This is a genomic window from Streptomyces sp. Ag109_G2-15, assembly GCF_900215565.1.
Taxonomy (GTDB): Bacteria; Actinomycetota; Actinomycetes; order Streptomycetales; family Streptomycetaceae; genus Streptomyces; species Streptomyces diastatochromogenes.
In genome coordinates this window covers 2295282-2351243 of the sequence record NZ_OCNI01000001.1, presented here as the reverse complement: position 1 = coordinate 2351243, position 55962 = coordinate 2295282, and the positions used below count along the sequence as shown (strand labels likewise).

At 71.2% G+C, this 55962-nt stretch carries 52 protein-coding genes (2 of these 52 running past the window's edge); 21 read left to right on the top strand and 31 right to left on the bottom strand.

Features of this window, described 5'->3' with window-relative positions; all coding sequences use genetic code 11:
- A protein-coding gene (locus CRP49_RS10270; protein WP_097253104.1) for a phospholipase D-like domain-containing protein crosses the window boundary here: on the bottom strand, positions 1-720 show its 5' portion. Its footprint begins 273 nt before the window's first position; the window shows 720 of its 993 coding nt (coding positions 1-720); it begins with the start codon at positions 718-720; the stop codon falls past the left edge of the window.
- A gap of 276 nt (positions 721-996) precedes the next feature.
- On the opposite strand from CRP49_RS10270, the gene hemB reads away from it, so the two are divergent.
- Positions 997-1989, top strand: a complete 993-nt coding sequence (gene hemB, locus CRP49_RS10265) for a porphobilinogen synthase (RefSeq protein WP_097253103.1) — start codon at positions 997-999, stop codon at positions 1987-1989.
- A 337-nt stretch (positions 1990-2326) separates the two neighbouring features.
- Here the strand turns inward: hemB and CRP49_RS10255 are convergent, their stop codons facing one another.
- Entirely contained in the window at positions 2327-3082 is a 756-nt protein-coding gene (locus CRP49_RS10255) for a DUF4232 domain-containing protein (protein ID WP_179851567.1), read from the bottom strand.
- Between the two features lie 178 nt (positions 3083-3260).
- On the opposite strand from CRP49_RS10255, the gene CRP49_RS10250 reads away from it, so the two are divergent.
- Together CRP49_RS10250 and CRP49_RS10245 are read left to right on the top strand one after the other, a co-directional pair.
- Entirely contained in the window at positions 3261-4640 is a 1380-nt protein-coding gene (locus CRP49_RS10250; protein ID WP_097253102.1) for a helix-turn-helix transcriptional regulator, read from the top strand.
- Positions 4641-4753: 113 nt separating this feature from the next.
- The gene (locus tag CRP49_RS10245; protein WP_097253101.1) at positions 4754-5956 is read left to right on the top strand and encodes a PLP-dependent aminotransferase family protein; all 1203 of its coding nucleotides are present in this window, start codon (positions 4754-4756) and stop codon (positions 5954-5956) included.
- Between the two features lie 16 nt (positions 5957-5972).
- On the opposite strand, the gene CRP49_RS10240 is transcribed toward CRP49_RS10245, so the two are convergent.
- Both CRP49_RS10240 and CRP49_RS10235 read right to left on the bottom strand, forming a co-directional pair.
- Positions 5973-6791 (bottom strand): DUF4253 domain-containing protein, encoded by an 819-nt coding sequence (locus CRP49_RS10240; RefSeq protein ID WP_097253100.1) that lies wholly within the window; start codon positions 6789-6791, stop codon positions 5973-5975.
- A gap of 59 nt (positions 6792-6850) precedes the next feature.
- Positions 6851-7237 carry a VOC family protein gene (locus CRP49_RS10235; RefSeq protein ID WP_097253099.1) on the bottom strand — a complete coding sequence of 129 codons (387 nt, stop codon included), beginning with the start codon at positions 7235-7237 and terminating at the stop codon, positions 6851-6853.
- Between the two features lie 71 nt (positions 7238-7308).
- On the opposite strand from CRP49_RS10235, the gene CRP49_RS10230 reads away from it, so the two are divergent.
- Complete coding sequence (locus CRP49_RS10230; RefSeq protein WP_097253098.1) at positions 7309-8259, top strand: YafY family protein; 951 nt, start codon at positions 7309-7311, stop codon at positions 8257-8259.
- A 12-nt stretch (positions 8260-8271) separates the two neighbouring features.
- On the opposite strand, the gene CRP49_RS10225 is transcribed toward CRP49_RS10230, so the two are convergent.
- The 5 genes from CRP49_RS10225 to argS all read right to left on the bottom strand — a co-directional run bounded on the left by CRP49_RS10225 (position 8272) and on the right by argS (position 14976).
- The gene (locus tag CRP49_RS10225; protein ID WP_257033356.1) at positions 8272-8829 is read right to left on the bottom strand and encodes an SUKH-4 family immunity protein; all 558 of its coding nucleotides are present in this window, start codon (positions 8827-8829) and stop codon (positions 8272-8274) included.
- A 20-nt stretch (positions 8830-8849) separates the two neighbouring features.
- Entirely contained in the window at positions 8850-10493 is a 1644-nt protein-coding gene (locus CRP49_RS49085; protein WP_101374237.1) for a nucleic acid/nucleotide deaminase domain-containing protein, read from the bottom strand.
- 128 nt (positions 10494-10621) lie between these two features.
- A complete protein-coding gene (locus CRP49_RS10215) occupies positions 10622-12283 on the bottom strand; it encodes a hypothetical protein (protein ID WP_097253096.1) in 1662 nt (553 codons plus the stop codon).
- Positions 12280-13155 (bottom strand): nucleic acid/nucleotide deaminase domain-containing protein, encoded by an 876-nt coding sequence (locus tag CRP49_RS10210; RefSeq protein WP_097253095.1) that lies wholly within the window; start codon positions 13153-13155, stop codon positions 12280-12282. The genes CRP49_RS10215 and CRP49_RS10210 overlap by 4 nt, the downstream gene beginning before the upstream one ends.
- A 57-nt stretch (positions 13156-13212) precedes the next feature.
- Complete coding sequence (gene argS, locus CRP49_RS10205; protein ID WP_097253094.1) at positions 13213-14976, bottom strand: arginine--tRNA ligase; 1764 nt, start codon at positions 14974-14976, stop codon at positions 13213-13215.
- A 128-nt stretch (positions 14977-15104) separates the two neighbouring features.
- Here argS and lysS point away from each other — a divergent pair, with 128 nt between their 5' ends.
- Positions 15105-16847: a lysine--tRNA ligase gene (lysS, locus tag CRP49_RS10200; protein ID WP_097253093.1), complete on the top strand. Its 1743-nt coding sequence runs from the start codon at positions 15105-15107 to the stop codon at positions 16845-16847.
- Between the two features lie 57 nt (positions 16848-16904).
- Here the strand turns inward: lysS and CRP49_RS10195 are convergent, their stop codons facing one another.
- From CRP49_RS10195 to CRP49_RS10180, 4 genes are all read right to left on the bottom strand, one after another.
- The gene (locus CRP49_RS10195; protein WP_097253092.1) at positions 16905-17534 is read right to left on the bottom strand and encodes a hypothetical protein; all 630 of its coding nucleotides are present in this window, start codon (positions 17532-17534) and stop codon (positions 16905-16907) included.
- A 76-nt stretch (positions 17535-17610) separates the two neighbouring features.
- Complete coding sequence (locus CRP49_RS10190; protein ID WP_097253091.1) at positions 17611-18303, bottom strand: hypothetical protein; 693 nt, start codon at positions 18301-18303, stop codon at positions 17611-17613.
- The gene (locus tag CRP49_RS10185) at positions 18300-18821 is read right to left on the bottom strand and encodes a sigma-70 family RNA polymerase sigma factor (RefSeq protein WP_097257284.1); all 522 of its coding nucleotides are present in this window, start codon (positions 18819-18821) and stop codon (positions 18300-18302) included. The genes CRP49_RS10190 and CRP49_RS10185 overlap by 4 nt, the downstream gene beginning before the upstream one ends.
- Positions 18822-18999: 178 nt before the next feature.
- Positions 19000-20280, bottom strand: coding sequence for a hypothetical protein (locus CRP49_RS10180; RefSeq protein WP_143669977.1), 1281 nt, complete (start codon positions 20278-20280; stop codon positions 19000-19002).
- Between the two features lie 517 nt (positions 20281-20797).
- Between CRP49_RS10180 and CRP49_RS10175 the strand changes: the two genes are divergently transcribed.
- Entirely contained in the window at positions 20798-21814 is a 1017-nt protein-coding gene (locus CRP49_RS10175) for a serine protease (protein WP_097253089.1), read from the top strand.
- Positions 21815-21892: 78 nt separating this feature from the next.
- Here the strand turns inward: CRP49_RS10175 and CRP49_RS10170 are convergent, their stop codons facing one another.
- The 3 genes from CRP49_RS10170 to CRP49_RS10160 form a co-directional block, all read right to left on the bottom strand.
- On the bottom strand, positions 21893-23137 hold the full coding sequence (locus CRP49_RS10170; RefSeq protein WP_257033355.1) for a DUF2637 domain-containing protein: 1245 nt from the start codon (positions 23135-23137) through the stop codon (positions 21893-21895).
- 99 nt (positions 23138-23236) lie between these two features.
- Positions 23237-24118 (bottom strand): DUF3558 domain-containing protein, encoded by an 882-nt coding sequence (locus CRP49_RS10165; RefSeq protein ID WP_107487109.1) that lies wholly within the window; start codon positions 24116-24118, stop codon positions 23237-23239.
- Between the two features lie 126 nt (positions 24119-24244).
- Positions 24245-25063, bottom strand: a complete 819-nt coding sequence (locus tag CRP49_RS10160; protein WP_097253088.1) for a hypothetical protein — start codon at positions 25061-25063, stop codon at positions 24245-24247.
- Positions 25064-25278: 215 nt separating this feature from the next.
- On the opposite strand from CRP49_RS10160, the gene CRP49_RS10155 reads away from it, so the two are divergent.
- Positions 25279-26472 (top strand): RtcB family protein, encoded by a 1194-nt coding sequence (locus CRP49_RS10155; RefSeq protein ID WP_097253087.1) that lies wholly within the window; start codon positions 25279-25281, stop codon positions 26470-26472.
- A 32-nt stretch (positions 26473-26504) separates the two neighbouring features.
- Here the strand turns inward: CRP49_RS10155 and CRP49_RS46770 are convergent, their stop codons facing one another.
- From CRP49_RS46770 to CRP49_RS10145, 3 genes are read right to left on the bottom strand one after another with little or no spacing between them, the layout of a single operon-like run.
- Positions 26505-26651 carry a hypothetical protein gene (locus CRP49_RS46770; protein WP_179851563.1) on the bottom strand — a complete coding sequence of 49 codons (147 nt, stop codon included), beginning with the start codon at positions 26649-26651 and terminating at the stop codon, positions 26505-26507.
- Positions 26651-27427 carry an SDR family NAD(P)-dependent oxidoreductase gene (locus tag CRP49_RS10150; RefSeq protein ID WP_094215683.1) on the bottom strand — a complete coding sequence of 259 codons (777 nt, stop codon included), beginning with the start codon at positions 27425-27427 and terminating at the stop codon, positions 26651-26653. Before CRP49_RS10150 ends, CRP49_RS46770 begins: the two co-directional genes overlap by 1 nt.
- Positions 27428-27479: 52 nt before the next feature.
- The gene (locus CRP49_RS10145; protein WP_097253086.1) at positions 27480-27818 is read right to left on the bottom strand and encodes a YnfA family protein; all 339 of its coding nucleotides are present in this window, start codon (positions 27816-27818) and stop codon (positions 27480-27482) included.
- A 131-nt stretch (positions 27819-27949) separates the two neighbouring features.
- On the opposite strand from CRP49_RS10145, the gene CRP49_RS10140 reads away from it, so the two are divergent.
- Together CRP49_RS10140 and CRP49_RS10135 are read left to right on the top strand one after the other, a co-directional pair.
- On the top strand, positions 27950-28414 hold the full coding sequence (locus tag CRP49_RS10140; protein ID WP_097253085.1) for a hypothetical protein: 465 nt from the start codon (positions 27950-27952) through the stop codon (positions 28412-28414).
- 54 nt (positions 28415-28468) lie between these two features.
- Positions 28469-28945, top strand: coding sequence for a MarR family winged helix-turn-helix transcriptional regulator (locus tag CRP49_RS10135; protein ID WP_097253084.1), 477 nt, complete (start codon positions 28469-28471; stop codon positions 28943-28945).
- On the opposite strand, the gene CRP49_RS10130 is transcribed toward CRP49_RS10135, so the two are convergent.
- Positions 28942-29343, bottom strand: coding sequence for a helix-turn-helix domain-containing protein (locus tag CRP49_RS10130; RefSeq protein ID WP_097253083.1), 402 nt, complete (start codon positions 29341-29343; stop codon positions 28942-28944). The genes CRP49_RS10135 and CRP49_RS10130 overlap by 4 nt on opposite strands.
- 133 nt (positions 29344-29476) lie before the next feature.
- Between CRP49_RS10130 and CRP49_RS10125 the strand changes: the two genes are divergently transcribed.
- The 7 genes from CRP49_RS10125 (at position 29477) to CRP49_RS10095 (ending at position 36343) form a co-directional block, all read left to right on the top strand.
- Positions 29477-30367: an NADP-dependent oxidoreductase gene (locus CRP49_RS10125; RefSeq protein WP_097253082.1), complete on the top strand. Its 891-nt coding sequence runs from the start codon at positions 29477-29479 to the stop codon at positions 30365-30367.
- 105 nt (positions 30368-30472) lie between these two features.
- Positions 30473-30901 (top strand): GNAT family N-acetyltransferase, encoded by a 429-nt coding sequence (locus tag CRP49_RS10120; protein WP_097253081.1) that lies wholly within the window; start codon positions 30473-30475, stop codon positions 30899-30901.
- A gap of 92 nt (positions 30902-30993) precedes the next feature.
- Complete coding sequence (locus tag CRP49_RS10115) at positions 30994-32079, top strand: LLM class flavin-dependent oxidoreductase (protein ID WP_097253080.1); 1086 nt, start codon at positions 30994-30996, stop codon at positions 32077-32079.
- Positions 32076-32660: an FMN reductase gene (locus CRP49_RS10110; protein ID WP_097253079.1), complete on the top strand. Its 585-nt coding sequence runs from the start codon at positions 32076-32078 to the stop codon at positions 32658-32660. Before CRP49_RS10115 ends, CRP49_RS10110 begins: the two co-directional genes overlap by 4 nt.
- A 123-nt stretch (positions 32661-32783) precedes the next feature.
- The gene (locus tag CRP49_RS10105) at positions 32784-33518 is read left to right on the top strand and encodes a response regulator transcription factor (protein ID WP_094215675.1); all 735 of its coding nucleotides are present in this window, start codon (positions 32784-32786) and stop codon (positions 33516-33518) included.
- Positions 33518-34933: a HAMP domain-containing sensor histidine kinase gene (locus CRP49_RS10100; RefSeq protein ID WP_097253078.1), complete on the top strand. Its 1416-nt coding sequence runs from the start codon at positions 33518-33520 to the stop codon at positions 34931-34933. The genes CRP49_RS10105 and CRP49_RS10100 overlap by 1 nt, the downstream gene beginning before the upstream one ends.
- A gap of 138 nt (positions 34934-35071) precedes the next feature.
- Complete coding sequence (locus tag CRP49_RS10095) at positions 35072-36343, top strand: ArgE/DapE family deacylase (RefSeq protein ID WP_257033354.1); 1272 nt, start codon at positions 35072-35074, stop codon at positions 36341-36343.
- On the opposite strand, the gene CRP49_RS10090 is transcribed toward CRP49_RS10095, so the two are convergent.
- Together CRP49_RS10090 and CRP49_RS10085 are read right to left on the bottom strand one after the other, a co-directional pair.
- Positions 36327-38147, bottom strand: coding sequence for a phosphatidylglycerol lysyltransferase domain-containing protein (locus tag CRP49_RS10090; protein WP_097253077.1), 1821 nt, complete (start codon positions 38145-38147; stop codon positions 36327-36329). The two genes, CRP49_RS10095 and CRP49_RS10090, sit on opposite strands and share 17 nt — an antisense overlap.
- A 101-nt stretch (positions 38148-38248) precedes the next feature.
- Positions 38249-38530: a hypothetical protein gene (locus tag CRP49_RS10085; protein ID WP_097253076.1), complete on the bottom strand. Its 282-nt coding sequence runs from the start codon at positions 38528-38530 to the stop codon at positions 38249-38251.
- Between the two features lie 78 nt (positions 38531-38608).
- On the opposite strand from CRP49_RS10085, the gene CRP49_RS10080 reads away from it, so the two are divergent.
- The gene (locus CRP49_RS10080; protein ID WP_097253075.1) at positions 38609-39439 is read left to right on the top strand and encodes a M55 family metallopeptidase; all 831 of its coding nucleotides are present in this window, start codon (positions 38609-38611) and stop codon (positions 39437-39439) included.
- 12 nt (positions 39440-39451) lie between these two features.
- Here the strand turns inward: CRP49_RS10080 and pstB are convergent, their stop codons facing one another.
- The 9 genes from pstB to CRP49_RS10035 form a co-directional block, all read right to left on the bottom strand.
- Positions 39452-40312, bottom strand: a complete 861-nt coding sequence (gene pstB / locus CRP49_RS10075; RefSeq protein WP_097253074.1) for a phosphate ABC transporter ATP-binding protein PstB — start codon at positions 40310-40312, stop codon at positions 39452-39454.
- 25 nt (positions 40313-40337) lie between these two features.
- On the bottom strand, positions 40338-41246 hold the full coding sequence (locus tag CRP49_RS10070) for a sortase (protein WP_097253073.1): 909 nt from the start codon (positions 41244-41246) through the stop codon (positions 40338-40340).
- Between the two features lie 74 nt (positions 41247-41320).
- On the bottom strand, positions 41321-43315 hold the full coding sequence (locus CRP49_RS10065) for an Ig-like domain repeat protein (RefSeq protein WP_097253072.1): 1995 nt from the start codon (positions 43313-43315) through the stop codon (positions 41321-41323).
- Between the two features lie 138 nt (positions 43316-43453).
- The gene (locus CRP49_RS10060; RefSeq protein ID WP_097253071.1) at positions 43454-46087 is read right to left on the bottom strand and encodes a hypothetical protein; all 2634 of its coding nucleotides are present in this window, start codon (positions 46085-46087) and stop codon (positions 43454-43456) included.
- Positions 46084-47751, bottom strand: a complete 1668-nt coding sequence (locus tag CRP49_RS10055; RefSeq protein WP_097253070.1) for a phosphate ABC transporter substrate-binding protein PstS — start codon at positions 47749-47751, stop codon at positions 46084-46086. Before CRP49_RS10055 ends, CRP49_RS10060 begins: the two co-directional genes overlap by 4 nt.
- Positions 47751-49076, bottom strand: coding sequence for a phosphate ABC transporter permease PstA (pstA, locus tag CRP49_RS10050; RefSeq protein ID WP_097253069.1), 1326 nt, complete (start codon positions 49074-49076; stop codon positions 47751-47753). Before pstA ends, CRP49_RS10055 begins: the two co-directional genes overlap by 1 nt.
- Position 49077: 1 nt before the next feature.
- Positions 49078-50145 carry a phosphate ABC transporter permease subunit PstC gene (pstC, locus tag CRP49_RS10045; protein ID WP_097253068.1) on the bottom strand — a complete coding sequence of 356 codons (1068 nt, stop codon included), beginning with the start codon at positions 50143-50145 and terminating at the stop codon, positions 49078-49080.
- Between the two features lie 211 nt (positions 50146-50356).
- Positions 50357-51088 carry a polysaccharide deacetylase family protein gene (locus CRP49_RS10040; protein WP_097253067.1) on the bottom strand — a complete coding sequence of 244 codons (732 nt, stop codon included), beginning with the start codon at positions 51086-51088 and terminating at the stop codon, positions 50357-50359.
- Positions 51085-52491, bottom strand: coding sequence for a UDP-N-acetylglucosamine--N-acetylglucosamine transferase (locus CRP49_RS10035; RefSeq protein ID WP_097253066.1), 1407 nt, complete (start codon positions 52489-52491; stop codon positions 51085-51087). The genes CRP49_RS10040 and CRP49_RS10035 overlap by 4 nt, the downstream gene beginning before the upstream one ends.
- 160 nt (positions 52492-52651) lie before the next feature.
- Between CRP49_RS10035 and CRP49_RS10030 the strand changes: the two genes are divergently transcribed.
- The 4 genes from CRP49_RS10030 to CRP49_RS10015 all read left to right on the top strand — a co-directional run.
- Positions 52652-53065 carry a BlaI/MecI/CopY family transcriptional regulator gene (locus tag CRP49_RS10030; protein WP_097253065.1) on the top strand — a complete coding sequence of 138 codons (414 nt, stop codon included), beginning with the start codon at positions 52652-52654 and terminating at the stop codon, positions 53063-53065.
- Positions 53034-54074: a M48 family metalloprotease gene (locus CRP49_RS10025; protein WP_257033352.1), complete on the top strand. Its 1041-nt coding sequence runs from the start codon at positions 53034-53036 to the stop codon at positions 54072-54074. The genes CRP49_RS10030 and CRP49_RS10025 overlap by 32 nt, the downstream gene beginning before the upstream one ends.
- 137 nt (positions 54075-54211) lie before the next feature.
- A complete protein-coding gene (locus tag CRP49_RS10020; RefSeq protein WP_097253064.1) occupies positions 54212-55159 on the top strand; it encodes an ABC transporter ATP-binding protein in 948 nt (315 codons plus the stop codon).
- Positions 55156-55962, top strand: the 5' portion of a protein-coding gene (locus tag CRP49_RS10015) for a hypothetical protein (RefSeq protein WP_097253063.1). Its footprint extends 33 nt past the window's final position; only the first 807 of its 840 coding nucleotides appear in the window; the start codon lies at positions 55156-55158; its stop codon lies off the right edge, out of view. The genes CRP49_RS10020 and CRP49_RS10015 overlap by 4 nt, the downstream gene beginning before the upstream one ends.

The following is a 55962-nucleotide window of genomic DNA, read 5'->3' as shown; positions in this document are numbered from 1 at the left end:
GTAGCTGGAGGGGTTCTCCAGGACCACGCGTACCGCCACGCCCGCCTTGGCCCGGGCCACGATGGCGTTGACCACCGTGCTGTCGCTCAGTTCCAGTTCCTCCACGTCGAGGGTCTTCGTGGCGGCGTTGATGAAGGACACCAGGCGGTTGCGGGAGTCCGTGGGGGACCAGAGCAGATGGTCGCCGTCGGTCGGGGTGATGGACGTCGCCGTGTAGTCCGCGTTGAAGACCTTCTCGATCGACGCCACGTCCCTCGTGTCGTCGTCGAAGACGCCGTAGTCACGGCTCGTCGTGTAGTACTGGGACGTCAGGTTCCCGGTCATGATCAGGGACTTGGTGCCGTCCACCGTGATCGTCTTCTGGTGGGTGTAGACGAAGGCGGACGAGGACCAGACCACGCCCACGCCCGCGTTCTTCAGGGCCGTGTACGCCGAGTTGTTGGCCGTCTGGTGCTGGCGGTCCAGGATGACCCGGACCGTGACGCCCTTGTTCTCCAGGGCTATGAGGTCGTTGACGGCCGTCGTGTCCTCCAGCTCGTACATGGTCATGTCGAGTGTGCTGGTGGCCGAGTTGACGAAGTCGTAGATGGTGGGCTGGCTGCCGCTCTGGGAGAAGGCGAACGCGGAGTAGCTCGCGGCGTTCGCGGGGACGGCGGTGGCGACGACGGCGGCGCCGGCCGCCAGGGCGACGCCCGCGCGGCCGAGGACCTTCCACAGCATGCGTGACTCCTGGTTGGGGAGAGGGAACTCACGGTGGGGGGAGTGGCGGGTGCATGACACCACGCGCGTAGAACGCTGGGGAGTCGCGCGGATCGAGGGACGGCCAGGAGAGCGCAAAGACTTCGTATGACGCGGAGCTGCCGGGGAGGGGCGAAGCCGACCGTCGTTGCTCGGCGGCACTACGCGTCCTGAGCGCGGGCTCCTCCTGCCGCCCCTTCGTTCAGGTCGACATGCCGTCGGCAAGAGGAGCCCTCGGCCGGGCGTAGCGTAGAAGCCATGACGAAGTACGGATCCTTCCCCGGTACGCGTCCCCGGCGGCTGCGCACCTCGCCCGTCATGCGGCGGATGGTCGCCGAGACGCGGCTGCATCCCGCCGACTTCATCCTTCCGGCATTCGTCCGCGAGGGTGTCAGCGAGCCCGTGCCGATCGCGGCCATGCCCGGGGTCGTCCAGCACACCCGCGACAGCCTGAAGAAGGCCGCCGCGGAGGCGGTGGAGGCCGGGATCTCCGGGATCATGCTGTTCGGCGTGCCGGAGGAGAGCAAGAAGGACGCGCTCGGGACGCCGGGTACCGATCCGGACGGGATCCTGCAGGTCGCCATCCGCGATGTGCGGGCCGAGGTCGGGGACGACCTGCTAGTCATGTCCGACCTGTGCCTGGACGAGACCACCGACCACGGGCACTGTGGGGTGCTCGACGCGCAGGGCCGGGTCGACAACGACGCCACCCTGGAGCGGTACGCCGAGATGGCCCAGGTGCAGGCCGACGCCGGCGCCCATGTGGTCGGCCCCAGCGGGATGATGGACGGCCAGATCGGCGTCGTCCGCGACGCGCTGGACCAGATCGGCCGTGAGGACGTCGCCATCCTGGCCTACACCGTCAAGTACTCCTCCGCCTTCTACGGCCCGTTCCGCGAGGCCGTCGCCTCCTCGCTGAAGGGCGACCGGAAGACGTACCAGCAGGACCCCGCCAACTGGCGCGAGTCCCTGCGGGAGCTGGAGCTGGACCTGGCCGAGGGCGCCGACATGGTGATGGTCAAGCCGGCCGGACCGTACCTCGACATCCTGGCCCGGGTCGCCGACAGCGTGGACGTACCCGTCGCCGCCTACCAGATCTCCGGCGAGTACTCGATGATCGAGGCCGCCGCCGAGAAGGGCTGGGTCGAGCGCGACCGGGCCATCTTCGAGGCCCTGACCGGCATCAAGCGGGCCGGGGCGCGGAACATCCTCACCTACTGGGCCACCGAGGTGGCGCAGAAGCTGCGCTGACGGACACGGTTGGAGATCGTTCCGGTACCGGAAGGGCGGCGGACCACGCGCTGGCGTCAGAGTCATGAGCTGGTTCATCGAGGCGCTGAAGAAGTACGCGGTATTCAGCGGGTGTGCGCGCCGCAAGGAGTACTGGCTGTTCATGCTGTTCGCGTGGCTCGTCTACGTCGTGCTGGCGACCATCGGGGCCGCGGCCCACGCGCCCTGCATCGTGGGCATCGCCGTGGTCGCGTTCCTGCTGCCGGCCTTGGGCGTGACGGCCCCGCGAGTCGTCGTCCGTCGTCCGGCGTCCGCACATCGAGGCCGCCCGGGCCGTTGCCCGGGCGGCCTCGATGGTTCACCAGCCGGCGATGTCGTCCTGGTTCTGCTGCCAGTACGTGACCTTCAGCGAGCTGTCGTAGTACACGCCCTTCGCCGGCAGCGCCGGAGTCGCGGAGGCGCCGCCGCTGCTGTTGGGGGTCTTCCCCTGGAAGCCGACGGTCAGCTTGTGGCCCGTCATGCCGCCCTCGCCGCTACCGTCGGCGGCGGAGAGCAGGACGGCCGCGTAGCCGGACTCGCCGGGCGCGAGGGTCGTCACGGCCTGCGGGTGGGTCTGCTCGTCGGCCTGCGGCACCCACTGCATCTCGTCGAAGCGCAGGACGGGGAAGTAGGTCAGGTCGCAGTACTTCGAGCCGGTGTTCTTGACCGTGATGAGCATGTGGTTGAGCGGTCGGGACACCGGCTGCGCGGTGACCTTGGTGTTGGAACCGTTGCACAGGACGCGGTTCTTCGGGTCCCACGGCTCCGAGGAGCCGCCCGACGACGAGCCCGAGGAGCCCGAGGAAGCGGAGGATCCCGAGCCCGAGGACGTCGAGCCCGAGGACGTCGAGGAGCCCTTGGCGGAGCCGGACGAGCCCGAAGAGGAGCCCGAACCCGCCGACTTGTCGGAGGCGGGCGTCGCGGTGCCCTTGTCGCCCGCGGTCGTCGCCGCCGTCGAGGAGGGCTGCGAGGCACCTTCGTCCTTCGTGCCCGTGCCGTCGCCGCACGCCGTCAGGGCGAGTGCGGCGAGGGCGACTCCGGTGACCGCGAGCAGGGGGGTACGGCGGATACGCATGGCTGGTCTCTCTCCCGAGTGGTGGCGTGCTTGGATGGCCACAGCTTGTGGGGCGGTCCGTCCCGCCTGCCACACCCGGCGGACGATCAGGGACGCTGGAATGCCCACATAGGCCCTGAGCTGCGGAAACATCCCGTCTCTGGAACGCGGGAACGGGACACGGGGAGAGGGAGGAACAGTGCCGGGCAGCACTGCAGGCGCCGATTTCGGCGCGCTGTTAAGGGAGTTGAAGGACCGTTCGGGGCTCAGCTACGGCGTCCTGGCCAAGCGGCTCCACATGAGTACGTCGACGCTCCACCGCTACTGCAACGGGGACGCCGTACCGACCGACTACGCCCCCGTGGAACGCCTCGCCCGCCTCTGCAAGGCCTCGCCGGACGAACTGGTCGAGCTGCACCGGCGGTGGGTGCTGGCGGACGCGATGCGGGGGTGGAAGGGGGAGCCGCAGAGGGACCAACAGGGGCAGCAGCAGGCAGGCGAGGCCACTTCGCAGGCGCCGTCGAACGAGCCCGAGGGGCAAGGGCACCAGGAAGACGAGCAGCGGGAAGACGAGCGGCAGGAAGACAGGCGGCAGGAAGAGAAGCCGTCGAGTGAGGCCGGGGCGTCGCCCGTACCCGTGGTCGTACGACGGCCCTCCACCCGCCGCGCCCTCCTCGCCGCCGGTGCCGTCGCCGTCGTTCTCGGCGCCATCGCCCTCGTCGTGAGCCTCCCCGCGGGCGAGGACGGCAAGGGGGCCGCTCCCGCAGGGGCCGCCGCCGGGCGGAGCGAGAGCGTCGAGGCGCCTGCGCGCTCCTCGGCGAGCCCGGCCGGCGGGACGGAGCGCCCGGCCTCCCCGCGCGCCTCCGACTCCCGGACCTCTGCACCGGGCACGACCAAGGGCAAGGGCGCGGGCACCAGCAAGGCCACGACAGGCGCGGGCGGTGGCACCGGAACGGACATCGCCGCCCCGCCCCTGACGGTCACCACCCGCCCCTACACCTGGGAAGACCCCTGCTCCCAGCGCTACTTGATCAACCGTCCGCCGACTCAGGTCGCTCCGCCGCCGAACGAGGACGACGCGACGGCATGGGTGGCCGCGCACGGTGCCGTCTCCTCCGGGGATCAATACGTCACGCTCACCGTGCAGGGCACCGGCGAGGAGACCGTGGTCATCGACCGCCTCACCGTGCATATGGCGGGCAAGCGCTCGCCCCTCGCCTGGAACGACTACGCCATGGGCTATCCGGGCGTGGGCTGCGGCGGCGGCGTCCCGGCCCGCTCCTTCACCGTCGCCCTGGACGCGGCACGCCCCGCCGTCCTCCCGAAGTCGGGGCACCGGGACTTCCCGTTCAAGGTGAGCGAGTCCGACCCGGAGGTCTACTACATCAAGGCCGACGCCTCCGCGTACGACGTGAGCTGGTACCTGGAGCTGACCTGGTCCAGCGGTGCACGCCACGGCACGCTCCGGGTGGACGACCACGGCAGGCCGTTCCGCACGAGCGGCAACAACGGGCGGCCCGCCTACGAGTTCCCGCTGGGCGGCTCGGGGTGGGTCAAGGAGGGCACGACCAAGTTCTGAGAGCGGCGGTCGGCGTGCCGGATGTCCGGATCGCGGAATTACGGGTGTAGGCAGCACCCAACTCCCTAGGCTGCGAACGGAGACGACCTCCCGGAGCCGAAGGAGAGCCGACCATGACCGTCGCCGAGCCCGCGCCACCCCGTGCCCCCGTTCCGCCGCTCGCGGCCCGCGCCCGCAGCGTGGGCGGTTCGCCCATCCGGGACATCCTGGCGGTCACCGCACGCCCCGAGGTGATCAACTTCGCGGGCGGCCTCCCGGCTCCCGAGATGTTCGACCGCGAAGGCATAGCGGCCGCGTTCCGGGACGTGCTGGCGGAGACCCCCGAGCAGGCGCTCCAGTACGCCACCACGGAGGGCGAGCCGCTCCTCCGGTCCGGCCTGGCCGACCGCATCACCTCCTTCGGCCTGCCCACCACCGCCGACGACCTGCTCATCACCACCGGCTCCCAGCAGGCCCTGTCCCTGCTGGCGACCGCGCTGCTCGAACCCGGTGACACGGTCCTGGTCGAGAGCCCCTGCTATCTGGCGGCGCTTCAGGTCTTCGGGCTGGCGGGGGCGCGCGTGGTGGCCGTGCCGGGGGACGACGACGGGGTCGACCCGGAGGCGCTGGAGGAGGCGGTGCGGCGCGAGCGCCCGAAGCTGCTGTACCTCGTCCCCACCTTCCAGAACCCCACCGGCCGTACGATGCCGACACCGCGCCGCGAGGCCGTCGCCGCCGTGGCCGCCCGCCAGGGGCTGTGGATCATCGAGGACGACCCCTACGGCGAACTCCGCTACGACGGCACGCGCCCGCCCTGGATCGCCGCCTGCCCCGGCGCCGAGGACCGTGTCGTCCTGCTCGGCTCCTTCTCCAAGGTCATGGCCCCCGGCCTCCGCCTCGGCTGGCTCCGCGCCCCCGCCGAACTCCGGCGGGCGTGCACGGTGGCCAAGCAGGCGGCGGACGTGCACACGGCGACCCTCAACCAACTGGCCGCGGCCCGCTACCTGCACGTCCTGGACACCCATGTGGCCCGCGTCCGTGCCGTCTACGGCGAACGCCGGGACGCCATGCTCACCGGCCTCCCCGACGCCCTCCCGGAGGGCTCCACCTGGAGCCGGCCCGAGGGCGGCATGTTCCTGTGGGTCCGGCTCCCGGAGTCGTACGACACCACGGCCCTGCTCCCGCGCGTGGTGGAGCAGGACGTGGCCTATGTCCCGGGCGCCCCCTTCTACGCCACCGCCCCCGACCCTCGCACCCTGCGCCTGTGCTTCGTCACGCAGACGCCGGAGGAGATCGCGGAGGGACTGCGCAGGCTGGGGAGGGGGCTGAAGGTCTGAGTGCCGCTGGTCGGGGTCAGTCCCACCAGAAGGTCCAGCTCTGTGCGCCGACCAACTCCTCGGCGTACTCCCGGATGTTCTCGGGCCCGTTCTGCATGATGGCGTCCGGGCAGAACGCGAAGTGCTCCGCCGCCACCGCCTCGGCCTCGGCCAGGGTGGCCGGCGGGGCCGCGACCGACACGAGCAGGGTGTCGAGGCCGAGCGCCACCACCCGGATCCCGAACCGGTCCTCCCAGGAGCGCAGCACCGCGCAGAGCCGGGCCACGTCACCCTCGTAGTTCACCGGGCCGGTCCAGCCGATCGCCGCCGGTATGTCGGCGGACCGGCGGGCCGGAACCAGGGCCAGATGCGGCTCCTCGATCCACGAATCCCGGCCGCCCTTCACCGCGTCGGCGACCTGGGCGGCACACGTGTCGGGATCCACGGCAAGGGTGCCCGCCGGCGCGAGACCCGGCCACTCGGGCCCGAACGGCTCGATGTCCTCCGCCAGTTCCCTGTCCGCCGCCTCTTCCTCCCAGTACTCCTCGAGGACGTCCTCGACGTCGTGATCTCCGGGGTACGACGTCTCGCCGGGCAGCAACACCCAGTCCCCCAAACCCCCCTGAGAACTCCCCACGTCCACGAGCACCGGCAACAGCCCGGCGCGCGCGGCCGACCCGCTCAGTGCCTTCCAGGTGCCGGGCGCGGACTGCTTCTGCGCGTACCACAACAGGGGCTCGGGCCAGGGGCCGTCGTAGGTCTGGTCGATCAGCCTGCCGGGCGGCAGCTGAAGCCCGAGCGTACGACCGCTGGGGTCGGTACTCAGCTTGGGCAGCGGGTTGGGAAGAGTCGCCATGACGGTGACTGTAGGGGCGGGCACTGACAGTGGGGTGGGAGGGGGGAGTTGGTGCTGCCCTACACGAGCGTCGTGATGCAGAACGGATGGCCGGCGGGGTCGAGGAGAACGCGCCAGCGCTCCGGGTCCGGCTGGAACTCGGGCTTGGTGGCGCCCAGGTCGAGCAGTCGCTTCTCGGCCAGGTCCAGGTCGTCCACGCCCAGCTCGATGTGCGCCTGCTTCTCCTGCGTGGGGTCGGGCCAGGTGGGCGGGCGGTAGTCGGCGAGGCGGTTGAAGCCGAGGCCGGCGGCGCCCTCCTGGCCGAGCAGGACGAAGTCGTCGGTGGAGAACAGGACCGGGAAGCCGAGCAACTCGCCGTAGAAGCGGGACATTTCGGCGGGGTCGGCGCAGTCGAAGGTGACGGCGGCGTAGCGGAACGCGGGTGCGGAAGGGGTCTCTGTGGTCATGGGGAGGACGCTAGAACCTGACCAGGACAGTTCCGGTCCTGGTTGTGGCGCCGTGTGGAAGACTTCTGAGCGTGATCGGCGCGTCCGCCCGCCTCCTGCGGCTGCTGTCCCTGCTGTCGTCCCGGCCGTCCTGGACCTGCGGGGAACTGGCCGAGCGCATGGAGGTCACCGACCGTACGGTGCGTCGGGACATCGCCAGGCTCAGGGAACTCGGCTACACCGTCGACTCCGAGGCGGGGCCGTGGGGCGGTTACCGGCTCCGCGCCGGTTCCCGCGTGCCGCCGCTGATCCTGGACGACGAGGAAGCGCTGGCCGTGGCGGTGGGGCTCCGCGAGGCGGCGCTGAGCGACGCGCTCGGCGGCGACCAGGCGGCCCTGTCGGCACTGCTGAAGCTGCGGCAGGTGCTGCCACGCCGGATCGCGGATCGCCTCGGGGAACTGGACGACGCCTTCGTGCGCCTGCCCGGGGCCGACGGGGCGCAGATCAGGCCGGGCCTGCTGCTGGAGCTGGCGGTGGCCTGCCGGCGGGGCGAGCGCGCCCGGTTGTCGTACACCGACGGGGAGGGACGGGCCACGGTCCGGGACGTCGACCCGTACCGGCTCGTCCACACCGGGCGACGCTGGTACTTCGTGGCGCGGGACGTGTCCCGGGCCCAGTGGCGGACGTTCCGAGCCGACCGTGTCGACCGCCTCCAGCCCACCGGCCACCCGGCGGACCTCACCGACCCGCCCGACCCGGCGCTCCTGGTCTCCCGCAACATCGCGAACGGCCCCTACCCGCTGTCCGCGACCATCCGCCTGCCCCTCCCCCTGCACCAGGCGCTACGGCTCATCCCGGCAACGGTCGGCACCCACCGCCCCGACGGCCCGGACGCCACCCTCGTGGACATCGGCGGCCCCGACCCGGACGGCCTGGCCCGCTACCTCCTCGGCCTGGCGACCCCGCTGCGCGTCCTCGCTCCGGAGTCGGTACGGCAGGCCCTGATGCGCCGCACCCGGGAACTCCTCGACGCCCATAGGTGAGGGCACAGGGGCTCACCAGAGCCCGTTCTCCAGTTCTTCGAGGGACAGGTTCCACTGCGATTCCTCGTCGGCGAACGGTGTGGGATCGAAGGCGCCGACCACTTGCCTGAAACGTTCGGCGAGTTCCTCCGGGTCGACGTCGTTGTCGTGATCGACCTCCAGCTTTCGGAACTCGATGAGGCTGAAGAGCAGTGATTCGACGTCGCGGTGGAGGAGGATGTACTGCTCTTCACTCTCCGGGAAGGCGTACACCTTTCCGGATTCCGGGTCGAGGGCGATGAGGGAGGTGAAGAGGTAGCCCAGCACCCACCAGGTCCGGCTCTCCTCCGGACAGGAGAACCCGTAGTGATCGAAGCGGCTGCCGATGACGGTCGGGTCGAATCCCGGCTCGTACGGGTCCTCCGGATCCTCTTTCGACGTGAAGACTTCGGAGTGCGGAAGTCCCACCGAGCTGAGGAGGGTCAATGCGCGCGCGTCGCCGGATTCTCCGGCCGGGGATTGTGGAAAATAGACCACGTCGGCCAGTCCGTACGCGGCGATCATGTCGGTGGGGGTCACTGCAAAGTTCACGGATGCATCCTAGCGCGACACTATAGTCCGAGGGTCTTCTTCAGGCCGTTCAAATACTGAGTGTGTTGCTTGTTGGTGGTTTTTCCGGCTGCGTCGTAGTAATCCGCAACATGGGTTACCTTGAGATCCGATCCGAAATGGTAATCCAGCCAGCGAGCGCACACCGGGTTCTTTTTGCAGGGTTCCCGTTCTGTGAATATTTCCTCGAGTCTGTCCTTGTTTCCCGAGTGCAGGATGGGGAACCCTATCATGCGCTCGGAATGCCCCCGCTTGTTGCTGTAGCCGACGAGAATTGATTCCCGGCCGACCGCGTCGACATAGCGGCCTGCGGCATAGTTCGTTCCCCCGCCGTCGCTGCGGGCGACGCGAGCCGCCTGTGTGGCCCGCGCCAGATCGCTGGTAGAGGCGTCGATCTTCTGGGACTTCGCCCTGCCGGGATGCTTGCTCTCGGCATGGAATTCTGCTTTTGCTTTGGGTGTCTCCGGAATATAGAATTTTCCGTCGTCCCCCACGATTCCATGGAGGCGATTCCTGTCGTGATCGTCGAGGGTCGCGGTGCCGCCGTCGGCGTGGAGTCGCTGCACGGACCCGTCGGCGTTCAACAGGTATGTGCGCGTTTCGGCGTCCTCGCCGTCCTTCCACGTCTTGATCCGCTTGGCCCGCTGCCCGACCTCGTTGTCGTTGCCCTTGTGCAGCCGCGAGACCGCCTTCGCGCGGTTCGGGACCGTCTCGCTGACGTGTTTGCCGAGTTTGCCGAGGGCCTTCTCGCAGCCCTTCAGACCGCCGTGCAGCACCGAGTCGAAGGCCTGGGTGAAGGGGTCCTTGCCCTTGGTGCGGCCGAAGGCGCCCTTGGCGCGGCCGAGCGGGGCGGAGCTGTTCAGATGGAGTTCGCTGCCGTGGAAGGAGAGCTTGCCGGCTCCGCTCTCGAACTCCTCGTGATCGATGTGGAGGTCGCCGCCCGCGCCCGAACCGCCGGACGCGGAGGCCAGCTCCATGCCGGATCCGCCTCCCGCCGAGGCCAGCTGCATGCCGCCGTGCCCGTGGCCGTGTCCGCCGCCACCGCCGCTGCCGCCAGGGGCGGGCGGCAGGGAGAACGCGTCCTCCGCCAGGTTCAGGACCGCGTCCTCGATCATCGCCTCCAGCTTGGCGTTGACCGGCTCGGTGACCCGGGCGAGCAGCTCGTCGACGATCCGGTCGGCCGCTTCGTCGATGATTCGTTTCACCAGTTGCCGCATGGCCGCGGTCTCCGCCGCGCCGATGACGGCGGACAGGCCGCCGGTGAAGACGGCCAGGCCGACCGAGAGCCCCACTGAGCCCGCCATGATGGCGAGTTCGGCCTCGGCCTTGGTCTTCATGCCGAAGATGATGTCCGCGACGACGTCACAGGCGTCGGCGAACAGGCGGGCCAGTTCCGGGATCTTGTCCAGGTGGCCCGCCTTGACCTGGGACCAGTGGGACTGCATCGAGTGGACGGCCCAGCCCCGCGAGGAGGCCAGGATGGCCTCCACGGTCTTGTGCGCGTCCGCCCCGTGTCCCTCGAACTTGTCGGCGAAGTCCCGCATGGCGTCGGCCATCTCGCGGTAGTCGTCCTCGTCGACGTTCGGGAAGTTGATCCCGATGAAGTCCAGGACCTCGTCCAGCCAGCCCGGCAGTGTGTAGCCCATCCCCCGTGACGCCCCCTCATCCTCCTGATCATCGTATGAGCATGAAAACCCTAACGGGGGGCGGGTGTTGGAGGGCAAGGGTGTCTATGGGGTCTATGGCGGGACTGTGACAACGGGAGCTGATGACTTCAGGCAGGGCGCAGGCACACCAGCGTCTCGTCCGTGCCGACCAGGAGCGTTCCGGCGCCGGTCAGCGCCAGCGAGTGCACCGGGGCTCCGGGCCAGTACGTGCGGACCATGCCGTCCTCGTCCAAGGTGTGGTGTTCGACCAGGCCGTCCGCCCAACCGATGGCCAGCACCGGCCCGGCGTCCGTGGTCGTGGCCGCCAGCGCCGTCACCGGGCACGGTCGTGACCGGACGGGAGATGCGAGCGGCTCGGCTGCGGGGCTCCATGCCCGTACGGTTCCGTCGTCACCGCCGCTGTAGATCAGCGGGATTCCGGGTCCGTCCTCGGACACCGTAAGGCGCAGTGCCGCCAGGGCGGCTACCTCGCCCTCGTGCAGCCGGACCGCGAAGGAACTCGGCTCGGCGTCGGCCTCCGTGAAGGCGTGTACCCGGCCTGTGGCGTCGCCGATGGTGAGCAGTTCATCGGAGAATGCCAACGCCTTGGCCGATCCTGCCAGTCGGGCTCTCGCGGCCTCCAGCAGGCGGTCCAGGGGCGTCGGGCCGTCGTCCAGCAGCGCCGAGAGGCCCGTGGCTCTCGGTGCGGAAGGGCTGCGCCGGGTGTGCAGGTTGCCCTGTGCGTCCAGGACGAGGACGTCGCCCTCCGGCGTGGCGGCCACAGCGCGCGCCTGATGCACCGGCTCCGGCAGTCGGCCGAGCGGGGAGGCGTCCGTCTCGGCCAGCAGGCGGACCGTGCCCTGGTGATCCGCCACGATCAGCGCCCCGCGCGCCGACGACAGCGCACGTGCCGGTCCCGGCCACGGCGGGCGGACATCGCCGCGCACCCTGCGCCAGACGACCTGCCACGCGGACCCTGCGGCCAGGTCGGCAAGCCTCTCCGGAAGTCTCGGGTCGGCGTCGTCGCCCAGGGCCGCCTGGAGCACGACGGCCCGGTCCGCCGGCGTCTGTTCCCGGGTCAGGGACGCCCCCGCTCGCAGCCACGCCGCGCGCAGGCCGCCGTGACCGTCCCCGGAGCGCTCGTAGCGGATGGACACCTGCCACGGGTCCGCGGCGCAGACCGCGGCGGGATCGTCCAGGTCGATGTCGTCCGTGGGACCTTCGGGCGCCGTCTGACGGTCGGTCGGCCGGGTGGCCGCCCAGGTGGCGTACCGCTCAGGGTCCGTCCACTGCGCCTGGTCGAGGTCCATCACGGCCGAGTGGGCAGCCGAGAGGGTCTGGGCCTCGGTGGTGTCGCTGCGTGCCTCGACGATCAGGCGGACGTGGGTCGACTCCAGCAGCAGCAGCGCGAGTTCGGTGACATGTCCCGGGTCCTCCGCCGCGTGCAGCTCTGGCAGCACGATCACCGTACGGCGCTTGTCGGCCGCCAGCGCTGCCGCCAGCTCACCCGGAGTGCGCGCGGCCACCGACAGTTGCTCGGCCAGGGTCCAGGCGGCGGTCAGCGCGGTCTGGCCGGCGAGCGGGACGAAACCGTGCACCCGGCGTTCCCGCTGCACCCCCTCCCGCGTCCCGTGGGCGATCAGCCACGCCAGCAGGCCCGACTTGCCGCTTCCCGCGCTGCCGGTGACGACGCAGAGCCGCGGTGCTTCCGCATCCGCCAGCCACGCCAGCAGCGCTGCGGCGGCCGGTTCGCGTCCCGCCGCGGGGCGGGACCACTGCAGCTCGGTCACCGGCCACCCGCCTGCTTCGCGGTGTACGTGATCAACTCCTTGAGTCCTTCTTCGCGCGACTCCGCAGTGGCGCCGTAGTCGAAGCTGTGCGTGAACTCCGCGTGCGGGAAGGTGGCTTGCAGCCAGACCGCGCAGTAGTGGCCCGGCATCATGCACGGTTCCAGTTCGCAGTAGACGCGCCGGACGTTCTCCGGTGCGACTCCCTCGGCCCGCAGGCGCTGCCAGACCAGTTCCTCCGGGTGTGCGCGTCCCGGGCCCGTCGCGTCGGTGACGATCTGCTTGGCGCCCGTCGCGTCGATGTACTCGAACGCGGACGAGAACGGGAAGTTGAGGGTGTGCCGTACGTCGTCCAGCACCTTCGGCCACCAGCTCTCGCGGTCCTCGAAGGCGGCGGCGTCGATCTGCCGCAGCTCGGCGTTGAGTTCGCGGAACGCGGCGGCGGCCACCGGGAGGCTCGTGGAGGCGGCGATCACCGGCAGCCGTCGGTCCAGGGCCGTCAGGGAGGCGTTGAAGGCAGTGACGTCGGAGCTGACGAACATGTCGTCGTCCTCCTGCGTCAGGAAGACCGCCTGCACCGCGCCGTCCGGCCGCACGCACAGGTGGGCCAGCGGGTCCGTACCGATGCGCAGCCAGTTGTCCCGGCCGACGGGAGCGGGCAGTCCGGCGTGTCCGGCGGTCATGCCCAGGGTCAGTCCGTCGGTGTCGCCCGCCGCGGTGAAGTACGGCGTCACGTGCAGCGGGACCCCGGTGGTCGCCAGTACCTCGCGGGCCACGTCGGGCAGCTGTACCCCGTAGGAGCCGGGCACGGAGAAGCGGCGCATGCCGTTCTCGCCGAAGTGGGCCACGGACGGATCGGGGACGCGCTCGGGCATCGGGCTGCCTTTCGGTCTGTGGAGACGGGTGTCTCCACAGACCTTAAGGGGTGTGTGTCAGAGCTTCTCGGGCGTCCTGATGCCCAGCAGGGACATGCCCCGGTGCAGGGTGCGGGCCGTGACGTCGCACAGGAAGAGGCGGTTCTCCACCTGGGCCGGGGTCTCGGCCTTCAGGACCGGGCACTTGTCGTAGAACGTCGTGTACAGGGACGCCAGCTGGTACAGGTACGCCGCCAGCTTGTGCGGGGCATAGTCCGCCGCCGCCTCGGCCACCAGCTCCGCGAACGCGTCGGCGTGGAGGCCCAGCGCCCGCTCCGCGTCCGCCAGTTCCAGCTCCGGGTGCGCGGCCGGGCGGACCTCGCCGGCCTTGCGGAGGATGGACTGGATACGGGCGTACGCGTACTGGAGGTAGACGGACGTGTCGCCGTTCAGCGAGACCATCTGGTCCAGGTCGAACTTGTAGTCCCGGTTGGCCGACGTGGACAGGTCCGCGTACTTCACCGCGCCGATGCCCACCTGGGCGCCCCGCTCGGCGATCTCCTGCTCGGAGAGGTCCTGGGCCTTCTCCCGGACGACGGCCGACGCGCGGTCGATCGCCTCGTCGAGGAGGTCGACCAGGCGGACCGTCTCGCCCTCACGCGTCTTGAACGGCTTGCCGTCCTTGCCGAGGACCGTGCCGAAGGCCAGCTGGAACGCCGTGACGTCGTCGTTCAGCCAGCCGGCCCGGCGGGCGGTCTCGAAGACCATCTTGAAGTGCAGGGCCTGGCGGGCGTCCACCACGTACACCAGGGTGTTCGCCTTCAGGTTGAAGACGCGGTCGCGGATCGCGGAGAGGTCGGTGGCCGCGTAGCCGTAGCCACCGTCCGACTTCTGGACGATCAGCGGGACCTGGTTGCCGTCCGGGCCCTTGACGTCCTCGAAGAAGACGCAGAGGGCGCCCTCGGAGCGGACCGCGACGCCGGACTCCTCCAGCAGGCGGCAGGTCTCGGCCAGCATGTCGTTGTAGCCGGACTCGCCGACGATGTCGGGGTCCTGGATCTCCATGTCCAGCTTCTCGAAGACGGAGAAGAAGTAGATCTTCGACTCGTCGACGAACTTCTGCCACATGGCGAGGGTCTTCGGGTCGCCCGCCTGGAGGTCGACCACCCGGCGCCGGGCGCGCGTCTTGAACTCCTCGTCGGAGTCGAACTTCTTCCGCGCGGCCTTGTAGAGGCGGTCGAGGTTCGACATCGCCTCCTCACCGGTGACCTGGCCGCCCTTGTGGTCCAGCTCGTGCGGGTGCTCGTCCAGGTACTGGATGAGCATGCCGAACTGGGTGCCCCAGTCGCCGATGTGGTGGCGCCGGATCACGTTCTCGCCGGTGAACTCCAGGAGCTGCACCACCGAGTCGCCGATCACCGCCGACCGCAGGTGGCCTACGTGCATCTCCTTCGCCACGTTCGGCTGCGCGTAGTCGATCACCGTCGTGCCGGGCTCCGCGGCGAACGGTACGCCGAGGCGGCCCGTCTCGTCCGCGTACCGCGCGGCCAGGTTCGCGGTGATCGCCCGGTCCGCGATCGTGATGTTCAGGAAGCCGGGGCCGGAGACCTCGATCTCCTTGATCACGTCACCGGCGACGACCTGGGAGACGACCTGCGTGGCCAGCTCCCGCGGGTTCGCCTTCGCCTTCTTGGCGAGCGCCAGGATCCCGTTGGCCTGGAAGTCGGCCCGGTCGCTACGTCGCAGCAGCGGGTCCGCGCCGGCGGCCTCCGGCAGGGAAGCCGAGAGGGCAGACGCGAGCTGCTGCTGGACGGAATCGCTGAGGGACGTGACCGAGGCCATAGGAATGGGTGCCGTTCTCCTCGTGGGGATGGATAGTCCCAGCCAGTATCCCATGGGGGGCAAAGCCGTTTTCGCCGACGCAAGCCCGTCTGTGAGAATGGGGTGTCACCCCGTTCAGAAAGAAGGACGTGCCGATCGTGGCTCAGAGCACCGAGACCACCGACTGGGTCTCCCGTTTCGCGGATGAGGTCATCGAGGAGTCGGAGCGTCGGGCCCCGGGCAAACCTGTGGTCGTCGCGTCCGGCCTCTCCCCGTCCGGACCGATCCACCTGGGCAACCTGCGCGAGGTCATGACTCCGCACCTGGTCGCCGACGAGGTTCGCCGCCGCGGGCACCAGGTCCGCCACCTGATCTCCTGGGACGACTACGACCGGTACCGGAAGGTGCCGGCGGGCGTCGCGGGCGTCGACGAGTCGTGGGCCGAGCACATCGGCAAGCCGCTGACCTCCGTCCCGGCCCCGAAGGGCTCCGCGTACCCGAACTGGGCCGAGCACTTCAAGGCCGCGATGATCGAGTCGCTCGCCGAGCTGGGTGTCGAGTTCGACGGGATCAGCCAGACCGCGCAGTACACCTCCGGTGTCTACCGCGAGCAGATCCTGCACGCGATGAGGCACCGCGGCGACATCGACGCGATCCTCGCCCAGTACCGGACGAAGAAGGCTCCCGCCAAGAAGCAGCAGCAGAAGGCGGTGGACGAGGCCGAGCTGGAGGCCGAGGAGGGTTCGGGCGCCGCGTCCGAGGACGACGGCAGCTCCGGCTCCGCCGGGTACTTCCCGTACAAGCCGTTCTGCGGCAACTGCGAGAAGGACCTGACGACGGTCACCTCGTACGACGACGACAGCACCGAGCTGGCGTACACCTGCAACGAGTGCGGCTTCGCCGAGACCGTCCGGCTGAGCGAGTTCAACCGCGGCAAGCTGGTCTGGAAGGTCGACTGGCCGATGCGGTGGGCCTTCGAGGGTGTGATCTTCGAGCCGAGCGGTGTGGACCACTCGTCTCCGGGGTCCTCCTTCCAGGTGGGCGGGCAGATCGTCGGGATCTTCGGCGGCAAGCAGCCCATCGGGCCCATGTACGCCTTCGTGGGCATCAGCGGGATGGCCAAGATGTCGTCCTCGCGCGGTGGGGTGCCCACCCCCGCGGATGCTCTGAAGATCATGGAGCCGCAGATCCTGCGCTGGCTGTACGCCCGCCGTCGGCCCAACCAGTCCTTCAAGATCGCCTTCGACCAGGAGATCCAGCGGCTCTACGACGAGTGGGACAAGCTGGCGGGCAAGGTCGCCGACGGGTCCGCGCTGCCGGCCGACGTCGCCGCGTACACGCGGGCCGTGGGTACGGCCGCCGGTGAGCTGGTGAAGACGGAGCGTCCGCTGCCGTACCGCACGCTCGCCTCCGTCGCCGACATCACCGCCGGGCACGAGGACCAGGCGCTGCGGATCCTCTCCGAGCTGGACCCGGAGCAGCCGCTGTCCTCGCTGGACGAGGCGCGGCCGCGGTACGACCGGGCCGAGGCGTGGATCAACACCCACGTCCCCGCCGACCAGCGCACCATCGTCCGGGACGAGCCGGACGCCGAGCTGCTGAAGTCCCTCGACGAGGCGTCCCAGCAGTCGGTACGGCTGCTGCTCGACGGGCTCGCCGAGCACTGGTCGCTCGACGGTCTGACGCATCTCGTGTACGGCGTGCCCAAGGTGCAGGCCGGGTTCTCGGCCGACGCCACGCCCAAGGAGCTGCCGCCGGAGATCAAGACGGCCCAGCGGTCGTTCTTCGCGCTGCTGTACCACCTGCTGGTGGGGCGGGACACCGGGCCTCGGCTGCCTACGCTGCTGCTTGCGGTGGGGCAGGAGCGGGTGCGGGCCCTGCTCGGGGAGTAGGCCGCGTCATGCGAGGAGGGGCGTCCGGTGACACCGGACGCCCCTCCTCGCATGCGTTCACCGGCTCTGCGTGGAGATGTCACGGGTGGCTTCGAGGAGGGGCTCCGGTCGGACACCGTCCGTCGGCGTGGCGTCGGAGGGCTCTCCCTGCGACTGGACCGACATGACGACGACCACCTGGTAGTCGCCGGGGTGCTTGTCCACGTCGGACCATGTGGTGCCGGAGCAGAGGCTGTCGACCGTCAGGGTCTTGGTGTAGGGGCGCCGGCCGACGGGGTACAGGAGGGCCGCCCCGCCGTTCGGACCAGTGTCGGCGGCGGGCTTCTGGCGGCCGACGATGACGCCGTGCTTGAGCAGGAGGGCCGTGGGCGGGACATCGACGATCGGCAGACTGAGTGCCTCTGTTCGGTCGTGGGAGGTGATCTTGTAGGTGGTCCGCAGGGTGGAGCCTTGACGCCGCAGGGACGGGACGGTCAGTTGCAGGGACTCGTCGCGGCCGCTGACGCGGACCGGGGGTTCGATGGTGCCGCCGCAGGGCAGGGAGCGGTCCTGGAACTTCAGTGGCGGGGAGGTCGTGGTGGTCGGGGCGGGGTGGGCCGGATCACCGTTCACCGCGTCGGAATCAGCCCCGCATCCGGCGAGGGCGAGCAGCAGGACGGGGACGGCGGGCAGCAAGAGGCGACGCATGAGTTCCTCCATGAGGTGGTTGAGCGGTGCGAGCAGAGCGAGTGGAGAAAGAGAAGCCGGTCATGAGGTCTGCCGTTCAACCGGCCAGGGGGGCACGGGCGACGATCACTGAATCTGGGGCCCGAGTGCCGGCGGGGGCGGCCTTCTGGGTGACCAGGACGACGGCCACTTCGTAGCCGTCCTTCCACACCGAGCTCCAGGAGGTTCCCGCGCACGGTCGGCCCGGCACCGGCGCGAGACGGGCGCGGTGCGGACGGTCGGGGGTGATGATCACCCCGTGCGTGGTGTTCTCGGATGCCGGTCCGGACGGATCCTGACCGGCTACGACCCGGCCGTTCTTCAGGACGAGGATCCGTGGCCCGCCGGACAGGACCGACGGGGCGGTCGCGTCCACCGCGTAGGTGACCTGCGGGGCTCCGTCCCGTGCCGAGCGCACATCGGAGATGCGTACGGTCACGGCTCCCCGGCCGGTACTCGCCGGGATTCTCATGCCGCAGGTGTAACGAGGGACCCCTGGAGCTTTGCTACTCGTCGAGGAGGGCTGCTTGATCACCGAGTCCGCCGGTGACTTGATCTCCGGCGTCGAGACGGACGGCAGCGTGTTCAGCACCACCGCGGCGGCCACGGCCAGGCCCGCCCCGGCCACGGCGCTGTACCGGGCGAGCCTGCGCCGGCGCACCCGGGTCCGGACCCGCTCGGTGTCGATCTCCGGCAGCGGTGTGTGATGCGCGGCGGCCAGCAACTGTTCGCGCAGCTCCTCGGGCTTCATGTCTCCTGCCTTTCCCCCGCGGCGCGTTGTGCGGGTGGCCGCAACTGGGCGCCCAGCCGTGCCAGCGCGTCGCTCAGATGACGCTTGACCGTTCCCTCACCGCAGCCGAGTCGCGTCGCGATGTCCGTGGTGGACATGTCCTCGTAGTAACGGAGCACCACGCACGCCCGCTGCCTCGGCGACAGTCCGCGCATGGCGTCCACGAGGTCGATCCGGTGCAGGACGTCCGTGCTGTGGTCGGCGACCGGCTCCGCTGACACGAGCCGTGGAAGCGCGCGGATCCAACGGGTCCGACGCCGGTGCAGGTCCAGGTAGCGGTTGAGCATCGTGCGGCGCACGTATGCCTCCGCCTCCCCCAGTTCCCACGCACGGCGGGGCCGGGAGAAGACCCGTACCAGTGCCTCCTGAACCAGGTCGGCGGCCTCCGCACGGTTGCCGCACAGCAGGAAGCCGTACCGGTTCAGCTCCGCGCCGCGCTCCTGCGCCAGCTCGGACAGCAGCCTCGACCATTCGGCCACGTTCCCTCCGATCCCCTCACCCGGTATCACGAACAACTCCCCCGTCCGGTTGGGGCCTTGCGGCCAGGAAGTTCGACGGCCGCCGCGGACGGTGCGGCGCGGGATGCCGCCCACGCGCGCGAGGGGCACCACAGGCTCCGGGTGGAAGCTCTGTGGTGCCCCTCGCGGCGGTGCCGGGTTACTGGTGCGGGTTCAGCTTCAGGCCGAAGCTGTGGAGGATGTCAGTGGCCTCCGTCCACTCGATCTCCCCCGGACCGTCGCCGGCGGAGACGATTCCGCGCGCCTGGCGGCGGCGGCTGTCGTTGACCACGAACACGAGGCCACCGGAGTCGCCCTCGGTGCCGCAGTAGGACCCGTTGCCCTGGACGCCTCGCACGTTGTGGAGGGAGCCGTCGGCCCACTGGATCCTGTACCGGTAGTCGTCGTTGGAGGTCGTGATGTCGCAGGGGACACCCTTGTGGTTGTAGAACGAGCGGGCGCCGTCCTGGCAGACCCTCTGTCCCTTGTAGGAGTAGGCGACGTTGTTGACGGCGTACCACTTGCCGGTGGGCGTGTCGGCCTCGTCCGAGTTGAAGCCCTTGCCGTTGTAGAGGCCGCTGTCGATGAGCTGGGCGTCCCAGCCGTCCTTGGTGCTGGTCACCTTGCCGAAGTACTTGCCGTGGCTGCCGGTCCAGTGGCCGGGGGTCGAGCCGCCCTCACCGTAGACGCCCGCGCCGTTGGGGAAGCAGTGGGCGGCGGTGATGAGGTAGTCGCGTCCGTGGGAGTTCTCGGCGGCGATGCCGCCGGTGCACTGGGCGACATAGCCGGACTTGCGGGCGTTGCCGACGAGGACGTCGCCGCCGATCTGCGGACGGGAGTCGTTCCAGCGCCAGGAGGACGCCGTCTTGATCTTGCCGTGCACGTAGGTGACGGGGATGCCGTCCAGCCGGGTGCCCTGAGCAGCCTTGACTCGCCGCAGTGCGCTCGGCTTGACCTCGACGGTGATGCCGGAGCCGTCGGCCTTCGGCGTCGCGCCGTAGTACACCTCCTTCGAGGCGTCCTTGACGGCGCCCAGAGGGAAGATCTTGTCGATCTCCCGGTCGAGCGTCTTCCTGCTGTAAGCGGCGTGCTGAACGCGAATCAGCGCGGTGTTGATCGCCGGGTGGGCGTGCTTGGCGGCGGCGACCAGCTTCGCGGCCCGAGTGTTGTCGGTGGCGAGGAGGGTGACGGAACCGCCGTTCTCGTCGACGTGCAGGTCGCTGTAGGTGTCGGCGAACGCCCCGCGGCCCTGCTCGCCGAGGGCGTTGGCGACGGCGTTCAGCGGTGCGACCTTCTTGGCGTGTGCGAGGAGCGCGGCGTCGGTGCTGGTGGCTCGCTGTCCGTCGTTGGCCTCGGCCGTCGGCGTCACGGTGACGGCGAGCAAAGCACCTAACGCTGACGCGGTGGCCAGCGCCAGGAATTTGGTACCCGAAGCGGGCATGAGAATCCCCCTGAAAGACATGAATTTCCCCGTGTGACCAAACGGTCGATCGTCATCGAAACCCAGAGTCGATCGTGCGTCAAGGGGAATATTTCGAACCCATGTGGTGCGTCCGGATTTTATGGATCCGGATGTGCGCAGGGGGTGGAAAAGCGGAATGATTGAATCATGAAATTTCGGCGGCCGCGCCTCTGTGGATCTGTATCATTGCAGGTCAGTTGGGTACTTGAGTGCTCGCGGAATTGTCGATTCCTTGGATGCGGCCCTGTCATCGGTGAAAAGATTTATGTTCAAACTTTCCAGTGAAGGGTTTCTCCTGGTACTCGGAACATTGATACTTTCCGTACCCTTTGAGGTAAATAAAGAGCAAAAGTAAATGGTTCGAATCTCGACTGGCGGTCCCCTATTGTCGGCTCGTCCTGTCCGTTCACCCGCTGAGGGAGCGCACCGAGTGAAGAGCCGAATGACGTTACGCAAATCACATGGACACCGTGCCGGTCGGCGCGGTGCTCTTCTCATGGCCGCCGGAGCGATCGCCGGCCTGGTCTCGACGTCGGGTGTCGTCGGCACGGCCGGTGCCGCGGACGCTCGCCCGGTGTCCTCGCCCGCAACGCCCGGCACGTCGCCTTCTGCGCAGGCGGAGCCCCGTTGGACCGCCGCGGCGGCGCAGCGGTTCTGGACCGACCGGCGCATGGCCGAGGCGAAGCCGCTTCCCGACGACCGGCGCCCGGCGCCGGCGGAGGCCCCGTCTCCGGACGCGGGAAGGCCCCTGTCACAGCGTGCCGGGGTCGGCCCGGGGAGCTCGCACTTCGGCGGGCTGCCGATGATCGGGCGGATGTATGTGCAGAGGGGCAGCGGCTCCTACTTCTGCACCGCGAGCGTGATCAACAGCCCGCACCACAACATCGTGCTGACCGCGGGCCATTGCCTGGACTCCAGAGCCGGGACCGGTTCCCTGGCGTTCGTGCCGCAGTGGACCGCGGCCAGGCCGCGACCGCATGGGATCTTCCCGGTCGACACCGACTCCAGAGGGCGCAGCCAGGTCTGGATCGATCAGCGCTACTACGACCGCGGGCACACGAAGGGCGCGCCGTGGGACGTGGCGTTCGTACGGCTCGGGGCGCGCAGCGACGGCAAGCGGGTGCAGGACGTCGTGGGCGGCAACGCCCTTGTCACCGGGCGCGGTTACGCGTTTCCCCGAGTCAGGCTGATCGGCTATCCGAGCACGGACCGGCAGCCTCTGACCTGCACCAACTCCACGACGCGGTTCACGCCGACCGACGGCACGCCCGGCTCGTACCTCCGGATCGCCTGCGACGACTACCGGTCGGGCACCAGTGGCGGCCCGTTCCTGGCGAACTTCAACACGCACACCGGCAGGGGCGACGTGGTCGGGAGCATAGGCGGTTGGAAGACAGGTGGGCCGACCGCCGACGTCTCCTACAGCCCGTACTTCGCCTCCGACATCCGGCGTCTGTACGACGCGGCCGTGGCCGGCGCCCCGCCCGCCCGGCCCGGAGTGCTGTCGCAGTGATGCCGCAGCAAGATCGGACGGGGAGGGAACTGCGGCGGATCGAGCCCGATCACACCGGATGCCCCCTCCCCGTACGCGTCACGCGATGTGGTCGTCCTGCAGTTCCGCCGTGTGGCGGTTGGTGAAGCGGTTGACCATGCGTTCCGCTTCGCGCTGCGGCAGGGAGGTGCCGAACGTCGCCTCCACGTCACCGCGGAACTGGCCGGCGGTGGGGTAGCTGCCGTCTATGGACTGGAGGAAGACCCGGTAGAAGGCCTCCTCGTCGGGTTCCGGCGGGCCGCCGCCCTCGCCCAGCTCTCGGGTGCGGTTCGCGGTCACCGGGATGGGGAAGCTACCCGTGTCCTCCGGGGAGGGCTGCTGGAACTGCTCCACGGGCTGTTCCTCGTACCAGTCCCCGTACTGCTCCTCGGGGATGTACTGGGGGTCCGGGGGCGGGACGAAGGTGGGGTCGTAGCCGCCGTGGTAGTCCACTTCGCGTGGAGCCTGGAACCAGGGGCTCTCTTCGTCCGGGATGTTTTCCGGTTCCCCGGTGCGCTGGCTGGGCAGTTGGGGGCGCTGCTCGCTGGGAGGTGCCGCTGCGCCCACCTGTGCCGCCCCAGCGGCACGATTGCCCGCAGCTACCGGCGGTAGATCCGCTGCTGCCGGAGGTATGAGCGCCGGCTCTATGCCCGCCGCTGCCAGACCAGCAGGTGCGGTCTCCGCCAGAGGCACGCCGTACCGCGCCAGGCGCAGGGGCATCAGGGACTCCACCGGGGCCTTGCGGCGCCAGGCTCGGCCGAAGCGGGCGTGGAGCCTCGCCTGGTAGACGAGACGTTCCTGCTCCAGCTTGATGACCTGGTCGTAGGAGCGCAGCTCCCACAGCTTCATGCGGCGCCAGAGGAGGAAGGTCGGGACCGGGGAGAGGAGCCAGCGGGTGAGGCGGACGCCCTCCATGTGCTTGTCGGCCGTGATGTCGGCGATGCGGCCGATCGCGTGCCGGGCCGCCTCGACGGCGACCACGAACAGGACCGGGATCACCGCGTGCATGCCCACGCCCAGCGGGTCCGGCCAGGCGGCGGCGCCGTTGAAGGCGATGGTCGCCGCCGTCAGCAGCCAGGCCGTCTGGCGCAGGAGCGGGAACGGGATGCGGATCCAGGTCAGCAGCAGGTCCAGGGCGAGCAGGACACAGATGCCCGCGTCGATTCCGACCGGGAAGACGTAGGAGAAGTTCCCGAAGCCCTTTTTGATGGCCAGTGCACGGACGGCGGCGTAGGAACCGGCGAAGCCGATACCGGCGATGATCAACGCGCCGGCGACGACCACGCCGATGAGTATCCGGTGCATCCGAGTCAGCTGCATTGGCGCGGCCACTCGTACTCCCCTCCCCTTGCGTGTTGTTGCGCGCAACAGAGTGGCATACGCGTGCGACGAACGTGACGCCGGTCAGTTCTTCGCGGTGGCCGACTTGGACGGAGATGCGCTGGAGGAGGGCGACTTCGACGCCGCCTTGGAGGGGGAAGAAGAGGGCTTCGTGGAGGAACTGCCCGCAGAACCTTCACCGTTGGCGGCCGAGATCGCCGCGACCGCCTCCTTGACGGCCTTCTCCGCCGCCTTGGCAAGATCGTCGGCGTTCGGCGTCTTCTCGCCCGCGAGACCGGCGCCGTTGTAGTCGAGCGTGATGACCACGTTCTCGACCCGGGCGACCACGGTCTGCTGCTTGAAGGCGCCCTCCTTCTTCTTCAGGTCGTAGCGCACGGCCGTCGCCTCGGCGCCCGCTCCCGCGACCGGCTGCGACTTGGTGTTCTTCGCCCCGGACACGCTCTGCGCGTCGCTGACCTGCTGGGTGTAGTACGTGTGCGCCTGCTTGTCGCCCGGACCGCGGCTCGCGTCCGAGTCGAAGCGCAGCAGGGAGACGTTCAGCCAGCGGAACTGGGAGCCCTTGGTGCCGTTGTTGTCCAGGCTGCTCCAGGAGCAGGAGGAACGGGTGGTGGTGTCGTCGGAGGTGCCCTCCTTGCCCGACTTGGCGCCCTTCGGCACCAGATCGGTCAGGGTGTTCTTCGACAGCACCGCGCACGGCTCGGGAAGCTTCTTGTACGCGGCCGCCTGCACGGTCGGGGACGCGCTCGCCGAGGGCTGCTGCGTGGAGCCGCTGCTCGCGCTCTGCTGGGCGCCTGCGCCGCCCTTGTCCTTGGAGTCGCCGCTGTCCGAGGAGCAGGCGGCGGTGATCAGGACCGCGGGAACGGCTGCCGCGCAGACAAGAGCGCGGCGCAGGCGCTTGGCGCGCTGGTCTCGGGCACGGTCGTCTCGCTGGGCTGCTCGCTGCATGGTTCCTTCACTCGTGACGCTCGGTGTTCGTGCGGGTTCCTGCGGGGCCACGGTACGCGGTGAAGGAGCTGTGCGGTTTCCGTTCCCGCGCTTTGCGGGTGGCGGCACACCGGGCCTCGGCGGGGGTCAGCCGCCCAGCGCGTCGGCCAGTTGAGAGGCCAGATCACGGGCCCTGTCCTGCATTTCCTTGCTGTCCGGGACCGTTCCGGTGGCCGTCGGCTGCTCCTCGTACTCGATGGTGACGACGACGTTGGACGTGCGGAACACCACAGTCACCGTGCGCGGTTCGGCGGTCGAGCCGGAGCTGCCCAGCTGGTCGTCCAGATACGCCTCGTCACCGAGATCGGACAGCACCCGGGGCTGGAGGTCGGTCGGAGTGGCCTCGGGGGAGGTCTCCGTGCCGGAGGGGGACGCCTCGTCGCTCGCGGTGGCCGTGGGCGTGGGCGTGCCGGTGGTGGACGAGGTGGCGGAGGAGCTGGGGGTGGCGCTGCTCGGCTCGGGCAGGTCGGCGGCCGTCTCCTTCTCCTGGAACAGCTTCTGCGCCTGGGCGTCGTCGCTGACCGCGTTGTCGTACGACACCACGCGCTCGAAGTCGACCGAGAGGCGGTCGGTGGCGTCGGCGGACTCCACCTTCCAGCGGCAGCCGACCTTGCGGTCGGTGTTGTAGGTGAGCGTGGCATCGCCCTGGTACGCCTTGTCCCGCTGCTCGGGGTCGGTGAGCTGCTTGATGCCGGGCAGCAGCGAGTCGAGGGTGTCGTGGTCGACCACGCCGCACGGCTCGGGGAGCGTGCGGTACTTGCCGGGCTGGGCCGCCACCGTCGCCGTACCGGTGTCGCCGGGGTTGGCGTTGTCGGTGGGGCTGTCGCCGCCGGAACCGCTCGTGCAGCCGGCCAGCAGTGCCGCGAGGAGGGCGGCGGTGCCGGTTACGTACGCCTTCCGCTGCACGGTCGGGCTCCTCTCGACGGTGTGCGTTCGTTCGGTGGTCCAGTGTCCCCGCTGGTTAATCGCTTGCCGCAGCGGGGCGCTCCCTGGACACAATGTGTATCGCACGCACTGCCGTGGACGCCGGTCCCTTGTCCCTTTTCATAGACCTTGGCGCCGCTTTTGCGTTTTGATGCTTTTAAGCCATTTGTTGTTTTGTCGGGGGAATGAGGAACGTCATGTCGTACGTGGAGATGCCGGGCGCGAAGGTCCCGATCCGGATGTGGACGGACCCCGCGACGGTGGAGGACGTGGCCCTGCGCCAGCTGCAGAACGTGGCCACCCTGCCGTGGATCAAGGGCCTGGCCGTGATGCCGGACGTGCACTTCGGAAAGGGCGCGACGGTCGGGTCGGTCATCGCCATGCAGGGCGCGGTATGCCCTGCCGCGGTGGGGGTGGACATCGGCTGCGGGATGTCGGCGGTGAAGACGTCGCTGACCGTCAACGACCTGCCGGGGGATCTGTCGCGGCTGCGGTCGAAGATCGAGCAGGCGATCCCGGTCGGGCGCGGGATGCACGACGACCCCGCGGACCCGGGGCAGTTCCACGGGCTGGCGACGGCCGGGTGGGACGACTTCTGGAAGCGGTTCCACGGTGTCGCCGAGGCGGTGCACTTCCGTGAGGAGCGGGCCACCAAGCAGATGGGCACGCTGGGTTCGGGCAACCACTTCATCGAGGTCTGCACGGACACCACCGGTGCCGTCTGGCTGATGCTGCACTCCGGTTCGCGGAACATCGGCAAGGAACTCGCCGAGCACCACATCGGCGTGGCCCAGAGGCTCCCGCACAACCAGGGCCTGGTCGACCGCGACCTCGCCGTCTTCGTCGCGGACACCCCGCAGATGGCGGACTACCGGCACGACCTGTTCTGGGCGCAGGAGTACGCCAAGTACAACCGCATGCTCATGATGGCGCTCCTGAAGGACGTCATCCGCAAGGAGTTCAAGAAGGCCAAGCCGACCTTCGAGCAGGAGATCTCCTGCCACCACAACTACGTGGCGGAGGAGCGGTACGAGGGCATGGACCTGCTGGTCACCCGTAAGGGCGCGATCCGGGCCGGCTCCGGCGACTACGGGATCATCCCGGGCTCGATGGGCACGGGCTCGTACATCGTGAAGGGCCTCGGGAACGAGAAGGCCTTCAACTCGGCCTCGCACGGCGCGGGTCGGCGGATGAGCCGCAACGCGGCCAAGCGGCGCTTCTCGACCAAGGACCTGGAGGACCAGACCCGGGGCGTGGAGTGCCGCAAGGACTCCGGCGTCGTGGACGAGATCCCCGGTGCCTACAAGTCGATCGACCAGGTCATCGACCAGCAGCGGGACCTGGTGGAGGTCGTGGCCAAGCTCAAGCAGGTGGTGTGCGTGAAGGGCTGACGGCAACCTCGGGTGCCGTCAGCCCCGATCACTCACTTCGCGTGGCGTACCGCGTAGATCATCACGAACGCGATGACGTGGATGCCGAAGAGGAAGTAGCCCAGGAAGTACCAGACCTGGCGTTCGTTCTTGGTCTCCTGGGCCAGGCGGCGCTTCTCCAGGGAGTCCTCGTCCGGCATCACAGCTCCCGGTGCACCTTGGTGTTGGAGGCCTGGGCGCGGGGGCGCAGGACCAGGAGGTCCACGTTGACATGGCTGGGGCGGGTGACCGCCCAGGTGATCGTCTCGGCCACGTCGTCGGCGGTGAGGGGCTCGGCCACGCCCTGGTAGACCTTCTCCGCCCGCTCCGTGTCGCCGCCGAAGCGGGTCAGCGCGAACTCGTCCGTCTTGACCATGCCGGGGGCGATCTCGATCACCCGGACCGGCAGGCCGACGATCTCCAGGCGCAGCGTCTCGGCGAGGACGTGCGCGCCGTGCTTGGCGGCCACATAGCCGCCGCCGCCCTCGTAGGTGCCGTGGCCCGCCGTGGAGGACACCACGACCACCACGCCGTCGCCGCTCGCCTCCAGCTTCGGGAGCAGGGCCTGCGTGAGGTTCAGGGTGCCGAGGACGTTCGTCTCGTACATCGTGCGCCAGTCGGCCGGGTCGCCGGTGGCCACCGGGTCCGCGCCCAGGGCTCCGCCGGCGTTGTTGACCAGCACGCCGATCGTCTGGAAGGCCGTGGCGAACTCGTCGACGGCCGCGCGGTCCGTCACGTCCAGCTGGTAGGCCGTCGCCGCGTGGCCGGCCGCGTTGATCTCCTTCGCCAGTGCCTCGATGCGGTCCACGCGGCGGGCCGTGAGGACGACGCGGTATCCGGCCTCGGCGAGCTGCCGGGCCGTGGCGGCGCCGATGCCGCTGCTCGCACCCGTGACGACGGCGATGCGGGAGGCTGCGGACGGGGCGGCGGGGGCCATGGGCTGCTCCTGGGAGAGAGAAGGGTCGGCGCCCCTCCAGCGTAGGCGAGGGTCAGGCGCCGTTCCTTGGGGCCCACATGATCACGGCCATGCCGGCCAGGCAGATCAGGGCTCCGGTGATGTCCCAGCGGTCGGGCCGGAAGCCGTCGGCGACCACGCCCCACAGGAGCGAGCCGGCCACGAAGATCCCGCCGTACGCGGCCAGGATGCGGCCGAAGTGCGCGTCCGGCTGGAAGGTGGCGACGAAACCGTAGGCGCCCAGGGCCAGGACCCCGCCGGTCATCCACAGCCAGCCGCGGTGTTCGCGTACGCCCTGCCAGACCAGCCAGGCGCCGCCGATCTCGAACAGCGCGGCGACGACGAACAGGGCGGCGGAGCGGAGGATCGACATGCGGGCAGCTTCGCACGCGGGTGTGGTGTCACCTGTTGGAGGGCGGTGGACGACCGGCTGGCGTGGCATACATCCGTACGGCATACGGGACGCGGTCCGAGTGACGAGGTCTGAGGCGAGGTGGTGTGCGGATGAGGTCGTGGGTGCTGGGTGCGTGTGGTGCCGTACTGGTGGCCGCGGGTGTGGCCGGGCCGGCCGGGGCCGCTGCCGCGCCCGAGGCCGATCTGTCCTTTCACGGGAGTGCCGTCATGGACGGGGACCGGGTGGAGGTCCGGGTCAGTCCGCACAACGACGGGCCCGAGGCCGTGTCGGGCGCGAGTGTGCAGCTGCGCTGGTCGGTGCCGCTCGCCGAGGAGCAGCAGCTGCCGGACGGGTGTGCGCGGACGGACGAGCGGACGGTGGTGTGCGGCACCGGGGCGCTGGCCCCGGGCGAGTCCGGGGAGCAGCTCGGGGTGACCGTGCGGCTCGCCGAGGAGCCGTCGGAGGTCACGCTGGAGGTGGACACCGCCTGGAACGGTGGCGCGGTCGACAAGGACCGCTCGAACGACCAGCTGAAGGTCCTCGTCCTCGACACCGGGGACGCGTACGCCTTCTGAGGTGCCCGGACCGTCGTACGATCTCTGCACCACGCAGGCGAAGGGGAGTGCGGCATGGCCGGGAACGGGACCGGGCGGTCCAGGCTACTGGCGGAGCTGGGCGTGGTGTCCCGGCGGTACATGGCGTCGTACGCCCTGTTCAACCAGGCCGTGGCCGACCGGATCGGGCTGCACCCCACCGACCTGCAGTGCCTGAACCTGCTCACGCTGGAGGTGGAGCCGGTCACCACGGGCCGGGTCGCGGAGCTGACGGGGCTGACGACCGGGTCGGCCACCCGGCTGGTGGACCGGCTGGAGCGGGCGGGGTACGTCGTACGGCAGCGGGACGACACGGACCGGCGGCGGGTGCTGGTGGCGACCGTGCCGGAGAAGATCGCCGAGTTCGGGCGGATGTGGGACGCGCTGGCCGGTGACTGGTCCCGGATCTTCGACGAGCTGGACGACGCCGAACTGGCCGTGATCATCCGGCACATGGAGCGGACCGTGGAGTTCGGCGGGGAGCAGATCGCCCGGTTGCGGGAGCAGCGCTAGACGTTCTCCGCGTCGTACTGCTCGCGGGCCTCCTGTACCTCGTCGAAGTGGGTCTCCGCCCACTGCTTCACCGCGGTCAGCAGGCCGGCGAGGCTGCGGCCGAGCGGGGTGAGTGCGTAGTCGACCCGGACCGGGACGGACGGGGTGACCGTGCGGGAGACGATGCCGTCGCGTTCCAGGGTGCGCAGGGTCTGGGTGAGCATCTTGGGGCTGACGCCGGCGATCTTGCGGCCGATGTCGCTGTAGCGCATGGGGTCGGGGGACAGGGCGGCGACGACGAGGCTGACCCATTTGTCGCTGAGCCTGCCGAGGAGGTGGTTGGTGGGGCAGGCGGCGAGGAAGGCGTCGTAGTCGATACGGGCCTGCTCGCGCCGCTGGGCTGCGGTTGTGGTCGCCATGGCTCTCCTCCGGGTCCCCTACGCACTCTCAGGTAACTACTTACCGATGGATAGTAGCTCTCCTAGGGTTGGTGCTGCGGCCGGGAAATTGCCGCGAAGTACATCAAATGCCTTGTAATCGGGGAGAGTTGACATGCGTGCTGCTGTGGTGACGACGTTCGGTGGTCCGGAGGCCGTGGAGATCGTGGACGTGGCGGTGCCGGAGCCGGGGGCCGGGCAGGTGCGGATCAAGGTGGCGGCCAGTGCCGTGAACCCCGTGGACCTGGCCGTGCGGGCCGGTCTCTTCGGCGGCGCGGGCCGGACGCTGGGGCTCGGCTGGGACGTGGCCGGGACGGTGGACGCGGTGGGGGTGGCCGCGGCCTGGCAGGTGGGTGACGAGGTGGTGGCCCTCGCGGGCGGCGTGGCCGATCCGCTGGGCGCGCACGCCGAGTACGTCGTCGTGGCGACGGACGCCGTGGCCAAGGCCCCGGCCACGGTGGACGCGGTGCACGCCGGCACCCTGCCGCTGAACGCGCTGACCGCCGTCCAGGCCCTCGACCTGCTGGAACTGGAGCCGGGCGGGTCGCTGCTGGTGACCGGTGCGGCGGGCGCGGTGGGCGGGTTCGCGGTGCAGCTGGCCGCGCACCGGGGGATCGCGGTGACCGGGCAGGCCCGGGCGGCCGACGAGGAGCTGGTGAGGTCCCTGGGGGCCGCGGACTTCACGCCCGAGGGGGTCGCGCCGGGGAGCGTGGACGCGGTGCTGGACGCGGCGATGCTCGGCGAGCCGGCGCTGGAGTGGGTCCGCGACGGGGGTGCCTTCGTCAGCGCCCGGCCCGGCCAGCAGCCCGCCCCGGTCCGCGGGGTGCGGACCACGTCCGTGGCGGTGAGCGCCGACGGGGCCCGCCTGGCGGAGCTGGTCCGGCTGGTGGACGAAGGGGTGCTGAGCCTTCGGGTGGCTGAGACGTTCGGCCTGGAGGAGGCGGTGAAGGCGCACGTGCGGCTGGCCGAGGGCGGGGTGCGCGGACGGCTGGTGCTGGTGCCGTAGCGGGGGCCTCCTGGGGCGCGGGCGGTGCGGCTCGGGGCCTGTGTCGACGGGGTGCGGCTGGTGGACGAAGGGGTGCTGAGCCTCCCCGGCCTCTAGGGTGCGGGCATGAAGATCATTGAGCTGGAGCCGGGGGATCCGCGGCTCGGGGCCGAGGTGCTGCCTGTGCTGCGGGAGCTGCGTCCGCATCTGACCGAGGAGCTGTTCGCCCGGGTGTATGCGGAGGGGAGTCCGCAGGGGCTGCGGTTCTCCGCCGCGTACGACGAGGACGGGGCCTGTGTGGGGGTGGCCGGCTGGCGGGTGCTGGTCAACACCGTCTCGCTGCGTCAGCTCTACGTCGACGACCTGGTGACCAGCCCGGCCGCCCGGTCCGGCGGAGTCGGCCGGGCACTCCTCGGACACCTGGAGGAGCGCGGCCGGGCGCTCGGCTGTCATGAGCTGAACCTCGACTCGGGCACCCAGCGCACCGCCGCTCACCGCTTCTACCTGCGGGAACGGATGGAGATCGGGGCCTTCCACTTCGTGAAGCCGCTGTAGGGGGGAGGCGTAGGGAAGGGGGGAATAGCTCGGACCCAGGCGCCGTTCCAGGGGTATAGTTGAACAGTCAACAACCTGGAGGGTGAGCGACCATGCAGTTCGGGATCTTCACGGTCGGCGACGTCACGCCGGACCCCACCACGGGGCGTACGCCGACCGAGCGCGAGCGGATCAAGGCCATGGTCGCCATCGCGCTCAAGGCCGAGGAGGTCGGGCTCGACGTGTTCGCCACCGGCGAGCACCACAACCCGCCCTTCGTGCCGTCCTCGCCGACCACGATGCTCGGCTACATAGCCGCGAAGACGGAGAAGCTGATCCTCTCCACGTCCACGACCCTCATCACCACCAACGACCCGGTGAAGATCGCGGAGGACTTCGCGATGCTCCAGCACCTGGCCGACGGGCGGATGGACCTGATGATGGGGCGCGGCAACACCGGGCCGGTGTACCCGTGGTTCGGGCAGGACATCCGGCAGGGCATCAACCTGGCCATCGAGAACTACGCCCTGCTCCACCGGCTGTGGCGCGAGGACGTCGTCGACTGGAAGGGGAAGTTCCGGAGCCCGCTGCAGGGGTTCACGTCGACACCGCGGCCCCTGGACGGCGTACCGCCGTTCGTCTGGCACGGCTCCATCCGCTCCCCGGAGATCGCCGAGCAGGCCGCGTACTACGGCGACGGCTTCTTCCACAACAACATCTTCTGGCCCGCCGACCACACCAAGCAGATGGTCGAGCTGTACCGGACCCGCTACGCCCACTACGGGCACGGCACGCCGGAGCAGGCGATCGTCGGGCTCGGCGGCCAGGTGTTCATGCGCCGCAACTCGCAGGACGCGGTGCGTGAGTTCCGGCCGTACTTCGACAACGCGCCGGTCTACGGGCACGGGCCGTCGCTGGAGGACTTCACCGAGCAGACCCCGCTGACCGTGGGCTCCCCGCAGCAGGTGATCGAGAAGACGCTGAGCTTCCGCGAGTACGCCGGCGACTACCAGCGTCAGCTGTTCCTGATGGACCACGCGGGGCTGCCGCTCAAGACCGTGCTGGAGCAGCTCGACATGCTGGGCGAGGAGGTCGTACCGGTGCTGCGCAAGGAGTTCGCGAACGGCCGCCCGGCGAACGTGCCGGAGGCTCCCACCCACGCTTCCCTGCTCGCCAAGAACGAGGTGACCACCGTATGAAGCTCGTCGTCGTCTCGGCGGGGCTGAGCGTCCCGTCCTCCAGCCGGCTGCTGGCCGACCGGCTGGCCGCCGCCGTGGACCGTCACACGCCGGTGGAGATCCAGGTGGTCGAGCTGCGCGACCTCGCGGTCGAGATCGCGCACAACTTCACCAACGGTTTCCCGGGCCGCGCCCTGGCCGCCGCGCTGGACGCGGTGACGGAGGCGGACGGGCTGATCGTGGTCACGCCGGTGTTCACCGCGTCTTACAGCGGGCTGTTCAAGTCGTTCTTCGACGTGCTGGACAAGGACGCCCTGGCGGGCAAGCCGGTGCTGATCGCGGCGACCGGCGGTACGGCGCGGCACTCCCTGGTGCTGGAGCACGCGCTCCGTCCGCTCTTCGCCTACCTGCGGGCCGTGGTCGTGCCCACCGCCGTGTACGCCGCCTCGGAGGACTGGGGCGCGGAGGGCCTGCCCGAGCGGACCGAGAAGGCCGCGGGGGAGCTGGCCGCCCTGATGCAGGGGCTGTCGGCGGCCCGGCCGGCCAAGGACGACAGCGCCGTGGTGCCCTTCGCGGAGCAGCTGGCGCGACTGAGCGCCTGACGGTGAAAAGACGGTAGGCCTCCGGTCGAGGTTGCCCCTGTGACGGTGAGAGCCGGGTAAAAAGGGTGATCGTAGACCCGCTCGTCCCGGCCGAACCGCCGGAGGCCTTGGCAGACTGGGGATGTGCCCCAGACTGTGCTGCTCGCCGAAGACGACCGTGCCATCCGTCACGCCCTGGAGCGTGCCCTGAGCCTGGAGGGGTACGAGGTGACGGCGGTGGCCGACGGCGTGGAAGCGCTGGCGCAGGCCCACAAGACCCCGCCGGACGTGCTCCTGCTCGACGTGATGATGCCGGGCATCGACGGGCTCCAGGTCTGCCGGGTGCTGCGGGCCGAGGGCGACCGCACCCCGATCCTCATGCTCACCGCCCTGGTGGAGACCGCCGACCGGATCGCGGGCCTGGACGCCGGCGCCGACGACTACGTGGTCAAGCCCTTCGACGTGGAGGAGGTCTTCGCGCGGCTGCGGGCCCTGCTGCGCCGTACCAGTCCGGTGGCCGCGGGCGGTGGCAGCGCGGCTCCCGGCGGTGACGGCGGGCGGGAGGTGCAGGTCTCCGACCGGCAGGTGGAGGCCGCGGGGATCCGTATGGACCTCCAGGCCCGCCGGGCCTGGCGCGGCCGGCGTGAGCTGGAGCTGACCCGCACCGAGTTCGAGCTGCTGGAGCTGCTGGTCCGCAACGCCGGCATCGTCCTCGACCACTCCACGATCTACGACCGTATCTGGGGCTACGACTTCGGGCCCGGCTCGAAGAACCTCGCCGTGTACGTCGGCTACCTGCGCCGCAAGCTGGACGAGCCCGGGGCTCCCCAGCTGATCCACACCGTCCGGGGCGTGGGTTACGTGCTGCGGGAGGACTAGTGGGCCGCCGCTGGCGGCTGCCGGCCGGGCCCCGGCCCAAGCTCGTCTCCCTGCGCACCACCTTCGCGGTGTCCTTCGCGGCCGTCACCGCCGCCGTGACGATCCTCGTCGGCATCCTGTCCTACGGCTCCGCGGCGCGCCTGGTCCGGGTCGACCAGCAGTCGGTGTTCACGCAGGTCGTGCAGGACGTGCAGGACGAGGTACGGCAGCACGAGATGGTCCCGGAGGACTTCTCCTCCTCCCGCCCCGGTCATGACCTGGTCCGGCCGGCCCGGACCGACGTACAGGTGCTCGGCGCGCAGGGGCAGATCGTCGACCACGGCAGTCCGGTGCTGCCCGTCACCGCCCGGGACAAGGCCGTGGCCACCGCGCAGGGGGCCGGCCGGGTGGTCCAGCACAAGGACGTCCGGGTCGCCGAGGACCTGTTCCGCATCGCCACCGTGTCGCTCGGCGACGGGAAAGGCGCGGTGCAGGTCGCGCAGGAGTTCAGCGACACCGAGGATCTGCTGCGGGCGCTGCAGCAGCGGACGCTGATCCTGATGGCGGCGGTCGTGGTGGCCGCGGGGCTGTTCGGCTGGTGGCTGGCCCGCCGGATCACCCGGCGCCTGGTGATACTCACCTCCGCCGCGGAGGACGTGGCCCGCACCCGGCAGCTGGGCATCGAGGTGCCGGTCGCGGGTCTGGACGAGGTGGGGCGGCTCGGGCGTGCCTTCGACCGGATGCTGGGGCGGCTCGCGCAGTCCGAGGAGGATCAGCGGCGGCTGGTCCAGGACGCGGGGCACGAGCTGCGGACGCCGCTGACGTCGTTGCGTACGAACATCTCGCTGCTGCGCAGGATCGACGAGCTTCCGCCGGCGACTCGGGAGGAACTCGTCGCCGATCTCACGCAGGAGGCACGGGAGTTGACCGATCTGGTCAATGAGCTGGTCGATCTCGCGGCGGGACAGTCCGACACGGAGCCGCCGCAGCGGGTGGATCTCGCCGATATCGCGGAGGACGTGATGGGGCTGGCCAAGCGGCGTACGGGGCGGGAGATCGTGTTGCGGACCAGTGGGGACACGCGGACGGACGGGCGGCCGGGGATGCTGCAGCGGGCGTTGTCCAATCTGGTCGAGAACGCGGCGAAGTTCGATCGGGGCGGGAAGGAGCCGATCGAGATCAACATCATGGGGCCTTCGCGGCCGGGGGCCGTGCGGGTGGAGGTCTTGGACCGGGGGCCCGGGATCGCGGAGGGGGATCTGATTCGGATCTTCGACCGGTTCTACCGGGCCGCCGATGCGCGGTCTCTGCCGGGGTCGGGGCTCGGGTTGTCCATCGTGCGTGAGGTTGCCATGGCGCACGGTGGGGCGCCGTTCGCCTTTCGGCGGGAAGGGGGCGGGGCGGTGATCGGGTTCACGGTGGGGGGCGGGGTCTGACGCGGGCTGCCTGCGGCGCTTCGGCGGACACGGCCGCCTCGGCTTCGCCGTCGGCGGGTGCGGGTGGGCGGGGGCTGTTCCCCGTGGCTGTTGGGGGTCATGATCGGGGCGGAATGTTGCCTCGGGAGGGGAGTTCCCGTGCTCAGTGATCAGGAGGCTGCTGCCCTTGCTTGTGTCGACGAGGCGGCCGTCGGGCGGATGCTGATGGAGCTGATCCGGATTCCGAGTGTGACCGGGAGCGCCGCCGAGTCGGAGATTCAGCATCTGCTGGGCGGGTGGCTGGAGCGGCTCGGGCTCGAGGTCGATCTGTGGTCCATGGATCTGCCCGCGCTGCTGGCCGATCCGGCGTTTCCCGGTATGGAGGTGCCGCGCGAAGAGGCGTGGGGGCTGGTGGGGCTCACCGAGGGGGGCGGTGACGGGCCGACGTTGATTCTCCAGGGGCATGTGGACGTCGTACCGCCCGGGGATCTCGCCGCCTGGGACGGGGATCCGTTCGTGCCGCGGGTGGTCGGGGACGACCTCATGTACGGGCGGGGGGCCTGTGACATGAAGGCGGGGGTCGTCGCCCATCTCGCCGCGCTCGCCGCCATCCGGGCCGCGGGGCTTCGACTGCGGGGGCGGGTTGCCGTGCATTTCGTCGTGGGGGAGGAGGACGGTGGGATCGGTGCGTTCGGCACCCTGAAGCGGGGGTACGGCGGTGACGCCTGCGTCATCACCGAGCCGACCGGAGGGACGCTCATCACCGCCAACGCCGGTGCGCTGACCTTCCGCCTCTCCGTGCCGGGCAAGGCCGCCCACGCCAGCTCGCGGGACGCCGGCGTCAGCGCCATCGACGCCTACCTGCCGCTCCACGAGGCGCTGGCCCGCCTGGAGGCGTCCCGCAACGCCGACCCCTCGCCGCTGATGGCCGAGTACCCGATCCCGTACGCCCTCTCCGTCGGCACCCTGCGGTCCGGTGACTGGGCGAGCAGCGTGCCCGACCTGCTGGTCGCCGAGGGGCGGCTCGGGGTGCTGCTGGGCGAGGAACCGGCCGAGGCGCGCGCTGAGTTCGAGCGGTGTGTGGCCGAGGTCTGCGCCGGGCACCCCTGGCTGCGGGAGCATCCGGCGAGCGTGAGCTGGACGGGTGGGCAGTTCGCGAGCGGGCGGCTTGCGGAGGGGCATCCGTTGCGGGACGAGGTGCGCGACGCCTGCGCCGACGCCAACGGCTGGGCCAGTCGGCCCCGGGAGCGCGGGGCGCCGTACGGGAGCGATCTGCGCCTGTACACCGGGGCCGGGATCCCGACGCTGCAGTACGGGCCGGGGGACGTGCGGGTCGCGCACAGCCCCCGGGAGTGTGTGTCCCTTCGTGAGGTGGTGGAGGTGGCGCGGACCCTCGTGCTCACCGTGCTGCGGACTACCGGGGTGAAGTGACCTCCGGGCAGGTCCGGTGCCTGCGGCGGGTGAGGGCCGGGAGTGCGGGTGGGGCGAGGAAGCCCTCCGCCCGGGCGCTCGCCAGGCCGATGCGCGGGATGTCGCTGCTCTTCGCGAACAGCAGGAACCGCGGCTCCCACACCGGGCGGTACTTGGCGTTCGCGCGGTACAGGGACTCGATCTGCCACCAGCGGGAGAAGAAGGTGAGGACCGAGCGCCAGAGGCGGAGCACGGGCCCGGCGCCGAGACGGGAGCCGCGTTCGAAGACCGAGCGGAACATCGCGAAGTTCAGGGACACCCGCTGGACACCCAGCTCCTCGGCCCGCAGCAGGAGTTCCACGACCATGTACTCCATCAGGCCGTTCTCGCAGTCGCGGTCGCGGCGCATCAGGTCGAGGGAGAGGCCCTGTTCGCCCCAGGGGACGAAGCTGAGCAGGGCCCGGGGGACGTCGTCCGCGTCCCGGCACTCGAGCATCACGCAGCGGCCGTCGCCGGGGTCGCCGAGGCGGCCCAGGGCCATGGAGAAGCCGCGTTCGGTGGTGCCGTCGCGCCAGTGGTCGGCGCGGTCGACGAGGAGGGCCATCTCCTCGTCGGGGATCTCCTCGTGGCGGCGGATGCGGACCGTGTAGCCGGCCCTGCGGACGCGGTTGTGGGCCTGGCGGACCACGCGCATGGCCCGGCCTTCGAGGGTGAAGTCGGCCAGGTCGACGATCGCCTCGTCACCCAGTTCGAGGGCGTCAAGACCGTGGCGGGCGTAGACGGTGCCGGCCTCCTCGCTCGCGCCCATGACGGCCGGCGTCCAGGCGTGGCGGCGGGCCTCGGCCAGCCAGGCGTCGATGGCGCCGGGCCAGGCCTCGAGGTCGCCGAGGGGGTCGCCGGAGGCCAGGCTGACGCCGCCGACGACGCGGTAGGTGACGGCCGCCTTGCCGCTGGGGGAGAAGACGACGGCCTTGTCGCGGCGCAGGGCGAAGTAGCCGAGGGAGTCGCGTTCGCCGTGCCGGTCCAGCAGCGCGCGCAGCTTCCGCTCGTCCTCGGCGGCCAGCAGGCAGGCGCCTCGGGGGGCGCGGAAGCAGGCGTAGAGGACCAGGAGGAAGGTCGCCGCGATCAGGACGTTGACGATCACGTCCGTCCAGCGGGGGGCGTCGACGGCGTCGACACGGTCGGCGAGCGGGCCGACGCTGATGCCGCGCAGCAGGGTGTAGGCGATCTCGTCCTTGAGGGTGGCGCCGGGCAGCTTGTTGGTCGCGTGTACGAGCAGGGTGCCGAGGGCGGCGCTGAGCAGGGTGCCGCCGGTGCCCACGGCGAGCGCCAGGCGCGGGTTGGAGCGGTCACCGATGGCGTCGAACTCGCGCCGGCCGAGCAGCAGGGCGGCCACGAACAGGCCGGTCAGGGCGGCGGAGAGCCAGTTGAAGAGGTGCTCGCGGTAGGGGTCGCGGGTGAGGGCGAGGACGTAGAGGGAGAAGAGCGGGCCGGCCAGGAGGAGGTTGAAGACCCAGGCGGCACGCTTGCGGCGGCGCATCACGACCGCGAGGAAGAGGGCGAGGGCCGCCGAGCCCAGGCCGGCGGTGGCCAGGTACGGCGTGAAGAACGCGCCCCCGTTGTGCTCGTGCACCTCCTCGCGGAACGGCAGCGAGACGACCGCCACGATGTTGAGCACCACCTGCAGACGCAGGTACCAGACGGTGGCCGTCGCCGCCCGCTTCCGCAGCCGGCCGTCACCGGTGCGCGGGAAGGAGATGCGGGCGCGAGGTTTGCGCTGAGCGGGGACCTGTGGGGTGTTCAGGCTCGACTGCTGTGCGGGCATGGTGGCGGGCACCTTGGGGAGGGGGACGGGGCAACGCTGACCCTACAGCTCGTAGGGTACCGCTCATGTGTACGGGTGTACGCATGTCTGCGCACAGGATCTCATCCCGAGCCTTCCCCGCCGCGCCGGGCCGCCGCCAGGGTCCACGCCAGGTTGCCCGCCGCCGCCCCGGCCGCCACCACGGCGACGATCACCCCGCCGGTCGCCAGGCCGTCGCTGAACAGGTGCGGGCGCCGGTCGAGGCTGTGCAGCCCGAAGCCGCACAGCTCGTACACGCCGACGGCGGCGACGAGGAGGCTGCCGACCAGCAGGGTCAGCGTCGGGGCGAGACCGCGCACACCGGCCTCCCGTGCTGGGCTCGGCTCCGTTTCCGTGTGCTGCATGGTGTTCCCCCGATGAACAGACGTGTGGCCGTTGGCGGTTGGGAACCTACATTACGTAGGGTCGGTAGGGTCGGCGGTGTGCGGATATATCTGAGTGTGGACATGGAGGGCATCACCGGGCTCGTCGACGCCGACGACGTCCAGCCCGGCGGCCGGGACTACGAGCGGGGCCGCTCCATGATGGCCGAGGACGTCAACGCGGCCGTGCGAGGCGCGCTGGCGGCGGGCGCGACGGACATCCTCGTGAACGACGCCCACGGGCCGATGCGCAACCTGCTGCCCGAGGCGCTGCACCCGGCCGCCCGCCTGGTCCGCGGCAAGCCCAAGCAGATGGGCATGCTGGAGGGGCTCGGGCCCGAGTACGACGCCGCGCTCTGTGTCGGCTACCACTCCCGCGCCGGTGCCCTGGGCGTGCTCAGCCACAGCTTCATGGGCCACGAGATCGAGGACATCTGGCTGGACGGCCGCCCCGTCGGGGAGATCGGCCTCGCCCACGCCACCGCGGCGGCCCTGGGCGTCCCCGTGGTGGCCCTCACGGGTGACGACGCCGCGTGCGCGGAGATGACGGCGTGGGACGCGTCGGTCGTCACCGTCCCCGTGAAGTACGCCCACGACCGGTTCGCGGCCAGACTGCGCCCGGCGGCCGAGGCGCGCGAGGCCATCGAGGAGGGCGTGGCGCGGGCGCTGACTCAGCGGCCCGCGCTCCCGTCGGCCCCCGCCGCCGAGGCGACCCTCGCCGTCCGCTGGCAGTCCGCCTCGGTCGCGTCCACGCTGCTCGGCATACCCGGGGTCACCGCGGACGACAGCCGGACGGTCCGGGTGAGCGGCGATCTTCCGTCCCTGTACCGGCTGTTCGGGGTGTGGATGCGCGTGGCGGCCTCGCTCACCAACCAGCCGCCGTACTGCTAGGGCCCGCGAGCCTCAGCCGAACCGTCCCGCCACGTAGTCCGCCGTGCGCTGGTCCGCCGGGGCGTTGAACATCTGCTCGGTCTGGCCGTGTTCGACGATGCCGCCGGGGGTGCCCTGCTCGGCGAGGAAGAAGGCGCACTGGTCGGAGACGCGGGCCGCCTGCTGCATGTTGTGCGTGACGATCACGATCGTGACCTGGCCCGCGAGTTCGTGGATGGTCTCCTCGACCCGGCGGGTGGAGGTCGGGTCGAGCGCCGAGCACGGCTCGTCCATGAGCAGCACCTGGGGCCGTACGGCCAGCGCGCGGGCGATGCACAGGCGCTGCTGCTGGCCGCCCGACAGCGCGCCGCCGGGCTGGCGGAGCCGGTCGCGGACCTCCTTCCACAGGCCCGCCCGGCTCAGCGACTCCTCCACCAGCTCGTCCTTCTGGCGGCGGCTCACGCGCGTGCCCGTGAGCTTGAGGCCGGCCACCACGTTGTCGTAGATCGACATCGCGGGGAACGGGTTGGGCTTCTGGAAGACCATGCCGATCCGGCGGCGGGCGTCGGTCAGGCGGCGCTCGGGGGCGTAGATGTCCTCGCCCTCGAAGAGCACCTCGCCGCCGAAGGCCGCGCCGGGGATCAGCTCGTGCATGCGGTTGAGGGTGCGCAGGAAGGTCGACTTGCCGCAGCCGGAGGGGCCGATCAGGGCCGTCACCCGGCCCGCGGGCATGGTCAGCGAGACCCGGCTGAGCACCTGGTGGCCGCCGAACCAGGCCGAGACCGCGCGGGCCTCCAGGGTGGCGGGCGCGGCGCCGGGGACGGGGGCGGGGGCTGCCACAGGCAGTACGGCGGTGTCGGTCACGTCGGTTTCGGTCACTGCGGTCTCGGTCATGGTGGCCACCTCTGGTCGGGCAGGGTTACAGCAGATTCGGGAGCAGTTCGGTGGTGCGTGTGGCGACCTGGAGGCCCAGCACGGCGACGACCGGCGCGAAGACGATCCACGTCTGGTGGCGGCCCCAGCGGTGCCACGTCCACACCGCGGCGACGGACGCGAGGAGCAGCGCCTGCAGCCACAGCACCAGCGGCCAGGGCACCCCGGAGGGGCGGGCCAGCGGCTGCTCGGCGTCCGGCAGCGTGCCGGAGCGGATCACGGCCGCCGGGGTCTGGAAGGGCGCGGAGATCAGGTCGGCGTCGACGCGCAGGATGCCGCCCGGCATGAAACGGGGGCCGGTCGCGGTGACCAGCACCAGGCGGCCCTTGCCCGCTGCCGCGGGGACGGGGGCCGGGTCGCCGGCCCGCCGCACGTCGATGACCTGGTACGTGGCCTTGCCCTGGCCGGTGGTCACGGTGAAGGTGTCGCCCGCGGCGAGGTCGGCCAGGTGCCCGAACGGGGCGCCGTACGCGGCCGCCCGGCCCATCAGCACGCTGGTCCCTGCCTGCCCGGGCATCGGGGTGTCCCGGCGGTGACCGGGGCCGTCGGTCGTGACGGCGGAGTCGGTGCCCTCGAACACGACCTGGTTCAGGCCGAGACTCGGTACGTCGATGAGCGCGACCGGTGTGCCCGGCGCGAGCAGCTTGCCCTGCTGGTCGGTCTGGGCCACGGGCGCCGTGCCCAGGGCGAGCTGCTCGCGCAGCTCGTCGAACGCGGCGTGCTGCGCGCTGTGCTGCTGGACGCCGCTGACGAGCAGCAGCTGGGCGGTGATGCCGAGCAGCAGGGCGGCGAGGCTGAGCAGGCCGCCGCGGGCCAGGTGGCGGACGGCGGTGACGCCGCGGACGCGGGTGCGCGGCGCGGCCGGTGCGAGCGTGGTCGGTACGGCGACGGTCACGTCGGCCCGCCTCCTTCGCTGGGGGTGGGGGCCGCCGGGGAGACCGGGCGAGGTCTCCCCGGCGGCCGGTCGGGTCAGGTGGACTTGATGGTGAAGTTGGCGCCGGTCTTGGCCGCGACCGTGGCCGAGCCCGCGTAGAAGGCGTGCAGCGTGTGCTTGCCGCGGCTCAGCTTCGGCAGGGTGATGGTCACCTTGCCGCCGCTCAGCTTGCCGGTGGCGAGCACCTTGGAGCCCTCGTAGACGCGCACGGTGCCGCCCGGGGTGGTGCCGGTCGCGGTGACCTTCACGGTGACCTTGGCCTGGGCGGTGTGGCTGATGGAGGAGGGGGCGGTGGAGCTGACCGACGCCGTCGCCTTGGTGATCTTCAGCGTGGCCGTGGTCGAGGACGCGTTGAGCTTGCTGTTGCCCGCGTAGGAGACGGACAGCGTGTGCGTGGTGACCTTGAGGTGGTTCGACAGGCCGATGGTGACCTTGCCGGACGCGTCCAGGGTGCCGGTGCCGAGGACGGTGGTGCCCTCCTTCACCGTGACCTTGCCGGTCGGGGCCACACCGTGCGAGCCGGCGACGGTGACGACGACCTTCGGGGTCTTGCCGTACGCGGTGGTCGCGGCGGTCGCCGTGGTGGTGCTCTTGAACTTCACCGAGCCGGACCAGGCGGCCGCGGCACCGGTGCCGTTGAGGTTGGCGCCGGCGACCGTGGCGCTGTAGGCGCCGTTGGCCAGGCCCGTGAAGGTGTACGAGGTGGCGCTCGCCGGAACGTCCTTGACGGTGACGGCGCCGTCGGGGGCGGTCAGCGTGATCCGGTAGTCGGTGAGCGGCAGACCGGTGGGGGCCGGGGCGGTCCAGGACAGCTTCAGGCTCGCGTCGCCCGGGGCGCCCTTCAGCCCGGTCGGCGCGGAGGGCGTGGAGGTGTCGATGCCCGACTCCTCCAGGCCGCCCAGCTTGGCGTGCTTGTTCACGCTGACGGAGCCGTTGTACGCCTCGTTCACGAAGCCGAAGCTCGCGATGACACCCTCGGCGGCGTCCGAGGCCAGCGCGGCGTCGTGGCTGCCGGTGGTCACGAAGACGTCGTAGAGGTCCTTGTCGAAGAAGATGCTGTTCGGGTCGATCGCCCGGGACGGCACGACGTTGTAGACGTCACGGCCGAAGGTGGCGTTCTCGTAGTAGGCGTTGACCGGGGCGAGCTTGCCGTTCACCGTCGTCACCGGGCTGGTGGCACCGGTGTCGCCGGGCAGCTGCACGGCGGCGAGGTGACCGCCCGCGGCCGCCGCGTCCTTGCTGAAGTCGGGGGCCACGCCGTTGTTCTGGGCGATCCAGGAACCGACCGAGAAGGGCACCAGCGCGCCGTCCTCGGTGAGGGCCGCATTGGCCTGGTTCTCCTGGACCGTCGGGATGTTCGGGGAGAGCGTGGCGTCCGTCAGGCCGATCGCCGCCAGGAAGAACTTGCGGGTGCCCGAGCCGCTCTGCGGGATCTTCGGGTGCACGGTCTGGCCGCCCACCTGGGTGAGCGCACCGGAGTAGATGTCGTGCAGCTGGTCCTGCGTCAGGCTGTTCAGCGCCGAGCCCTTCACCGCGACGCCGACCGCGTCCCGGGCGAACGGGATGTAGGTGAGCGCGGTGCCGGAGGTGGACGGGCCGCTGGAGGAGCGGGCGAAGTCGACCTGGCCCTTGATGGCGACGCCGGAGGAGTCCGGGTACTTGTCGCCGGTCAGCGACTCGCTCAGCGCCAGGCGGCCCTTGCCGGAGCCGTTGGGGCGCAGGAAGGACGGGCCGCCCGAGCGGGTGGTGATGTTCGAGGTGGTGGAGCCGGTGCCGGGCTCGATCGCGTCGTAGGAGGCGATGCCCGCGCCACCTGCCGACTTCACGGCCGTACCGGAGTAGCTCTTGCCGTTGACGGTGTCGCCGGCCAGGGCGTTGAGCACGTCCTGGGTGGTGTCGGAGCCCACGCCGACCAGCTGGCGGAAGGTACCGGTCGGGGTGGGGTCGGCGTACGCCGGGCTGGCCAGAGCCAGGCCGCCGGCCACCACGGCGGCGGCGACGAGCGCCGCCGTAGAGCGCGTTCTGCGCATCGGGAGTCTCCTGACGGTAGTGCGTCGGTGCGGGAGAGGGGATCTGGCAGGGTGGTACGGGCCGTCCGCCCCGACTGCCTTTCGGGGCGGGCGGCCGTCTGTGGGGGCGCCCGGTGCGGGCGTCCCGGTCCGGGGGCCCTAGGGCAGCCGCCTGCGCAGCCGCTCGGGCAGGGTGAAGGCCGGTACGACGGTCACCGTGCGGCCGCCGGGCAGCGGCACCCGCAGGGGCAGCCGAATCCGGCTGCCGCCCGCGAAGGGCGCGCCGAGTCCGGCGAACGCGCCGAGCGCGGCACCGACCGGTACGGCGTAGCGGAGCGGATTGGCCGGGTCGGCGGGCGTGTTGCCGGCGGCTGTGGTCTCCACGGCCTTTCCGCCGTCGTACGAGGCCTGGGCGCTGGGCGTGGCGCTCGCGCCGCCGTCCGCTCCCGTGCCGCCGTCGCCCGACGTGCCGCCGGAGGTGGCGCCGCCCGACCCGTCGCCGGTGCCGCCGGAGGTGTCGCCGCCGCCGGTCCCGCCCGAGCCCGAGTCACCGCCGGTGGAGTGCGGCCCCTTGTAGTGCAGGAGGGCGTCGGCCGCCCGCAGCGCGCGGTCGCGCAGGGTGCGGGAGAGCGGGGCGTAACCGTCGGGCAGGCGGCCCGGGTCGGCGCCGCTGACCTGCCCGGCGCCCGCCGCGTAGCGCAGCAGCGCCGCGTAGTCCGCGCGGGCGTCGGCCTTCAGCGAGCCCGGCCGTACGGCCGCGTAGACCAGCTGGGCCAGCGGGTAGGCGCCCTTCGCCTTGGCGTTCGCCGGGGTGATCTCGGCGACGTCCTTGCCGGAGGCGCTCTTGGCGGCCTCGGTCAGGGCGGTGGCGGTGGGGGCGACGAACTTGCCCGCCGTGTTGCGCAGCTGGGCGGTCTGCAGGCCGTACCGTTCGGCGGAGGCCGCGTCGGTGACCGTGATGACGAACCGGGAGCCGACCGTCTGCGGGCCGGGGCTGCGGTACGCGGGCGGGTTGGACAGCGGGTCCCAGGTCGACTTCCACAGGGTGTCGGCGCGCCGGGTGTGCAGGGCGCCGGCGTGCATGTCGTCGACGTACGGGTGGAAGTCGGTCATGCACTGCCGGGCGTCCTTGGGAGCGTCGGTGCCGGGCGGCACCGTGCACCAGGGGTCGCTCTTCGGGTACTCGTCGACGTGCGCGGGGTCGAAGGCGAGACCGGAGGGGTTCAGGTCCGCGTTGGTGCTGTAGTACGGGTTGACCCGCATGCCCCAGTCGTCGGAGACCCCGGAGAGGAACTGCCGGGCTTCCTTGTCGGCGAGGATCCACTGCCACACCGCGCGGGCGCTGTCGGAGTGTCCGAGGGCGGTCATCAGGTCGGTGTCGGTGGCCGGGGTCTCGGCGACCGAGAGATACGCGAACTCGGGGTTCAGGGCGATGAACTCGGGGTCGCCGGCCAGGCCCGCCGGGTTGTTCTTCGCCCAGCCGTACCCGTGGGCCGCCTTGTCGCCGAGCACCGAGCCCCAGGTGGAGTTGCGGTACGACTCGGTGAGCAGCTTGGCGACCAGCCGGGGCGTCAGCCTGATCGACTCGACCTTGGTGCCCGCTTGTCTCCTGATGTCCTCGGGTGCCCCGGCCTTGGGTCTGCGTTCGATCGTGAACCCGATGACCGCCCCGGACAGCGCCACGGGTGCGTAGGTCGTCGTACCGGACGGCGCCGATGTGCCGTCGTCGGCGCCCAGCGCGCGGGTGGTGAAGCCGAGGCCGAAGGTCTTGTCCGTGCCGAGCCGGGAGCGGGTGTCGGGCTCACCGAGTTCCGTGTAGCCGTACACCTTGCCGGACGGGCACAGGGCCGCCTGCCAGCTGGTCACGGCGTCGGCGACCAGCTCGCTGCCGGTGGTGGGGCGCTCGTCGCTGCCCAGCGGGCAGTTGCTGCCCACCTGGTTGAAGTGCAGCGGGATCGCGATGCGGTTCTGCCAGTTGGTCGAGGAGACCGGGGAGCCGGCGTTGACCTGGCTGTGGTCCGCGTACGGCTTTCCGTCGAGGTCGAGGTGGCCCTGCGGGACGATCACCAGCCAGCAGGAGCGCGGCTTGGTCACGCCGTTCTGGCTGACCGGGGCGCCGCAGCCCAGGTGCGGGGCCTCGTTGGCGGTCTGCACCTCGAAGTACTCCTGGCCGGTGCCCGCGGCGCCGGTGCGGGCGAAGTCGACCTCGTTGGTGGTGTTGTGGTTGAAGAACCGGTTGTTCTGGGTGTTGGTGGTGACCGTCTCGCCGGTGACCGACTTGAACGGCACCTCGCCCGGGACACCGGGGGGCTGGGCGGCGCCGTAGCGGTTGTCCTCGCCGTAGTTGGTGGGGTCGGCGCTGTAGAAGACCTGGCGGGTGTCGTCCAGCTGGTTGCCGGGCCAGTTGCCCCGGTCGGTGGTCGGGGAGGCGCCGTACTGGCACTGGGTGCGGGGCGGTCCGGGGTTGCCCGGGACGCTGTGGTCGTCGTCGCCCCAGCACTGCATGATCTGCACGAAGTCGGTGTTGAACCAGGTGCCCGCGAAGGTGGTCGGGGTGCCGCCGGTCCAGGAGACCTTGATCGCCTGGCTGGTGAGGTGGCTCGTCCGGTCGACGGTGAACCTCATGTCCTTGAACTCGCCCCGCCCGGCGACGGTGACCGCCGAGCCGGCGGGGGCGGCGGTCGCGGAGGGGGCCGCCTGGGCGACCGCGAGGCCCGCGAGGGCGCCCACGGTGGCACCGGCGAGGAGGCGGATCAGGGCGCGCCGGACGCGGCCGGGCCGTCTGCGGATCATCGCCGGTCACCGTCCTTGGCGGTGTCGTGCGACCGGGCGCCGACCAGACGGGAGACGACCGAGGGCAGTAGGACCAGACCGAGCACCAGGAACGCGGCCAGCAGCATCAGCGTCTGGGTCGCGGTCCAGCCGTGTCCTGCGGCGATGGCGACCGGCTGGGCGAGGGCGACCGTGTTGTCGGTGCCCGTACCGCCGCCGCCCGAGCCGCCGCCCGCGCTCGCGCCCGGCGCGATGGTCTGCCCGGTGTCCGGGTCGACGGACGGGCCGCCGCTGCCGCCGGTGGCTGCCGTACCGTTTCCGCCGGTGGCGGCGGAGCCGCCGTTCGTCGTACCGCCCGCGCTGGATCCGCCGCCGGAACCGCCGTTCCCGTCATCGGACTTGGCGCCGCCGCTGCCCGTGGTGCACGGCGGGGCGCCCTTCTTGTCGCAGGGCTTCGGGTAGGGCGCGGTGTCGGCGAGCCGGTTGTGGCCGTCCGGGGTGAACGTCGGGTTGTTGCAGCGCTTGATGTTGATGTTCTGCGCCTGCACGCCCGGGATCCGGCGGATCTGCTCGAAGCCCGCCCGGACCAGGTTGATCGGCAGCGGCGAGTAGCCGAGCTTGGGCGCCTGCTGCTGGCCCTGGCACATGAAGTAGTACGAGAACGCGCCCAGCGTCTTGCCCTTGACCTGGCTGAAGGTGCCCCGCACCTTCAGCGGCAGGATCATGTACGAGTAGCTGGACAGCGGGTAGTTGCGCTGGTCGGAGTCGTTGTAGACGCCGTCGAGCTGCTGGGTGAGGTAGTCCGGGGAGTTCTTGTTCGTGTTGATCCGGGCCTTGAGCAGCGAGACCGCGACGTTCTGCGGGGTCGGCTCGGTGTAGTAGCCCGCGTGGTTCAGGATCTTGGCGACCGGATAGTGCGCGTTGAGCGCGTAGGAGTAGTTGACGTACCCGATCGCGCCCTCGCCGTAGTTCTGGGCGACGTAGCCGGCCACGCCGAGGTCGCCGGACTGGGCGATCATCCCGGGGACGGTCGGGTAGTTCGAGGTCTGCCCGCAGGAGCCGGAGCGGCCGACCTTGCGGCAGTAGGCCTGCCACAGGGCCTTGTGCTGGTTGGTCATCCACAGCGTGAACTGGGCGGTGGAGCCGGAGCCGTCGGAGCGGACGACCGGGACGACGGTGCGGTGGGGCAGCTGGAGGCCGGGGTTGTCGGCCCGGATCGCCGGGTCGTCCCAGGTCTTGATGACCCCGGTGAAGATCTTCGTGACGACGTCGCCGGACAGGCGCAGGTTGGTGACGCGCTTGCCGTTGACGGTCAGGTGGTACATGAAGACGGTGCCGCCGGCGACGATGGGCATGTAGGCGTAGGAGCCCGCTGCCGGGCGTTCGGCTGCTGATCCGTCGGTCGGGTGGGTCTGGAACGGGATGTCGGAGACGGCGAAGTCGACGGTGCCGGAGAGGAACTGGCGGCGGCCGTCCGAGGAGCCGGTGCCTGCGTAGCTGATGCGCATGCCGTACTGGTTGACGGCGCGGCGCCATTCGTCGACGGCGTTCTCGGCCCAGGTGGAGCCGGCGCCGGAGATGGGGGTGTAGCTGTCCGCGGAGGCGGGGGTGGCTGTGGTGAGGATGCCTATGAGTGCGGCCAGGATGCCCAGCCGGCGTAGGGCTCTTGTGAGGTGGCTGAGCATCAGTTGTCGCCTTCGTTGTCGGGTGCGGGTGCGTTGTGGCTGGTCGCGCTCCGCGGCGGAGCCGCTGATTGATGCAGCCCCGCGCCCCCGGGGTGGCTGTTCTCGACGGTCTCGAAAAGCTGGAGGCCCGGTGCGTGCAGTTCGGCGTACCTCTCCGCATCCCGGCGGGACGCCCTCGCCGCCCTGCGTGCCTGGCGCTTGCTCTGGTGGCCCGGGCCGCGGCCGCCGATGACGCGGGCGATGGCGAACAGGACCAGGACCAGGGCCATCAGGACCGCCGCCGCGCCGAAACCGCGGGCGATCATCGTCGGCTCGGGGGACTTGACGAAGTTGAAGACGGCGAGGGGCAGGGAGATCATCGGGCCGTTCGTCGGGTCGGCGTTCAGCGCCGCCGTGAACCCGGCGGTGAGCAGGACCGGCGAGGTCTCGCCGATGCCGCGCGCGGTGCCGAGGATGACGGCCGTGGCGAGGCCCGAGCGGGCGGTGGGCAGGACCACGTGCCACACCGTGCGCCAGCGCGGGGCGCCCAGGGCCTCCGCCGCCTCCGTCAGCGTGCCCGGCACCAGCCGTAGCACCACGTCCGCCGCCCGGATCACGATCGGCAGCATCATCACGCTGATCGCGAAGCCCGCCGCGAGTCCCGACTTCTGCATGCCGAGCCCGAGGATCCAGGTGGCGTACACCATCAGGCCGGCCACGATCGACGGCAGCGCGGTCATCGCCTCGACGATGGTGCGGACGAACCGGGAGAAGCGCCCGGGGATCTGGTTCAGGTACACCGCGCAGGCCAGGCCCAGCGGGACCGTGATCACCAGGGCGATGGTGATCATGGTGAGGGTGCCGAGCATCGCGTGTGCGATGCCGCCGTTGGTGAGGGGGTCGAGCGGGCCCGAGGCCTGCATGTCCTGGGTGAAGAAGTTGGCGTGCGGCAGCGCCTCGCGGCCGCGCCAGGCGGTGAAGCCGACGACCAGGGCGAGCGCGACGAACAGCAGCGTGGCCGCGCTCCACAGCACGACGGTCATCACCCGGTCCCGTACCGCCTGCCCGTTCTCCTCCAGGCCGGTGAGTACGGCGTAGATGAGGAGGAAGCCGAGGTAGGCGGTGACGGTGAAGCCCAGCGCGCCGGAGAAGGGTGCGAGTTGGCCGAACAGCAGCACGGCCGTGCAGAGTCCCGAGGCGGCGGCGCCGGTCAGGGACAGCACCCCGGAGCGGGTGGGGCCGCCGATGCGGCGGGGGACGTCCGGGAGTTGGTCGGCCGGCCGCGGGGCGGCCGCGGTCTCCTCGACGCCGTTGTCCCGTACGGCGTTCTCTTCCACGACTGTCATGTCAGGCCTCGCTCTGTGCGCCGGACCGGGAGCGGGCCACGACCGTCGACGCCGTGAAGTTGACCGCCAGGGTGAGCAGGAACAGCGCCAGGCCCGCCGCCATCAGGGCCGACATGCCGAAGGTGGAGGCGTCGCCGTAGTGCAGGGCGATCAGGGAGGAGACGGAGTTCGCGCCGGTCTGCAGGATGTGCGGCTGGATGGTGAAGACGGGCGAGATGATCAGGTAGACGGCGATGGTCTCGCCGAGCGCCCGCCCGAGCCCCAGCATGGTGCCGCCGATGATCCCGCCCTTGCCGTACGGCAGCACGACCGAGCGGATCATTCCCCAGCGGGTCGCGCCGAGGGCGTAGGCGCCCTCCCGTTCGCCGGCCGGGGCCTGGGCGAACACCTCGCGCATCACCGAGCACTGGATCGGCGCCACCATCAGGGCGACGACGAGCCCGGCGATGAAGGTCGAGGCGGTGTAGACGCTCTCGGAGGCCAGCGGCTCGCCCGGCTGGGTGCCGTCCACCTTGAAGAGCGGGAACCACCCGAACCAGTCGGACAGCCAGCGCGACAGCCCGATCACATGTCCCTGCAGGAAGAACAGCCCCCACAGCCCGTACACCACCGACGGGACGGCCGCCATCAGGTCGACCATGGTCACGAGCGTGCGCCGCAGGGGGCGCGGTGCCACGTCGGAGATGAACAGGGCGGTGCCCACGGCCAGCGGCACGGAGAGGGCCACGGCGACGAGGGCGATGAGCAGCGTCCCGGTGAGGACGGCGGCGATGCCGAACCTGTGGACGTCCGGCTGCCACTCGGCGGTCGTGAGGAAGGCGAACCCTCTGACCTTCAGCGCCTGTCCGGCCCGTAGCAGCAGAAACAGGCCAACGCCCGCCATGATGGCCAGGACGGCGACGCCGGTGGCCGTCAACTGATACCGGAAGATCCGGTCCCCGAGTCTCCGTGCGGCGAACGCCCTTCGGGGCAACGGCCGTTCAGGTTTCTCCGGCTCTTCGGATCTGCTGGGCTCCGCTCTGCCGGACCCCTCTACCGCGGACACCACGTGTGGCCCTCCATGCGACATGAAGCGACATGTACGGGAACGGCGTCCCCGCGCTGGGAGAGTCAATGGCTGGATGCTGTCGCTTCCGGGCGCCGTAGACGGACCGCAGATGAATGGTTCATGTCATCTCGGTGGGGGAGCTGTGTGTGTAGTGGCCAAGCTCCGGTTGGTTCACTCCGGCTGCGCGGGCGCGGTGCGGCGGGACCACACGGAGCGACCCCGCTGAGGGACCTCACCGTGGCCGTCCATGGTCGCGCAGCGGTCCGACCTCGTAACCCCGGTGCTCGCAGGTGTCGAGGATGCGCGGCAGGGCGCCGAGGGCGGAGCGCCAGGCGCCGGAGGCCGAGGTGCAGTCGGAGTCGTGGAGCAGCACGGTGCCGCCGCCGTGCAGGTCCCGCGCGACCGTGCGGTGCACGCTGTCGGGCGTGGCCCGGGCGGTCCAGTCCTCGCCCCAGCAGGTCCACAGCACGGGTGTGAGACCGAGCCGACGGGCGGCCAGGTGGGCGGCGGTCGACATGACCCCGTACGGGGGCCGGAACAGTGTGGGAGCCCGGCCGGTGAGCTCACCGACCGTGTCCCGGGCGCGGGCCAGGTCGTCGAGGGTGGCCCGGGGGCCGCGCAGGAGCAGCGGGCGATGCAGCCAGCCGTGAACGGCAACCTCATGCCCCTGCGCGGCGATCTCGCGCACCAGGCCGGGGCTCCGACGCGCCTGAGAGCCGAGCAGGAAGAACGTCGCCCGCACCCCGCGATCGGCCAACGCATCCAGGAACAGGGGTGTGGAGTGCGGATCGGGCCCGTCGTCGAAGGTGAGCGCGACATGCCCGGCACGGCCCCGTCCGGACAGCCGGGGCATGACCCGGTTGCGCAGCGGCCCGAAGGTGGAGACGACGGGGACGGCGTGAGCGGCGGCCAGGGCAGGCAGAACGGCGCAGGCGGCCGCGCGTACCAGGCGGGCGGTGGTCACGAGTGGTGGGCCTGGGGACGGTGGCCGGTCGGTTCGTGTGGGTGGGCTCCGTCGTCCAGGTCCAGTTCGTGGCCGATCGCGTGCATCAGACCGGGGGCGTCGGCGGTGGTGGCCACCGCGGTGCCGACGGCCCCCGCCCAGACGGTGCAGGCCACGGCGGCGGTGGTGGCGAGCCGTCGTAGGACCTGGTGGGGACGGCGCCGTATGGCGGGTACGGCAGCGGGGCGGACGCCCGCTCGGCAGACCCGGGTGATCTCGGCGGCCGGGCCGTGCTCCGCGTCGGCGAACAGGGCGAGTCCGGCCTCGCGTTGCAGCAGCCCGCGTGTGCCGTCAATCAACTCCTCCAGCACCGGCCTGAGTTGTGCGGGGTCGCGGATCCAGGCGGCGACGCCTGCCTCCTCCAGCGCGCCGGCGTTGGTCAGCCCGTGGCCGGGTATGCAGCGGTAACTCGCGACCGGCAGGCCCGCGGCGAACGCCTCCAGGGAGGTCAGGCCGCCCGCGTTCTGCACGAGGACGTCGGCCGCGTGCATCAGGCCGGGCATGTCGTCCACCCAGCCGAAGGCGTGCGCGATGCCGTCGGCCCGCAGCCGCCCGGCCAGCGCCTCGTTGCGGCCGCAGGCGACGACCGGCACGGTCGCGCCGCAGTCCCGCAGCTCCAGCGCCACCTGCCGGACGGGCCCGACTCCCCATGACCCGGCGACCAGCAGGGCCAGCGGGGCGTCGGCCGGCAGCCCGAATCGGGCGCGGGCGGCGGCGCGCTCCGGCATGCCGGCGGGGCGGAACCGCGGATCGGTCACCGGCCCGCTCACCCGGACGTCCCGCGCTCCGGCGTCCCGGGCCTGGGCGGCGGGCACCGCGTGCGCGGCGAGGTGGACGTCGACACCGTCGGCCACCCACAGCGGGTGCACGGAGAAGTCGGTGAGGTAGGTGAGGACGGGGACGCTCAGCCGGCCGGAGAGCCGCAGGGCACCCAGGACGCGGCTGGCGCCTGGGTAGGTGGAGACGATCGCCTTGGTGCCCGGCGGCAGGGTCCGCAGCATGCGGTCCTCGGCGCTGCGCAGGAGCGCCCGGGCCAGTGGGCCGCCGCCCCCGGCGCGCTCGGTGCTCCGGTAGATGCGCTGGTAGGCCCAGGGCGCCTGAAGGAGCATGCGATGGTAGCCCTCCCGGATGAGCCGGCCGATCCGGGCCGGTACGAGGTCCAGCAGGTCGAACCGGTCCACGGTGAGCCCGTCCGCCGTGAGCCGGCGGGCCAGTTCGGCGGCCGCCCCGTCGTGGCCGGCACCGATGCTGGCGGAGACGATCGTGACGCGCTCGGCCGGCGCCGCGCGCACCGGCGCCGGTTCGTCGCGCAGGGTGGCGGACGCGAGTGCCCGCAGGTGGGCCGTACTTCCCAGGTAGGGCATGGGCGTGTTCTTCCGCAGGAGGAAAACAGCAGGAATGGGCGTTCCGCGGTGGAGCGCGGAGCGAGGCGGCGAAACTCTACAACATGTAGTAGATGAAGTCGTACAAGATGTAGTAGCCCGGCGGGTAGGCTGGGGCGCCGAGCGTGAAGGACGGTGAAGGGTGCGCGACCCGAGGAGCGAAGCGGCCGGCGAGGCCTCCGGCAGGAGGGCGCGCGGCGAACTGGAGAGCGGCGTCCTGGCCGCCCTGTGGGGCGCCGACCGGCCGCTCACCGCACGCCAGGTCCTGGAACGGCTGCCCGGGGACCTGGCCTACACGACCGTACTGACGATCCTGTCGCGCCTGTACGACAAGGGCGTGCTGGTCCGGCACCGCGCCGGCCGTGGCTACGCCTACGCGCCGGTCCGGGACGAGGCCTCCGACACCGCCGCACGGATGCGCACCCTGCTGGAGCGCGGCTCGGACCGGGAGGCCGTTCTCACCCGGTTCGTCTCCGAACTCTCCCAGGAAGACGAGCAGTTGCTGCACCGGCTGCTGGCCGGGCATGACCCGGACCGCCCCGGCGAAGCGCGGTGAGCCGGTGACGTTCAGCGTCTACGTGCCCCTGCTCGTCACGGTCGTCCTCGCGGTGCTCGCCCCCCGCGCCGCCCGCCGGCTGCCGCCGCGTGCCGCCGCCCGTTCCCTGGCGTGTGCCGCGCTGGTGACGGCCGCCGGCTGGCTCGGCTCGCTGGCTCTGCTCGCCTTCGCCGGCCTCGCGCAGCTCCCCGAGGTCGCCCAGGAGGGCCACTGGTCGGTGTCCGCGCTGCGCGCCGAGGACCCGGTCTCGCTCGCCGTCGCCGCCGTCAGCGCCCTGGCCGTGGCCGCGAGCGCCGCATCTCTCGGGGTGGCCGCCGCACGGCAGGCCCGCCATCTCCTGTGGGCCCGGCAGGAGTGCGCCCGCGTGCCCGGCGACACCGAACTGGCCGTGCTCGACGACGACGTCCCGCAGGCGTTCGCACTGCCCGGCGCACCCGGCCGGATCGTGGTGTCCCGCGGGATGCTGCGCTGCCTCGGCGACGAGGAGCGCGAGGCGCTGCTCGCGCACGAACGGGCCCATCTGCGCCGCAGGCACCACCACTTCCAGGCCCTGTGGCGGCTCACGGCTGCCGTCAACCCGCTGCTGCGGCCGCTGGCCGGCGCGGGCGGCTTCGTGCTGGAGCGCTGGGCCGACGAGGAGGCGGCGGCCCACGTCGGGGACCGTACCGTGGTCGCGCGCGCCGTCGGGCGGGCCGCCCTGGCCTCCTCCGCCGCCTCGCGTCCCGCCGCGCTGGCCGCGACCGGAGGGGCGGTGCCGCAGCGGGTACGGGCCCTGCTGGCCCCGCCTCCCCCGCGCCGCAGCCTGCCGCTCGTAGCAGGTGCCCTCCTGCTCACCGTGTGCTGCGCCAGCCTCGCCAGTGCCGCCTCCGACAGTGAGGAGATGGTGGAGAAGGCGCAGCGGGCGCAGTGTGCGGCACTCGCCGAGGCCGAGGGCGCGCCGAGGGTCGTACACCTTCCGCACTGCTGCCATCACCCGTTTCCTGGACACGGCGAGCCGCGCCGCCAGTAGTTCCGTAGTACCGCGGTACCACCCGGCCCGGCCCCGTTCAGCCCCCGGTACCACGGAATCGGGGCGATTCGGACTTTAGCGTTGCGGGTGAGGCGTCAGACGCGACGGACGCCCGAGTCCGAAAGAGAGCGACGCGCATGATCGACGCACGGCAACTGACCAAGAGATACGGGGAGAAGACGGCCGTCGACGGGCTGGACTTCGTCGTGAAGCCAGGCACCGTGACCGGCTTCCTGGGTCCCAACGGCGCGGGGAAGTCCACCACCATGCGGATGATCGTCGGGCTCGACGCCCCGACGAGCGGCACCGTCACCGTCAACGGCCACCACTACGCCCGCCACCAGGCCCCGCTGCAGGAGGTCGGGGCGCTCCTGGAGGCGAAGTCCGTCCACCCGGGCCGCACGGCCCACCAGCACCTCAGGGCGCTCGCCCTGACCCACGGCATCCCGCGCCGCCGGGTCGACGAGGTCATCGAGCTGGCCGGTCTCGGCAGCGTGGCGGGCAAGCGGGCCGGTGCCTTCTCGCTCGGCATGGGCCAGCGGCTCGGCATCGCGGCGGCCATGCTCGGCGATCCGCAGACGGTGATGCTGGACGAGCCGGTCAACGGTCTGGACCCGGAGGGCGTGCGCTGGATCCGCACCCTGCTGACCTCGCTCGCGGCGGAGGGCCGGACGGTGTTCGTCTCCTCCCACCTGATGACCGAGGTGGCGCTGGTCGCGGACCACCTGATCGTGGTGGGCCGGGGCCGGCTGCTGGCCGACACCACCGTGAGCGACCTGGTCCGCGCGGCGGGCGGCGACACGGTGAAGGTGGCGACCGAGGACCCGGCCCGGCTGCGGGACGTGCTGGCCGGGCCGGGCGTCGACATCACCGGCCGCGCCGGCTCCGAGGAACTCCAGGTCACCGGCCTGACCACCCGTGAGATCGGGCGAAAGGCCGCCGAGCACGGAATCCCGCTGTTCGAACTGACCGCGCGGACCGTCTCCCTGGAGGAGGCGTTCATGGACCTGACCCGGGACGCCGTGGAGTACCACGGCTCCACGACCGGCACCGAGACACCCGAGACCGCCGGGAGGACCGCGTGAGCACCCTCACCGCCACCGCCGAAACACCCCGCACCGCGCCCACCCGCCCCGCCTACCGCGTGACCGGACGGCGCGTGCTGTCCTCCGAGTGGGCCAAACTCTGGTCGCTGCGCTCGACCTGGATCACCCTGGGCCTCGGCCTGCTCTTCCTCGTCGTCTTCGGGCTCATCGCCGCGGCCCGCTACCGGTCCATGGTCGGCACCCCCCGCATGGCCCCGGACTTCGCCCGCGCCACGGCCGTCAGCCTGTCCCTCTTCGGCACCAACTTCGCCCAGCTGGCCCTGGGCGTGCTCGGCGTGCTGGTCACGGCGGGGGAGTACTCCACCGGCCTGATCCGCTCGACGCTCGCGGCCGTACCGCGCCGGCTGCCCGTCCTGTGGTCCAAGGCGGCCGTGTTCGGGCTGGTCGCGCTGGTGGTCGGCACCCTCGGCGCGTTCGTCGCCTTCCTGTTCGGCAGCGGCATCGTCTCCGGCACACCCGCCGCGATGGGCCTGACCCACGCAGGGGTCGTACGCAGCCTGCTGGGTGCCGGTCTCTACCTCGGCCTGGTCGGCGTCATCGGCACCGCCCTCGGCGCGCTGCTGCGGTCGGTGGCCGGCGGCATCTCGGTGCTGGTCGCCGGCCTGATGCTCATCCCCGGGCTGACCGCGCTCCTGCCCAGCTCCTGGCAGGACGACATCAGCCCCTACCTGCCGAGCCACGCCGGCCAGGCGCTGTTCGCCCTGACCCAGGACTCCACCACCCTCTCGCCACCGGCCGGCCTCCTGGTCCTCCTCGGCTGGACGGCACTCGCGCTGGCGGGG

Bases quoted from the DNA above. Each gene is read 5' to 3' on its own strand.
- hemB (WP_097253103.1), top strand. From the start codon at position 997: ATGACGAAGTACGGATCCTTCCCCGGTACGCGTCCCCGGCGGCTGCGC.
- CRP49_RS10255 (WP_179851567.1), bottom strand. From the start codon at position 3,082: ATGCGTATCCGCCGTACCCCCCTGCTCGCGGTCACCGGAGTCGCCCTC.
- CRP49_RS10245 (WP_097253101.1), top strand. From the start codon at position 4,754: ATGACCGTCGCCGAGCCCGCGCCACCCCGTGCCCCCGTTCCGCCGCTC.
- CRP49_RS10240 (WP_097253100.1), bottom strand. From the start codon at position 6,791: ATGGCGACTCTTCCCAACCCGCTGCCCAAGCTGAGTACCGACCCCAGC.
- CRP49_RS10235 (WP_097253099.1), bottom strand. From the start codon at position 7,237: ATGACCACAGAGACCCCTTCCGCACCCGCGTTCCGCTACGCCGCCGTC.
- CRP49_RS49085 (WP_101374237.1), bottom strand. From the start codon at position 10,493: ATGGGCTACACACTGCCGGGCTGGCTGGACGAGGTCCTGGACTTCATC.
- CRP49_RS10210 (WP_097253095.1), bottom strand. From the start codon at position 13,155: ATGCCCGAGCGCGTCCCCGATCCGTCCGTGGCCCACTTCGGCGAGAAC.
- argS (WP_097253094.1), bottom strand. From the start codon at position 14,976: ATGGCCTCGGTCACGTCCCTCAGCGATTCCGTCCAGCAGCAGCTCGCG.
- CRP49_RS10195 (WP_097253092.1), bottom strand. From the start codon at position 17,534: ATGCGTCGCCTCTTGCTGCCCGCCGTCCCCGTCCTGCTGCTCGCCCTC.
- CRP49_RS10190 (WP_097253091.1), bottom strand. From the start codon at position 18,303: ATGAAGCCCGAGGAGCTGCGCGAACAGTTGCTGGCCGCCGCGCATCAC.
- CRP49_RS10180 (WP_143669977.1), bottom strand. From the start codon at position 20,280: ATGCCCGCTTCGGGTACCAAATTCCTGGCGCTGGCCACCGCGTCAGCG.
- CRP49_RS10175 (WP_097253089.1), top strand. From the start codon at position 20,798: ATGGCCGCCGGAGCGATCGCCGGCCTGGTCTCGACGTCGGGTGTCGTC.
- CRP49_RS10170 (WP_257033355.1), bottom strand. From the start codon at position 23,137: ATGCACCGGATACTCATCGGCGTGGTCGTCGCCGGCGCGTTGATCATC.
- CRP49_RS10165 (WP_107487109.1), bottom strand. From the start codon at position 24,118: ATGCAGCGAGCAGCCCAGCGAGACGACCGTGCCCGAGACCAGCGCGCC.
- CRP49_RS10155 (WP_097253087.1), top strand. From the start codon at position 25,279: ATGTCGTACGTGGAGATGCCGGGCGCGAAGGTCCCGATCCGGATGTGG.
- CRP49_RS46770 (WP_179851563.1), bottom strand. From the start codon at position 26,651: ATGCCGGACGAGGACTCCCTGGAGAAGCGCCGCCTGGCCCAGGAGACC.
- CRP49_RS10150 (WP_094215683.1), bottom strand. From the start codon at position 27,427: ATGGCCCCCGCCGCCCCGTCCGCAGCCTCCCGCATCGCCGTCGTCACG.
- CRP49_RS10145 (WP_097253086.1), bottom strand. From the start codon at position 27,818: ATGTCGATCCTCCGCTCCGCCGCCCTGTTCGTCGTCGCCGCGCTGTTC.
- CRP49_RS10140 (WP_097253085.1), top strand. From the start codon at position 27,950: ATGAGGTCGTGGGTGCTGGGTGCGTGTGGTGCCGTACTGGTGGCCGCG.
- CRP49_RS10135 (WP_097253084.1), top strand. From the start codon at position 28,469: ATGGCCGGGAACGGGACCGGGCGGTCCAGGCTACTGGCGGAGCTGGGC.
- CRP49_RS10130 (WP_097253083.1), bottom strand. From the start codon at position 29,343: ATGGCGACCACAACCGCAGCCCAGCGGCGCGAGCAGGCCCGTATCGAC.
- CRP49_RS10125 (WP_097253082.1), top strand. From the start codon at position 29,477: ATGCGTGCTGCTGTGGTGACGACGTTCGGTGGTCCGGAGGCCGTGGAG.
- CRP49_RS10120 (WP_097253081.1), top strand. From the start codon at position 30,473: ATGAAGATCATTGAGCTGGAGCCGGGGGATCCGCGGCTCGGGGCCGAG.
- CRP49_RS10115 (WP_097253080.1), top strand. From the start codon at position 30,994: ATGCAGTTCGGGATCTTCACGGTCGGCGACGTCACGCCGGACCCCACC.
- CRP49_RS10110 (WP_097253079.1), top strand. From the start codon at position 32,076: ATGAAGCTCGTCGTCGTCTCGGCGGGGCTGAGCGTCCCGTCCTCCAGC.
- CRP49_RS10090 (WP_097253077.1), bottom strand. From the start codon at position 38,147: ATGCCCGCACAGCAGTCGAGCCTGAACACCCCACAGGTCCCCGCTCAG.
- CRP49_RS10085 (WP_097253076.1), bottom strand. From the start codon at position 38,530: ATGCAGCACACGGAAACGGAGCCGAGCCCAGCACGGGAGGCCGGTGTG.
- pstB (WP_097253074.1), bottom strand. From the start codon at position 40,312: ATGACCGAGACCGCAGTGACCGAAACCGACGTGACCGACACCGCCGTA.
- CRP49_RS10065 (WP_097253072.1), bottom strand. From the start codon at position 43,315: ATGCGCAGAACGCGCTCTACGGCGGCGCTCGTCGCCGCCGCCGTGGTG.
- CRP49_RS10060 (WP_097253071.1), bottom strand. From the start codon at position 46,087: ATGATCCGCAGACGGCCCGGCCGCGTCCGGCGCGCCCTGATCCGCCTC.
- CRP49_RS10055 (WP_097253070.1), bottom strand. From the start codon at position 47,751: ATGCTCAGCCACCTCACAAGAGCCCTACGCCGGCTGGGCATCCTGGCC.
- pstA (WP_097253069.1), bottom strand. From the start codon at position 49,076: ATGACAGTCGTGGAAGAGAACGCCGTACGGGACAACGGCGTCGAGGAG.
- pstC (WP_097253068.1), bottom strand. From the start codon at position 50,145: ATGTCGCATGGAGGGCCACACGTGGTGTCCGCGGTAGAGGGGTCCGGC.
- CRP49_RS10035 (WP_097253066.1), bottom strand. From the start codon at position 52,491: ATGCCCTACCTGGGAAGTACGGCCCACCTGCGGGCACTCGCGTCCGCC.
- CRP49_RS10025 (WP_257033352.1), top strand. From the start codon at position 53,034: ATGACCCGGACCGCCCCGGCGAAGCGCGGTGAGCCGGTGACGTTCAGC.
- CRP49_RS10020 (WP_097253064.1), top strand. From the start codon at position 54,212: ATGATCGACGCACGGCAACTGACCAAGAGATACGGGGAGAAGACGGCC.